Raw genomic sequence first — 57,671 nt, forward strand, 5'->3', positions numbered from 1 at the left:
CCCTGGATTATGGATGATAGAATCCAGGTTATCGTACTACTGTGGACACAACCTGTCCACTACTTCTGGGGCCAAATCCCGAGCACTAAAACCGGCCCTCAGAGGCCATTTTTGGACGCCCTAGAGTTGACATCCCGGATTTGCTGATTGCGAGCCATATCATTCCTTGGGCGAAAAATGAAAAGGAAAGACTAAATCCTCAAAATGGACTGTGTTTATCTCCATTGTATGACAGGTGTTTTGACAAAGGTTACATTGGGATAACACCCGATTACAAGGTCGTTTTGTCTCGGGAATTGAAACATAACTCCGAAAAAGACTATTTCATACATCATTTTGGGCAGCTAGAGGACATGCCGATTAGCCTGCCTGACAGATTCTTGCCGCACCCAGATTTTCTCGAATACCATTACGACACAATTTTTAGAAAATAGCCGCTTAAGTATTATTATTTCCGTATGATATCCATTTGAACACTAAAGTCTCTGATGCTCCGGCAGAGTTGGACGTAACATTGCTACTTTACGGGTATGGCAAAGCAACTCTCTCGCTTATCGGCCACGCTTCTGACCCTTACGAAGAAAATTCTCCAGCGCCTGTGTAGCGTCTTCCCTCACAGTTCTTCCCATAGAGACTGCATAGTCTCAAAGTGCCTGAATGAGATCGGGAGTAGATGGGGTGAAGGCAATTTTGTAACCGGGAACCTAAAAAAGAAAAGCGCGTATTATTGACAGAATGACTCTGTCAACGATACTAACCATATCAATCATCGCAGCTTATGAAAAAGGACATCAAGATGCAAAAAACAATCTCTGCCATGAAGGCCCGGCAAAACCTTGGCCAAGTGATGAATGAAGTGGCGCTGCGGGGCGATGATTACATCATCGAACGAGCCGGCAAACCTTTGGTCGCGATCATTCCTATAGAAAAATATCAAAAATTACAGAGACCGGGACGAGTTTTACGGCTTGGTGCAGCAGTTCCAGGAAAGTGCCAGGAATGTGGACTCCAAAGAGTTGGATGAGGCCATCGATGAGGCCATGGAGTCGGCCAGGAAGGAAACCGCCGCTAGTGTCAAGGCCCGGCAAAAGCAATGAGGGTGGTACTCGACACCAACCAGTATGCCAGCGCCCTGTTAAAACCGGAATCGAATTCAGCCAGGCTCATCGCCCTCGCCGCAGAGGGGCATATCACCCTGATCATTTCTCAGGATATTCTGGCTGAAATCCGGAGAGTTTTAGCCTACCCGAAACTCCAGAAACTCCATGGCGGCCCGGAAGAAGAGATCGAGCAATTTATCCGCAAAACCGAGAAAATCGCGATCGTCACTCCTGGAGAGCTCGCGATAGACGTCATCACAGCCGACTGTTCCGATAACATAATTCTCGCGTGCGCCGTCGAGGGGAACGCCGACTGTATCGTCTCAGGCGATCACCACCTGAAAGATTTGGGCGCCTTCCAGGGAATCGACATTCTCGATGCGGCGGCATTTCTTGAAATCTTAGAGACGTGAGGGACGGTATCTATCGTACTCACAAGACTGGAATCAACTCCTCAGAATCGTCGGCATCTCTAAGCCGATAAGACCTGTGACAACGCAAAAGCTCTTCGTGCAGTGGAGATGGGAGGTTTTATTCTTCATCAACTACCAGCCTGAGAAACGAGGATAGAACGTCGTGGAATGCATATTGCTCGGAACGGGCGGCATGATGCCCATGCCCGATCGACTGCTGGCTTCCCTGGCCGTGAGGCTGAACGGCGCCCTGTATCTTTTCGATGCCGGTGAGGGCACTCAGCTGGGGTGGAAAAGAGCCCGCCTGGGGTATCGCTCTCTTAAGGTCATCGCCGTCACCCACCTCCATGCGGACCATTGCCTGGGAATTCCGGGACTCATGATGCTTCGGTCCCAAATGGATGAGCCACCCCCTCTCACTATTATCGGCCCCCCGGGTATAGAAGATTTTGTCCGCATGAATCAAAAGATTCTTGAATTCTATATCAATTATCCCGTCCGCTTCATCCAGTGGGCTGAGGATGCACCCGAAATCGCCTACGAAGATGAAAATGTCAGGCTCCTCTGGCACCCCCTCAAGCATACACGCTTCTGCCTCGGATACAGGATGGAAGAATGGGACCGCCCCGGCAAATTCAACGCTCAGAGGGCTGAGGCTCTGGGGATCGCTCAGGGGCCTTTGTGGGGAAAACTGCAGAAGGGAGAATCCGTTCGCACGGCGGAGGGCAAAACCGTCACTCCCGAACAGGTACTGGGACCTGCCCGCCCCGGCAGGCGCCTGGCCTATGTGGTGGACACACTGCCCACCAAGGGCATTTACAGGCTCTGCCAGGACGCGGATATCGCATTCATGGAAGGCATGTTCCTGCCCGAAGACGCCCTTCACGCCGAGGCCAAGGGGCACATGACCGCCACGGATGCGGCACGTATAGCAGGCCGGGCCGGAGCTCGCCGCGCGGTGCTGACGCACATCAGCCCGCGCTACCGGGACGAGGACATCCCTCGCCTGGAAGCCGCCGCCCGGGAGCGCCTCGCCGAGGTGACCGTCGGCAGGGATCAGGAGATTTATTCGGTTCCGCTGCCTCCATGATCCGGAGATTTCACAGGAAAGGCAAAGTCAACAAATGGTGCGTAAAACGCACGCTACTATTTGTTACCGAGGGGATTTTCATAGTGAGTCAAACCATTCACAGATGAAGGATGCGCGGAATACAATCACCGCATGTCCGAGAGAATTTTTTCCAGGCGAAGGGATTCCGCCAGAATGACCTGGGCGTACTTTCCGGCCTGTGAACCCGAGTCCAGGGCTGAGGCGAGCCTCCTGGCGAAGCCTCCCACCGCGGTGAGGGGGTTGCGTATTTCGTGCGCCACCGCCTGCAACGTGAACTGGACGGAGCACTCTTCCCCGTCCAGCGCTTCGAAGGAAGGCAGATCTTTTTGCTCCGAAGTCTTGGACAAGCGGGACATCTTTTCGGAAATGCGACCGAGGGCCCGGTTGGCCTTTTCCATGATCTCCATGAGGTCGCGCTCCTTGTCGACTTCCAACCGCAGATAGGCGGCCGTTTCCTGGACCTCCTGGAAGGTCTTGAGGACAATTTCCTGAATAGTCTCCTGGCGCAGTTTGAGCAGGGATTGGGCTTCGGAAAAGAAGGCCAGGAGCTCACCCGATGCGTCATGGTAGAGGAGGCGCGAAAAGACGCGCGACAGTTCGCAGATGCGCGCCGGCATGGGAGCGTCCCTTCTCTCGGCTGCATCCCCGTAACAGCTTTGACAGGCTATGATTTTTTCAGGAAATTTCCAGAACTTGAGAGCCGCTTTCCCGATCTGGCGATGATCGACGCCAAAATGGGCTCTTTCACGAGCGAGGAGTGTCTCCAGGGGCTGGAGCTCCAGGGAGATTTCTTCGTTCTTTCCCTTGACATAAAGGTCGAAAAGGATGAGCAGGCCGATTTCGAGAGTCAGGCCTGCCAGAAAGGCTTCATCCGGATCGCAGACCCTGGAGCGGTCGGCGAGGGAACGGGCCATGAGGGCTCGGTAGAGTGACACCCGCCAGAAGGCTTCATAATCCAGTGGCCCTACTCTTCCCATGGGGAAAGCATCTCGGATGGAAATGGAAAGGGCCATGAGCTTCAAGTGGTGCGCACCCAGTCGTACCGCGGCCTGCTGGAGGGTTTTGATGCGCTCGCGGCCGCGAAAAGCCACGCTGTTGGCCAGGTTCAGCACCCGCACCGCCAGGGACGGGTCCTTTTCCACCAGGTTCACCATGTCCCGGATGGATGCATCTTCATCGGAGGCCAACTCGATGAGCTTCAGAGCGATGATGGAAAGAGGCCTGACCGCGTACCCCGATTCGAGACGATGCAATATGGTGGAAGCCGCTTCTTTTTCCATGATCTTTGAAACCCGATGTGAGAAATAGTGGCGCTCATGAGCAAATCATCTCCCGTACAACGACCTGACGCTACATCGGGATAATTTCCCATTCACTTTAGACAATTGTGTTCAGGGTGCAGATTCCCGGAAAGGCCAACTGGCGATAGACGGTTCAGGGAATTCCATTGTAAATGGGGGGGCGGAAGGTTATTTTTTATTGAATGGATCCATGCAGGATTTTTGTATCAGTCCGGTTCCGTCAGGAAACAGCTCCTTTGGGAGAAGACAGTCCGGCTGTGCGCAATGTTGTTGAGTTAACGTCACCCCGGTGAAAACCGGGGTCCAGAACGTCGTTATTTTCTTGGATTCCGGCTTTCGCCGGAATGACGAACGTTGGTCAGGTCAACGACATTGCCGGCTGTGCCGGAGGGGGGCAAAGGATGTCGCAAAAGAGTCGATTCGGTAAGTATGGAGATTTAAAACGCAAGGAAAAGATTCGTCAGAACAGGATCGTCCAGGCTGGACACAGGAGCAATGCGCACATGCCGGAACGTTCCGCTCCGACGGACGCATCGAAACCGGGAGGCCACAAGAAGTAGAACTTTTATGGAACCGCAAGAAGAAATTGAACAAAAGAAGAGACGAGCCAACGTCACGATCCGAGAAATGGAGATCGACGACCTGGCAACGGTGTTTCACCTGGGCGAAAAGCTTTTTACCGCCAAAGAAGTCCCGAATCTTTACCGCACCTGGGACGAGTACGAAGTCATATCCCTATTCCAGACGGATTCCGAATTCTGCCTCGTGGCAGAGTCCGAAGAGGGCCAACTGGTGGGGTTCGCTCTGGGCACCACCGTCACGAAGAGTCATTCCGCCTGGAAATACGGCTACCTGGTTTGGATGGGAATCGACCCCGAATTCCACGGGCTCGGTGTAGCCTCCAAACTGTTCAACCGCTTTCGGGATATCATGCTGGAAAACGGCGTTCGCATGCTCCTGGTGGATTCGGAAGCAGACAACCTGCCCGCGCTGCATTTTTTCCGGAAGATGGGGTTCGGCCATCCCCAGGAGCACATTTACCTGGCGCTCAATATCGACCCGCAACTGAAGCAGCTCAGGGAAAGGAAAACCTTCTCCCGCGCTCCCAACCGCTACAGAATGGAAGAAGACGATTGACATGACACCAGCCTCCTCCCCCATCCAGTCTCCACGCCTGCGGCGCCTGCTCCGCGACCTGATCGATATCTACAGTCCCTCGGGAAAAGAGGAGGAAGTCCTGGAATTCCTCGGCAATTACCTGAAGGATCAAGGCCTTCCGGTAGTTCTGCAGGAAGTGGACGACAATCGCTACAACATTCTGGTGCTGCCTCGCTCGGATGCCGAAGTGCGCCTGGCCATGATCGGGCATGTGGACACGGTGGCGGCTTATGACCTGGAGCACTACGAATCCGAAGAACAGGGCGACAGGATCATCGGCCTGGGAGCGGCCGACATGAAAAGCGGCTGCGCCGCCATGATCGAGGCGTTCGTAACCCTGTGGGAAAACGGGGGAGCAGACACTCCGGCAGCGCTGGCCCTGGTGGTGGGGGAAGAGGAGGAGGGGGACGGCACCCTGAAGCTGGTGAAGGATTTTTATTTTCCACGGGCGCTCATCGGCGAACCGACGGACCTGCAGCCCTGCCTCAGCCATTACGGCTACGTGGAGGTCCAGGTCAATACCGAAGGAAAGCGAATGCATGCCTCCCTGGCCAACCAGGGCATGAATCCCATCGAAAACATGCTCAAGCTCCTTCTAAAGCTCTCGCAATATATGGTCACGGACCGGCCGGAGATCGTGTACAACATCCGTGAGCTTTCCAATTCTCAGGCGGGGTTTGCCGTGCCGGAAGCCTGTGAAGCCTGGCTCGACCTGCATCTTCCTCCCACGGCGCCCCTGGGAGAGATCACCCTGGAGATCGAGGAGATCCTCATGCGGGAGCACGAGGAAAACCCCGGGTTCAACGGGGCCCTCCGCTTCACGACCATCCACGCCGGCTATGAGCTCCCCGAAAAGGGTCCCATGGTGAGCTCCCTCAAAGCCATTTTCGCCAACCATGCCCTGCCTTGGGAGCCCAGAGCCTTCCGCAGCCATTCCGACGCCAATCTCCTGTGGGCCGCCGGCACCAAACCGATCCTTCTCGGTCCCGGTCAGCTGGAAAAAGCCCACACGCGGGACGAAGACGTTTCCTACCGGCAGGTCCTGGCAGCTTCCCGGATCTACTACGATATCCTCAAAGGGCTGTCGGCCTGACGGCAAAACATCGGAGGGAATAGGATCAAGAACACTGTGGTGTTTCACCCATACCAATAAGGTATGAAACTTTCGATTTCATGGTTCCTTGTTCTTTGTAGGAGCGGCATCCTGCCGCGACTGGGTCACCGTCGCGGCAGGATGCCGCTCCTACAAAACCGAAGTTTTCGATCCTTAATCCTTATAAATCAATACATTCTCAGTTGCTGGCTGGGTCGGAAGGCGACGCCGAGGTGCTCGTAGGCAAGGCGGGTGGCCAGGCGGCCGCGTGGTGTTTTGTTGAGAAATCCCTCCTGGATCAGGTATGGCTCATAGACGTCCTCGAGGGTATCCCGCTCTTCGGAGACGGCGGCGGCGAGGGTTTCAATGCCCACAGGCCCGCCGTCGTACTTTTCGATGATGGTGCTGAGGATTTTTCTGTCCATGCGGTCGAAGCCCTTTTCATCCACGTCGAGCATTTTCAGGGCCAGATCAGCAACCGCGCGCGTGACAATGCCGTCAGCACGCACCTCGGCGTAGTCCCGCACGCGACGCAGGAGGCGGTTGGCAATGCGGGGAGTCCCCCGCGAACGGCGCGCAATTTCCAGAGCGCCCTCCGCCACGATATTCACCCCCAGGATGCGTGCGGATCGGAGGAGAATGGTCTGCAGCTCCTCCACCTTGTAGAATTCCAGGCGCAGCATCACTCCGAAGCGATCCCGGAGGGGGGGTGAAAGCAGCCCTGCGCGCGTGGTGGCGCCAACGAGGGTAAAGGGGGGAAGATCGAGCTTGATGGTTCGCGCCGAAGGCCCCTGACCGATGATGATATCCAGCTGATAGTCCTCCATGGCCGGGTAGAGGATTTCTTCCACCACATGGTTCAGACGATGAATTTCGTCGATGAAAAGGACATCGCCGGCTTCGAGGTTCGTCAGGATGGCGGCCAGGTCACCCGCCCGCTCGATGACGGGGCCGGACGTGCTCCGCATGTTCACTCCCAGCTCATTGCTGATGACTGCCGCCAGAGAAGTCTTTCCCAAGCCCGGGTGGCCGTGGAACAGGACATGGTCCAGGGGTTGGGAGCGCTGCTTGGCCGCTTCGATGAAAACCTTGAGGTTTTCCTTCACCGGCTTCTGGCCGATGTATTCGTCCAGGCTGCGTGGACGCAGGCTGTTGTCCAGGGGCAGATCTTCTTCTTTTTTCTCGGGCTCAATCACTCGATCGGACATGTTATGACACTCTTCCGGGCAGGGGCTTCCCACCAGCTCATGCAAGTATTCTGAGAGACTCCTTCAACAGCTTTTCCAGTGAAGCATTTTCGGGGAGCTTCTGTTGGGCGTTTTTCAGAGCTTTTTCAGCTTCTGCCGGCCGGTAACCGAGATTGAGCAGGGCGGAAAAGGCGTCGGAGTAGGCGCTGCCTTCGCTGGGCTGAAGCACGGGCTTCACTTCCGTATCGGTTTTGATCTTCAGCTTGTCACGCAGCTCCAGCATGAGGCGTTCGGCAATCTTTTTCCCGACTCCGGGAATATTGCGCAACCGGGCATGGTCCTGCTGAAATACCACCTGCCGCAGCTCGTCGGCGCTGATCCCCGACAGGATATTGACGGCCAGGCGCGGCCCCACCCCGTTGACGGTGATGAGATGGAGAAACATCTCCTTTTCGCCCGCCGTGCGGAAGCCAAAGAGCTGCAGTGTGTCCTCCCTGACATGGGTGTGAATGTTCAGGGATGCCGTCTTCCCCACGTCCGGGAGATCGTAAAAGGTGGTCAGGGGGACCTGGACCACGTACCCGACCCCTCCGACATCGATGATGATGGAATCGGGGGACTTGTGGCGGAGCTTTCCTTCAAGATAACCGATCATAGCGCCCCCGGCAATTTCCAGCGTGCTCTGGACGCCTGCGTGTTGAGGTGGCAGACGGCCACCGCCAGGGCATCGGCGGCATTGGGCTCCAGCGTCTCACGCAGTCCGAAAAGACACCCGATCATTTCCCCCACCTGGTCCTTACCCGCTCTGCCGTACCCCACCACTGCCTGCTTGATCTCCAGGGCGCTGTACTCGTAAACGGTCAGCCCCGCATTGACCCCCGCCAGGATGGCAGCCCCGCGCGCCTGTCCGAGCTTCAGAGCGCTCTTCACGTTTTTGGCGAAAAAAACGTCTTCTACGGCCATGCAGTCGGGCCGCATGTCGCAAATCACGCAGCTCAACCGCTCATAAATCAGCTTCAGACGATCGGGAAAGGGGAGTTGGGGAGGGATGCGCACCGTCCCGTTCGTCAGGAGACGGAGGCGGTTGCCGTCCCCTTCCACAATTCCATATCCCGTGAAGCGAGATCCGGGGTCGATTCCGATAGTGCGAAAGACCGGCACTTTATGAACCATTCCGTGGATGGGGTTGTGTGTCAGGAGATCGCATTGAGGATCTCATCCGGGATATCGAAATTGGCATAGGCATGCTGTACATCGTCGGAATCTTCCAGAGCGTCCATCAGCTTGAGGAGCTGCAGAGCGACCTTTTCATCGGAGACGGGCACCGTGGTTTGAGGAACCATCGTGATTTCAGCAAGTTCATACGTCATTCCCCTGCTGTCGAAAGCATCTTTCACCGCGGAGAAATCTTCCAGGGACGTGATGACTTCAAACTGGGTCTCCACGTCCTTCACATCCTCGGCTCCCGCTTCCAGGGCCACTTCCATCAGTTCCTCCTCGGACACGCCTTCCTTGTTGAAAACGATGCTGCCCTTCTTGTCGAACATCCAGGCCACGCAGCCGGCTTCACCCATATTGCCGCCGTTGCGGCTGAAAATATGCCGGATTTCGCTCGCGGCGCGATTCCGATTATCCGTCATGATCTCCAGGAGAATGGCCACACCCGACGGTCCATACCCTTCGTAATTGAATTCCTCATAGTTGACGCCATCCATCTCGCCGGCACCCTTCTTGATGGCGCGATCGATATTGTCCTTGGGCATGTTTTCGGCCTTGGCCGCCAGGACTGCTGCCCGGAGCCTCGGATTGGCATTGGGATCCCCTCCCCCCATGCGGGCGGCAACCATGATTTCCTTGATGATCTTGGTGAAGATTTTTCCGCGCTTGGCGTCCGCGGCGCCCTTCTTATGACGGATGGTGCTCCACTTGGAATGTCCCGACATAAAATCAATCCTCCTCGTTACGGCTTTTTGAAGCGCATGGCAAGGATGTAGATCTCCTTGCTCTCCTTTTTTGACGCATCGGGTTTGACCACTTTGACCCTTCCAAAATGCTTCTTGACTTCCTGCAAAATGGTGTGGAAATCAGAACCTTGAAAAATTTTCGCCAGAAAATGCCCGTCCCCCTTGAGAACCGCCATGGCCAGATGGAGGGCCTGCTCGAAGAGGAGCTCGGAACGGGCGCTGTCCGCAGCCTTGATGCCGCATGTCGAAGGGGCCATATCGCTCAGTACCACATCGAAGGGGCCGTAATCCCGCTGCAGGCTTTCGAGAAACTCGGGTTCGTAGATGTCTTTTTGAAATATCACGACATGGGGTGGAAAAGAATGCTTAATTTCCTTCAAATCCACTCCCACCACCAGTCCTCCGGGGCCTACGATCCTGCTGGTGAGCTGCATCCAGGATCCCGGAGCTGCTCCAAGATCGAGCACCCGTTGTCCGGGCTTCAGAATGGCATGCTTTTTCTGGATCTCCTCGAGCTTGTAGATCGCCCGCGCCAGGTAGTTCTCTTTTTTGGCCCTGTGAAAATAATGGTCTTGGACTCTGTAGGACATCAAGTAACCGCCTTAAAATACTTTTGTTTTCGAGAATTCACCCTATAGCATAAAAAACAGACTCTTGTAAACAAGGGCTTCGCCCTTTATTTACGCGAGCCTTTGGCACCTCCAAACCGCCTGTCTCAGCCCGCCCACAACCCATCACCCTTCTTTTGCCATGAAGGCACAGACTATCCTTTGTAATTTGGCAATGGATCTCATATAATTTATTTCACTCACAAAACAAGCCCAATAGAAGAAAAAGACAGGAATCCCGAAGACTAAAGCTGGTTCCACAAGACTCGAAACAGGGGGGATGTGCAATGGAACGACAAGTCAATAGCAAGGTCATCCGGCTGATCCAGGGAGATCTCACGGAGCTCTCGGTGGATGCGATCGTCAATGCCGCGAATGCTCAGCTCATTTTGGGGGGAGGCGTCGCGGGAGCCATCCGCACGAAGGGAGGGCCGAGCATCCAGGAGGAATGTGATCGGGTGGGCGGCACCACGGTCGGCCAGGCCGTGCTCACCAACGCGGGAAAGTTGAAGGCGCGTCATGTCATCCACGCCGTCGGGCCCCGCATGGGAGAGGGCAACGAAGATGAAAAGCTTCGCCGGGCAACACTGAACAGCCTCCGGCGGGCCACTGAACATGGACTCCGTTCTATTGCTTTTCCGGCCATCAGCACGGGGATTTTCGGTTTTCCCAAGGACCGTTGCGCCAGAATCATGCTCCAGACGGTCAAAGACTTCCTGAAGGATCAAGACAGCTCCCTCACGGAGGTCATCTTCTGCTTGTGGTCCAAGGACGATCTGGAGCTCTTCACGCAAACTTTGGAATCGTTGCTGCCCCTGGAATGATGTGTTCTCCCGGGAAAGCGCGCTCACGAGCCGCGCCGTTCCCTGCTGTATTCCTCTCGTGAGGTCCCTAGATGTACTTCCTGAATCACTCGAACTGGCAGCCGAAGCACAATGTCACAGCGGTGAAAATCGCTCTCGTCTATGCTCTCATGGGAGGATCCTGGATTGTTCTTTCCGACTGGCTTCTGACCGTTCTGGTCCCCGATCCTGTGCTGTTCAACCGCCTGCAGACTTTGAAGGGCTGGCTTTATGTCGCCACCTCCGCAGTGATTCTTTACGTCCTCGTTCGCATCAGTGTCAGGTCCTACCGTCAGTCGGAAGACGCGCTGCAGGAAAGCAGGCGTGTGCTCACGACCCTCTTGAGCAATCTTCCCGGTATGGCCTACCGGTGCCGCTGCGACGATGAAATGACCCTTGAGTACGTCAGCGAGGGATGCCTCGCTCTTACGGGGTATACGGCATCGCAGCTTGTGGGAGAATCCGAAATCTCGTGTGCTCAGCTCATCCATCCCGAAGACCGGGCGTACGTGCAGGAGGAAAGACGCAAAGCACTCCAGAGGCAGATCCCCTATCGTCTCGTCTACCGCATCAACCACGCCCTGGGCGAGAAACGGTGGGTAATGGATCATGGGCGAGGCACGACGCACAGTGAGGGGCAGGCCATTATTGCGGAAGGCTTCATCAGCGACATCACGGAGCGCAAACTGGCGGAGGATGCGTTGCAGGCCAGTGAAAGGAAGTTTCGTTCGCTGTTTGAAAACTCCGCCGATGCCAACCTGCTCATGTCGGGCAATATTTTCATCGACTGCAACCCGGCCGCCGTGAAGATGATGCATTGCACCGACAAGGACCAGCTCCTCTCTCTCCATCCTGCACAACTTTCACCCGAACGTCAGCCCGATGGCCGCCTCTCCACGGACAAAGCCAACGAAATGATCGCCAGGGCCCTCAAGAAAGGAAGCCTCAGGTTTCGGTGGGTGCACCGGCGGGCGGACGGCCAGAATTTCCCCGTGGAGGTGCTGCTGACGGTCATTCCCATCAACGACAAGCCCATGATTTATACGGTTTGGAGAGATATCACCGAACGGGTCAAGGCCGAGGAAGCTCTCAAGGAATCCGAAGAACGCTATCGCACCCTCGTGGAAAGCGCGTCAGATGCCATCCTGCTGGTGGATCCTCAGAGGTACATTTTATCCTCGAACCGGGCCTTTCTGGATCTTTTCGGTTACACACGCGAGGAGTTGACGGGGAAAACTGCAAGGATCATCCATCAGTCGGACGAAAATTATGAGGCCTTCGTCAGGAAAGCCTACCCGATCCTCCACACACAGGGCCCCCTGCGCTTCGAGTGGGAGCTCGTGCGCAAGGACGGGACCCGCATCCCGGTTGAAGGCACTTACTCCGCCATCAGGGCCTCCGACGGCTCCATCCGTGCTTATGTCGCCATTTTGCGGGATATTTCCGCCCGAAAGCGATCCGAAGAGGAGCTCAAGGCCTACCGCGATCGGCTGGAAGACATGGTGAAGGAACGGACACGCGACCTGGAAGCTGCACAAAAGGCCCTGGTGCAAAAGGAAAAGCTCAAGACTCTCGGCGCCATCACTGCGGAGGTGGCCCATGAATTCCGCAATCCCCTCATGGCCATTGGCGGTTTCGCCAAGCGGCTTCAGAAGAAATTACCCGAATCCCGAGAAGCCGAAATCATCTTGAAAGAAGCTCATCGTCTTGAAATACTTTTGGAAAGGATCGACCACTACCTGAAGCCCATCCAGACTCAGCCCCGGGAATGCATGGTCAACACCGTCATCACCGAGTGCGTGGAGCTTTTCTCTCCGGAGCTTGCCAGTGAAAAGGCCCACCTGCAGCTGGAGCTTGATCCCGGGCTGTCCCCGGCCTACGTCGATCCCGACATTCTCTCTCAGGTGTTCAGCACGGTCATCACCCATTCTTTGAAGATTATGGATAAGACAAGGCCTTTGAAAATGAAGACCTACGAGACGGAAGAGAACATTTACATTGATTTCTGGAACCCGGTTCACGGCCAGAAGATCAAGGATGCCGAGGCACTGTTCATGCCCTTTGAAGAAGCGGGCGCCGACATTGAAATTTCCAGGAGCTATCGGCTCCTGAAGGACATGGGAGGAGTCCTCTCCTTTTACCAGGAACCCGATCACGTGGTCTTCAGCATCTCTTTGCGCAAAGCCGGTGCGGTAGATGAGGAGGGAGAAGTAAAAGAAGGGAAAGAAGCAGAATCGAACGGTTGATGCACGGAGTCGACGACGCCTGCCCATGCTGTTGCCTTTACCAACTTTTGTCATTCCGGCGAAAGCCGGAATCCAGGAAAATAAAGACATTCTGGACCCCGGTTTTCACCGGGGTGACGTTCAGTCAACACCATTGACGCCGCCTGCCGCCCCACCCCTCACAGCAGCCGTTCGCTTCCAGCCGAAACGGCCCACTCCCCCCGGGGTTTCCTGAAGGGTTCCAGGGCATCGCGTACGGCCTGAACGAAACGGTGGAAAAGCTCCGTAGGGACTTGCCTCCCCTGAGGAGTCAAATCTCCGAACATGCGATCACGCAGTCCACGACTGATCTCCAGTTGCACCCCCATGCCCCGCCGGCACAAGTTGCAGATGTTCGCCTGCTCGATGCCGTCCAGCTGGGAGCGGCTGCATTCCCTGGCGTCGAATCCCGCCCCGCGGAGCCCCTTTAGAACCCGCCGCCTCAGCTCCAGATCCAGTCCGCCGATATGGACCATGGGCTCCTTTTCCCTGCACCCGTGAATGGAAAGGGTGATTTCCGCCCGGCCCAGAATTTCCAGAACGTTCGGCTCGTCGAAGAGGGTGCTTTTGATGTGAAGCGCCAGGTTGCCGGAGCCTTTGATCCCCTCCAGGGCATAGAAGGTATGCTCATGCCCCGCGATGGCATCCGCGATTTGGGAGGTGCCCGGCTCGATATCCCCGCCGTGGATGCTCAATACGGCAATGCCGGAATACCCCAGGCGGGCGCGAATGCGATAGTCGACTCCCTCCTTTTCATGCCTTTTCAGCTCTTCAAAGCCCGAATATCTGTCCATTTGTGCTTCCCACTTCGTCTCGACCCGTGACTGTATTAGCGCGCGGAAAAGCTTGCAATTCCAATTGGAATGGGTCAAGCTTTTCTCTCCCTGCGAGGCTACAGCGCTGCTCGCCCTTGCGAAGCGGCAGTATTCTACACCAAAGCCCCGGCTTTTGGGCAGCTCAATATGCCGGGATGCGGTATTGGAAGATGCATCATCATTCATTACACTCACTACACAAACCATCTACGATATGAAAAACGGACGGTTCCCCATGAATCCTGAGGAGGTCAGTGAGTACAATCGCGAGCAGCGGAGCAGCTTCCAAACCATCCGGCATGCGTGCCACATGCTCTCCCCATCGGTGAAGGAAGAGCTCCTCGCATCCCTCGATCCCTATCTGAAGTTCCGCAGGGAGGTGGACGCCTTTCAGGAAGAATACTTCACTTCCATCTGCCGGCCCGCCTGCTTCGAAACACGGCTGAGCGCCTGCTGCGGCTTCGAAAGCATTTTCATGTTCTTCGCCGACGAGGTCATCACGTTTCTCGTTTCGACTCCCTGGGAGATTTCCCGGCTTTTCGACGTTCTTCAGCGGCCCAATAAAACGACCCACTGCGTGTATCTCGGGGCAGAGGGCTGTCTGTGGAAGGTGCGGCCCATTTCGTGCGCTATGTTCTTTTGCGATGAAGCCAAGAAAACCCTGTTCGAACGCGTTCCCGAGGCGGAGCAGCTCTGGCTTGATTTTCAGGGCAGAGAAAAAACTTTCACCCGGCCGACCCAAAAGATTCTCTTCGACGACCTGGAAGCATTTTTCATCGGATTGAAAGCCGATTCACCTCATATGTATTATCACAAGAGCCCCGGACTCCTTCGGCTGAAAGCTCAATCGGGTTTGAATGGAACACCGCGCGTGAGACCCTCCAAATAGACGCAATGCAACGAGAGAGGATGCCTATGCCACCGGAAGCCTTTATGGACCAGATTTACCAGGGAAGACTCGACAAAGAGATCTTCGACTCGTTCAACTCCCTTGGAAATACTTCAAAAATCGATGGAATCATTCAGGAATACCTGGAAATGCTCCAGGAATACGATCCTCGCAGCATAGAGGCCGCGGGCAGGATTCCTGAGGATATGCTGGAGCGTATGAAAAAGAGCGGCTTTTTCGGCCTTTCCATCCCCAAGGAATACGGGGGGCTGGGATTCAATGGATGGGAGTATCTCAAGACGATAGAGGAAATGGTCCGCCAGGACATCTCGGTCGTGCTGGCATCCATCGGCCATCTCTCCATCGGCGTGAAGGGGATCCTGCTGTTCGGCAGTGATTTTCAAAAGCAAAAATACCTCGTTCCCGCCGCCTCCGGAGAGATGATCTTTTCCTATGCCCTCACGGAGCCGCGCATCGGCTCGGACGCTCAGCACATCGAAACCCGCGCGGAACTTTCCAGCGACGGATCTTACTACCTTTTAAACGGTCAAAAGACTTATATCACCAATGCCAACTACGCCGGCGGACTGACGGTCTTCGCCCAGATGGACCCTCGACAACCGGGGTTCATGGGTGCCTTCATCGTGGAAACGTCCTGGGACGGCGTAAAAATCGGCAGGGACATGCCCAAAATGGGACTGAAAGCCAGCTCCACCGCAGCCATCCAGTTCAAGGACGTGCGGGTTCCCGTCGAAAATCTTCTGGGAAAGCCGGGAGAGGGCTTCAAGATCGCCATGACCATCCTCAACTATGGACGGCTGGGCCTGGGAGCCGCTTCCCTGGGAATGATGAAGCAATCCCTGGACGACATGTTGAAGAGGTCTACCACACGCATCCAGTTCGGTGCTCCCATCCGCACTTTTCCCCTCGTGCAGGAAAAAATGGTGCGGGCAAAAGTCTACAGCCTGGTGGTTTCTGCCATCAATGACTTCATTACGGGAATCCTGGAGAAGGACCCCTTCGCCAATGTTGCCATCGAGACTTCCCACTGCAAGCTCTTTGGAACCACCCGCGCGTGGGATGTCCTGTACGACGCCCTGCAGGTGGCGGGAGGGTCCGGATACCTGGCCTCTCATCCCTATGAAAAGCGCATGAGGGATTTCCGCGTCGCCACCGTCTTCGAAGGGACGACGGAAATCCACTCCATCTATCCGCCGCTCTTTGCGATCCGCAAGCTGAGCCAGGAAGTCAGCGATCTGCGCACGAACAGGGCCATGGAGCTTTTGCTGCTGACGGACCGACTCCTCAGGCAGATGGAATGGCCCTTGAACTTCGACCACCCCATCCTGAGCAAGGCTGCCCGCTTTGCCCGAAAGAATGCGTCCACCCTGCGCAGGATGCTCTGGGCCAGCCTTGTGCTGCACGGAAGGAAAATTCCCGGAAAGGAATTCATCCTGCGGAGAATCACGACGCTCAGTCTCTACACTCTGGGAATACTGGCCATCCTCGCCAAGTTCTCAGCCGACGGGAAGCATGGGACCCTGGACGAGGGGGAGATCGTTTTGCTGGAATACTTTCTGGAGGAAGCCAAAGCGGTACGGAAGCTCAACAGGAGCATTTTCAACACCCCCCAGGAGAACATCCATCAGCGCGTGTTCGACAATATGGTCAAAAAATGGGATGCATCCAGATGAGCATCTGAGTGCCGAAGAGCGCAGTGACGCGTTCTTTCTTTGTAGGAACGGCTTCCAGCCGTGACAGGAACAGATACCCGCAGCCTTTGTCGCGGCAGGATGCCGCTCCTACAAAAGGATGAAGGTAAACGCTGCATACCTGCAATCCTCGGCACTAAGGTACTTGGACTTCTCCCTGAGACGCAGGCCGGTCAGGGGACGCGTCCCGCCAGGAGGGCGAAATAGTCCTGGACGAACTTGCCCGAAACCACCTGGGTGAGGGGGAAAAGGAAGCTCCTCCCTTCGAGCGTAGTCTCATTGAGAGCACGGAAGAGCTCTCGGGAGATTTCATAGAGTCTTCCATTGGCCTGATCCAAATCGTACCATGCAGGCCGCCTGTCTTCGGGAAAATCCTTCCACGCTCCGGGCTCTTCTTTGCCCTGGTAAATCAGGGGAAGGCCGAAGGCCCGGCACGCAATGGGGCGGTAGAAATAGGCGACGCATTTTCCTCCCACACTGAGAGGGCACCGGTACACCCCTGCCTCATGCGGCTCCCCCTGGAGAACTGTCGAATCGAGGCTCCCTTCGGCGGACTCGTAGGAAGGGATGATGGAGTCCGCTTCGAGAGGGGCCTTCTTCAAAAGGACTCGATTCGCCGTCACCGCCCGTTCAATGGCCGCCATCCGGTCACCCTGGTTCAGGGACTTGTTCAGGTAATGTTTGAGGTATGCGGCTTCGATGAATTGAAGGTGCAGATATCTGCCGCAACAGCCGTCGTTCTCCTGCCCGCAGCGTCCTGCAAGGGGAGGCGAAAGCGAAGAAACCGCGTCAAAGGCAATTTCCAGCTGCTCGACCACCTCCTCGTAGGCCTCGAAATAGGGGCTGAGGTCCACCAGGTGGTTTCCTGCCAGAGACGGTTCCCGAATGGTCAACTTTCCGGCCCGCTTCCCGTATTTCCTCAGAAGCCACCATTGGGAGAAGCTGCTCGGCGTGGATCGGAAATTCTTGAGGCGTTTTCCGGCCAGTTTGAGCCCGAATCCCCGGCGGAGAAGGTAGGAAGTCACGAAGGTTCCCGTCCTCCCGATGCCGAACCGGCAGTGAACCAGCACCTTCTTGCCGAGATAGATGGCCTCGTCGAGCCATGCCAGGGCTTTTTCCATCTCCTCCAGGGGAGGGGCGTTCTCGTCGGCTATGGGAAGATAATAGACTTCGAAGCCGTAGCTTTGTTCGATCTCGTGCAGATCACAAAATTCCGCACACAAATTGACAATGGCATTGATCCCCTGCTCCTTGATGGATTCCAGTTCGTCATAGGACATGGGAGCATGGGAAACCGCCAACTGATCCGTAACCCAGGTGAGTGTATGGGCAGGCATGGGATTATCCAATTCCGAGAAGCCCCCGGGGGTTCTCAATGGAATCCGGGGTTGCAGCGGCTTCCCTCTGAAGAACGTGCGGGGTTTTCTCGTCAATGGTCTGCATGATTTTCTCCATCCTGATTTTTCAACTGGAGAAATTCCTCCATGAGCTCGTCCACATCCTTTTTGCTTTTCAAGCGCATATCCACCAGGCGTGTAAAGCCCAACAGCTGTCCCGCCAATTCCAGCAGCCCTTCGGACGCCTCGGAAGAAGGCTTTTTCATGCGCGCCGCGATCATATCCCCTTCAGGATGGACTTCAAAACCATAATGTTGCAGGACCCGAGCCAGAAAGAGGACCCTCAACGTCCGTCCCAGGTAGTCTCCCCCACCCCCTTCAAAATGGAGCGTGATGTAATTTTCCCTCTCATTGGGACCGCAGTAAGCGTCCAAAACCACGAAGTGATACCCGAAGTGGATGTTCACATTGAGATAGTAACGGCCGATGAGGGCAAAGCTTGAAAGAAAGGGGGATTTCAGGCTGAAGATTCCACTGCTGACGCGGTCGAATTCCTCCCAGTCCAGGTGACGCAGGTTGGAGCTCCATTGAATGCCGGGATGGCTGAGCCCTTTCCACAGGGCCTTGAAGGGACGATTCAGGATATCCTCCAGCGCCACGTTTTTTCTCGACCAACGCGTATCCTCGGGCCGGACCCCCTCACCCAGGTCCAGCACATAGACGGCGATGGGAATGTCTGTGGCAAGCTTCCTGGCCCCCCTCGCCCTCCCGTGCCTGTCTGCTCCCGTGGAAAACATTTCCCCCACCGCCTTTTCATGGATGAAGCGGAGGAAATCGTGCAGGGTTTGACATCTTTCCGGACTGAAGCTCCTGGCTTTGGGGTCTGTCAGGTTCAAAGGAGAGATGTGCTTCAGGATCTCACGCAATCGCTTTTTGAAGGGCGTTTCCCGGTGGGCTCCACCGATGAGGCAGACAGGCTGCAGGCCTTCCGCAACGCTCCCCGCATACACCCGGGCCGCTCCCGCATCCACGGTGACCACTTCCCCATTCCGCAGGACCTGTGTCGCCGTTTGAGTGTTCACCAAAAGGGGGATGCCCCATTCGCGTGCGACGGAAGCAAAATGGCCTGCCACCGATCCCACGTCGGTCACGACAGCCCTCAGCCGGCCGATGATCTGGGTAAAACGGGGAGAAGTCGTCGGGGCCACCAGGACCGCGCCTTCGGGGACAGAGCCCAAATCCGGCAGGGAAGTCACCTGGACGACGGTCCCCGTTCCAATCCCCGAGGAAGCCTTTTCCCCTGCTGCCAGCAGCACCGGGAGGGAGATGCCCGGCCCGCCCTCCCGGCAATCTGCTGCCGGTACGGCATCCGCCACTCGCAGGGGCCTGGACTGAAGGAGGTAAAGCTCACCGTTGCGCCCCTTGCACCATTCCACATCCTGGGGCATGCCGAAATGCGCCTCCAGTTGCAGGCCCCACCGGGCCAGTTGCTGTGCACTCGCTTCGTCCAGCGAAAGCTCCATCCGTTCCGGCTCTTCCAGGGGAACGGTTTCCAGCTCCCCGCCCGAACCCAGCACCGCTTTATATTCCCTGGTACCCCACCGCGACTGGAGAACCTTGAAATCTTCCTCCCTTGAAATCTCAAGCAAATCGGGTGCGATTTCCCCTTTCACCAGCAGTTCCCCCTGGCCCCAGATGGAATAGATTTTCAGCGTTTGAGAAGCCGGATCCAACGGATCCCGGGTATACATGACCCCGGCCGATTCCGTATCCACCATCTCCAACACCAGAACAGCCATGGGCGTTTCCTGGTCCAGGAGTCCATTTTCGACCCGGTAGTAGAGGGCCTTGGGAGCGTATTTGCTCGTGATGACAGCCTTATATGCGTCCCCCAGTCGACGGCGATCCACTTGAAGCTCCGTTCGATACTGCCCCGCAAAAGAAAGGGCCGAATCCTCCCCCACGGCGCTGCTGCGCAGGCATACGGGGAAGTCGGACTTGCCTGCGCCGGAGAGGGCATCGTATCCTTTCAGGAGAGCCTCTTCCACGGCAGGGGGCATAGCGGCATTCAAAAACTTCGAGACCAGTTCGCGGGACGTTTCTTCCAGGGAGGAAGGAGAATGGATGTTCAGATCGGCGAGGGCAGCTTCGAGGTGGGGTCTCAATCCATTGAAGTGGCAGAAATGATGGAAGGCGGCTGCAGAGAGGGCAAAGCCCCTGGGAACGGGAAGGCGAAGCTCATTGTAGAGTGCGGCAAGATGGGCCGCTTTCCCTCCCGCCATCCCTTCGCTTCCAGGGCCGATGTCCTGGAAATTCAAAAGGAATGGAGCGGTGGGGGGCGGATGGGGTGTCAGCAGGAGAGGCTCCACCCGCGCCGAGACGGAACGGAAGCGCTCAGGCAATGCGCCGTAGCTGCGGGGGGCCATGAGGGAGAGACTCTTCACCATTCCGGACACGGCATGCATCAGTTTCCCGCAGGTTTTTTGCACAGCATGGAAATCGACGGACGCCCCATCGTGGTAATAGCTTTCCAGGAGAGCCATTTCACCGTGGGCGGCGCGATCGAGATCCAGGAGCTCTTTAAAAGCCTCGTATTTCGTTCGCAAGCGTATTTCGGGAGAGAATACCCTGCCGGCAATGTCTCTTAGAATGTTCACCAGTGACATATCGCCTCCCCTTCCAAAGCAGATGGCGCCACGGCGAGTGCTCAAACCGTCCGGGAACAGAGAACGTCATGCACCTTTACTGGTTGGCTTGCAGGAAACTGGCCAGACTTGCAGTATCTTCCACATTCTGGACCTTTGCGTTGCGATTGATGCGGCGCATGAGCCCCCGAAGGACCTTCTTGGGCCCTACCTCCACGAAGTGAGTGTGGCCGTCCGCCACAAACTTCTCCATGGACTGACGCCAGAGGACGGATCCGCAGATCTGTTCGACCAGCTTCCCGGGCAGCTCTGCAGCGCTCTGCAGGGGCTTGGCGTCGATATTGTTGATGACGGGAATTTGAGGGTCGTAGAACTTGCATCCCCTGACGATGGGCTCAAACTTTTCGCGGGCTCTGCTCATACAACGGCTGTGCCACGGCCCACTGACATTGAGCTGCACGCATTTTTTCGCCCCGGCTTCGTCGCTCATGGCAATGGCCTTCCGGATGGGTTCCACCCGCCCCGTGAGGATCGTCTGTTCGGGTGAATTGATATTGGCAATTTCCACGTCGCAAAGCCGGCAGATCTCCTGGAGCTTGTCTCCCTCGAGATCCATGACCGCCGCCATGGCGCCGGGCTCCTGCTCGGCAGCCTCCTGCATGAGGGTCCCACGCCAGCGCACCAGAGTCAGTACATCCTTGAGGCTCAAGACTCCGGCCGAATAAAGGGCGCTGTATTCACCCAGGCTATGCCCCGCCGCAGCCACGGGGTAGATTTCATGGAGCTGGAGCACTGTGAAGCACGCCAGATTCACGACGGTAATGGCAGGCTGCACGTTCTGAGTCAAAACCAGAACGTCTTCGGGACCTTCAAAGCAGAGCTTGGCCACATCCATTTCGAGAATATCACTGGCATGGGAGAAGAGCTCACGCACCTCACTGTAAGTCTCGTAGAACTCGATGCCCATCCCGACATATTGCGATCCCTGGCCGGGAAAGAGGAAGACCCAATCATTCATCCCTGAATTCCTTTCAGAGGTTGTCATGCCCAACGGAGAACTGCTGTTTCAGGTTTTCGCTCGCTTATCATCAATCTGCCCCGTCTTGTCAAGGTCATTATCATCATAGCAAAATGCCCGAAAGCAAGTCTAGTACATCGCAGCCAAAGGCAAAACCTGGCCCGGGAGGTGGAGTGTTGAAGTCCCCCCTTGAAGGGGGATTTAAGGGGATTTGCCGTGAGGCTCATAACCCCCCTGCCCCTTGCTCAAGGGTGTTGAATGAAAGTCACCCCGCTGAAAACCGGGGACCGGAAGGTTTTTTTATTTGCCTGGAATCCGACTTTCGCCGAAATGACGAAAGTTGGTGAAGCAACGATATTGCCCATGGAGGTCGCGGAGATTGCACTTCAAGAAAATTGATCGCGCTGTTTGGGAATTGTTGTTATAATTTTAAAGTTTGTCCGATCAAAGAGAGCGGTTTGGAGCATTATCGGTGTGAAGAGCATGAAGGAGGAGAATTAGGAATGGCGGCAGCAAGAAACAACTCGTCAATATTAACATATACTGCATTGATTTTTATGATTTTTTTGCAACCATGCCTCACTGCGGCCCCCGCAGCCGCCGATCAGGGTCCACTGCAGGTCATTCAGTCGGGTACGGACCGGGCCCTGGATATCATCCACAGCTCAAAATCAGGTAAAGCCCCCAGTATCCGGCAGCGCAGAGCCGAAATCCTCAGCATCGTGGATGAATATTTTGATTTTTCTGAAATGGCCAAGCGCGCCCTCGGACGCCCCTGGAAAGACCAGTCGCCTGATAAGCAGAAGGAATTCGTGAGCCTTTTTAAACAGCTCCTGTTCAATACCTATGTGGATCGGGTGGAAACCTATACCGGCTCCAACGAAAAGGTTGTCTACGATGTGCAGGAGGTCAAGGGGGACTACGCTTTTGTCAAAACCCGGATAATCAACTATCAGGACACCGATGTTGCCGTCGATTACCGTCTCAAGGAGGAAAAGGGTAATTGGAAGGTCTACGACGTCATCGTGGAAGGGGTGAGCCTGGTCAGCAACTACCGCAGCCAGTTCACTTCCATTCTGGCCAACGAATCCTTCGATGCCCTGCTGGTCAAGCTGCGTCAAAAAACAACGGAATGGAATTAGCGGTTAAAGGCTGCTCCTTTGCACACTGATGCGGAGTTTTTCCATGAGTATCGGCCCGGAGGGACACAGGCAGCGCCTGAGGGAAAGGTTTGACCGCAGCGGCTTCGATGGATTCCACGATCACGAAGTGCTGGAGCTGGTCCTCTCCTATGCCATTCCCCGCCGTGACGTGAAATCCATCGCCAGGGAGCTCATGGAAAAATTCGGGAGTCTGGCTGCGGTCTTTGACGCGCCCCGCGTCAGCCTGGAGCAGATCAAAGGAGTCGGAGCGCACGCCGCCATTCTCATCAACACGATCCCGCGGCTCATGGACCGTTATCAAAAAGACCGTTGGAAGCCCAATCCCACGTTCAACTCCACCCAGGAAGCCGCTTCCTACCTGTCAGCCTCTCTGAAGACGGAGCGAAGCGAAGTCTTCTGCATCCTGGCCTTGAGCAGCCGCAACGCACTCATTGCCATGGAACAAATCCAGCGAGGAAGCGTCAACCGTACCGCCGTGTTTCCGCGCCTTGTGGTGGAAGCAGCACTGAAGCACCGGGCGACCGCCGTTATCCTTGCCCACAATCACCCCGGCGGCGATCCCAATCCTTCCTCGGCGGACCGGCAGCTGACCCGAAAGCTGAACCGGATTTTGAAGGACCTGGACATCCTGGTTCACGACCACATCATCATTGCCGGCCCCAGCCACTACTCCTTCGCTGAAAATGGAGGCATGGAATGAATCCACCTCTCATGCAGGCCGTAATCGTCAGGGAACCGGTCCAAAAAGGGGAATGGAATGCTCTCGATTGCGCCACGATTCCCCGTCCCGCTCTGCAGCCGGGTGAAGTTCTCGTACAGGTGGAAGCCTGTTCCGTCAACCGCGCCGACCTCCTCCAGCGGCGAGGGCTTTATCCACCACCGCCCGGGGCATCCACCGTTCCGGGACTGGATTTTGCCGGATTTGTGGTGGAAAAGGCCCCCGATGTAGAGGGTTGGTACGCCGGCGACAGGGTGTTCGGCATCGTTGCCGGGGGAGGCTACGGCCGGTATGTGGCCGTTCCTGCCGGGCATCTTCTCTCCATTCCCGAAAACCTCAGTTTCATCGAAGCCGCCGCTTCGGCGGAGGTTTTCTTCACTGCGCTCCACAACCTGTTCCGCGAAGCCGCCATCACCGCCGGGGAACGGCTTCTCCTGCACGGCGGAGGAAGCGGCGTCGGGACTGCCGCCATTCAACTGGCGCGTGAAGCCGGGGTCCAAACGATCATCACGGCAAGCAGCTCCCAAAAAATTCAACGCTGCCTGGAACTGGGAGCCTCCCACGGCATCAACTACAAGGAGGAAGATTTTGCTTCCCGCCTCCTGGAAATCACGCAGGGCAGCGGCGTGGACGTCGTCCTGGATTGCATCGGAGCCCCCTACCTGGCCAGACATCTGGAAATCCTGAACACCCGCGGCCGCCTGGTGCTCATCGGCCTCATGGGCGGGGCCAGGGCGGAGATCCCTCTGGCGCCCCTCCTGACCAAGCGGCTGCGCATCATTGGGTCAGTCCTGCGGAGCCAGTCCCAGGAGGAGAAGACAGCCCTGGCTCGCGATTTCCAGGAGCACGTGATTCCGCTTCTGCAAAGGGGTGCGGTCCGTCCCGTCATCGATCGGGTTTACCCCATTTCGGATGTGGAGAAAGCCCACGGCTACCTGCAGGAAGGGCGGCATTTCGGCAAGATCGTTCTCATCCAGCAGACGTAAACTTGAAAATTCCCTCGACAACCGAGACCCATCAAGAAAGACACCCCATTGAATGCAGAATGGATTTCCCTGGAAGATGTGACGTTTGTGCGCAGACAGCGTGTGATCCTGGATCGTATCCACTGGACGGTTCAGCCCGGACACCACTGGGTCGTCCTGGGAGCCAACGGGTCGGGCAAGACGACCCTCCTCCAGCTCCTGGCGGGCTACCTCTGGCCCACACGCGGACAGATCATTGTTCTCGGTGAGCGGTTCGGTCAGACGGATCTGCGGGAGCTTCGAAAGAAGATCGGATGGGTGGGATCTTTCCTGCAGGCTCAGATCCCCTCGACGCAGAAACCCCTGGACCTCGTTGTGAGCGGCAAATACGCCTCCATCGGCATTTTTGAAACACCCGAAGCAGAAGACTATCGGCAGGCTCGTGAATTGGCGGTGCGGCTCAAATGCCAGGATATTCTGGACCTTCCCTACGGGGTTCTTTCTCAGGGCGAAAAACAGCGGCTCCTCATCGCGCGCTCCCTCATTCACCACCCCAGGCTCCTCATCCTGGACGAGCCCTGCTCGGGACTGGATCTGGTGGCCCGGGAGCAGCTCCTGCACACCCTGGATGAACTGGGGCGGGCACCGGACGCTCCCTCCATGATCTTCGTGACACATTATCTCGAGGAGATCATGCCCGCCTTTTCCCACGTTTTCCTGCTGCAGGGCGGGCGGTGCCTGGCTCAGGGGAAGAAAGAGGAAATCCTCCGCTCGGAGCTGCTGAGCCAAACCTTCAGCATTCCCATCCAGGTGAAGGAGGAGGCGGATCGCTACTGGACCCGGGTGGCATTGGAAGCAGTTTGAGAACTCCCTCTCCCTCGAGGGAGAGGGTTGGGGTGCATGGATGTATCGTTGTATACTGCGAACGGGTAAAATCTTGACTTTTGTAGGAGCGGCTTCCAGCCACGATTCTGATGGAGCCAGCTATTTCCATCGCGGCTGGAAGCCGCTCCTACAGGATCATCAATAAGTCACGATCTTATCCGTTTGGAGTATAGTATTAGAAGCTGCCTGAGAAATGAGTCGATCGCTTTTAGCATCGACCTTCTTCCGTCATTCCGGCGGTCTTCAAGCCGGAATCCAGTTTTTTGGATGGGCTGGATTCCGGCTTGAAGACCGCCGGAATGACGAGCAAACGAATTTTACACAGTCAGTTACAGCATTGAACGCACCAGGTTCCGTAAAATCCCAAAAGTGCTTGACCCAGTACGCCAAACCCAGCCCGTTTCTTCACGGTTCATTGTGGCCGTTCCCGTTATGGGGGTTAAAATCGGAGTAAAGCAGCTCCATGCAGTCCGGGCATATCCCGTGGCTGAAGACAGCCTCCGAATGCTCCTGGATGTACTCTTCGATCTGCTGCCAGTAGCCTTCATCATCTCGAATTTTCTTGCAATTGGCACAGATCGGCAGGAACCCCCTCAGGACCTTGATCTCGGACATTGCCCGCTGCAGATCCTGTATGAGCTTCTCTTTTTCTTTCTCCACCCGCTTCCTCTGCTCGATTTCCTGCTGAGCCAGGCTCAGCTCCACCTGAATTTCGGAAAGCTCCTTGAGAATGGTCAAGACCGGCCGATTCTCGAAAGTCATACCGACTTTTTTGTTCTGCCAGTTCAAATAGAGGTATAAAAACGGGCACGCAAACAGGGAGATGATCAGGCGGCTCAAGAACGTGCCTTTCATGATGTTTATGTATTGTGGGGTCCCCAGGAAGGCGCCCGTTGCAAACAAAAGCACATCCAGCCACATGACTCCCAAAAGGGTCAGAAAGGCCCTGAGCCAGAGCTGGATTTTCAGGGTCGGCCTGCCAAAATACTCCCAGGCAATTGCCAGGAATATCAGATCGACGACCGTCGTGAAGACGGAAGCACTGTTGATGCGAAGACTGGGCATGGGCACGTATCCCAGGGGACTGTCACCCGAAACTCTCGCCTGCAGTTGCAGAGCAATGGCGATGAGGGGCACCATGATGGACACTCCCGCCACCGTAGAAATCGCGATGCGCGTGGCACGAGGCCCGTCAAACACGTACACGACAAACACGCCCAACAGCAGGGAGGTGTAAAAAACAGCCGAGCCAACCATGAAGGTGACCCCTGCAACCTGCACGCTGACTCCGGCATCCGTCACCCACGACATGACCGCCGTGATCCCCCCCAACAGGGCATAAAACGGGGCAAGCCCTGCGCGCACTCGCAAAGAATGCGTCCACAAGACGCAAAAGTAAACCAACATGGCTTCGACAATGAGAATCGTCAGATCTCTGCTCATGAACAATGGCACTCGCCGCTAAAAACGCTGTTCTATCTCCGCCCGAACTGCCTGTGCATTCGGTCCCCCAACGTATCGCTCCAAGGCTTATCCGTGAATGGGACATGCCTTGTCAAGAACTTCCGGAGGCCAGAGCAGACCGGGTGGGATTGTGTGCTCGTAGTGCCGCCTTTTGCATGAAGACGGCCCCTTCTCACGCAAAGATCATCGCGGTCGAGCCGGCAGAATCGACGATCATCGGAGGCAGAGGGCCTGGAGCTTATGGAATGGAGTGCATGAGTGAGGGCCTCACTCGGATCATGAACAAGGGGCAGAAGGATTCAATGACAATGCTGGAATTCCAGGGAGTGTTGAACGAGGGGCCGGGTGTTCAGCCCCTCAGAAGCTGTTGTTGATGGCATCGCCCCCTTCCCAAAGAGCGAAGCCATTTGTACCCAGGTTTCCACTTTCGGCAGGGCGACTTCCCAGGCGAAGGCAACATGCTACCCGCACCGAAAAACCAGCTCTGCCAAATTCAGCAGATCTTCTTCGTCTGGAGAACGAAAAATGTAGCGATATTGCCCCATTGCCTCCTGAAAAATCATGGGGTTGGGTCCATGCTCGACCAATGCCGGCCCGAGTCTGGCCAGCACCTCTTCATGGGACAGGGCATACGGGCGCTGCCGGCGGCCGGCATACGCCGTGTAACGACGTTCGCCCCTCACCGGATCCGCACGACCCTGGACGGCCATAGCGGCATAGATGGCATAGAGGTCCATGTCCGCACTGTAGTTCATCATGTCGAGGATGGGGCCCCCGGGAGGCCTGGCATTGATCTCGATGGGCCGAAATACCCCGTCACGGTGGAAAAACTCGAAGTGGAAAAATTTGCGGCGGATGCCGAAGGCCTTCACGAGCTCCCGTCCTATGAGCGTCAATCCATCTGGAATCGCCTGATGGACATAGAAGAAGGTATCCCGCCCCTCTACGCACTCCAACACACCGGACCCGTAAACCAGGCTGCTCTCAGACAGCACCTGTCCGTCGTGATCCGCCAGGCCATCGTATGTGACAATGGGGGCATCGATCCACTGCTCCAGGAGATATTCGCCCGCCAGCTGCGGCAGCACACGCTCAAGGTCCTCCGGGCAGGTCAAACGATGGATACCGGCAGCACCCACCCCTTCGTCGGGCTTGAGAATCAATGGATAACCCAAATCCTCAGCCAGCCGCATGGCCTGGCTGCCGTCCTTTACCAGCGCGGCACGAGCCACGGACAGGCCGCACCTCTGAAAAACCTTTTTCATGACCGACTTCTTTTTCAGCCGGTCGATCTGATGAGGGTGCAGGCCTTCGATGCCCAGCCTCTCGTTGAGGAATGCCTCCAGCCTCAGCCATGTTTCGTTGTGGGATTCGACCATGTCGAAGTGTCCCGGCGTCCCCGCCGTGGCCTTTGCGCGCAGCAATTCTTCAGCAGCCGCCATGACCGCACCCGGTGAGCTCAAATCACAACGCACGTACCAGGCAATGGCCGAACGCAGGTGCTCCGGCATATCATAAAAATCCGCCTCACCCAGGGCCCAGACACGGGCTCCTGCGTCGCGCAGACGCAGAACAAACTGAGCATAATTGGGTGGAAATTCCGGGGAAATGTATAGAAAGTCCATAGGCCACCTGTCGTGAAAAGATTTCGTCCCGTCTGAGCGCCGGGTGTGAAAGCTCTTGAGAAGACCGCATGAATGATTGTTTATAGCATAAACAAGATCATGAGAGGAACAATTCGTCAACTTGTACCAGGTTCTGCAGGCAAACATGCTCATGTCATGAACGTCACCCCGGTGGGAGCCAGGGTCCAGAAAACCCCGTGAACCCTGGATTCCGGCTTTCGCCGGAACGACGGTACATCCATCTTCCGGAGGAGCGAAAGACTTTGTCTGCAGAGCTCCGTCCAAATGCTCAAGGCCATCTGTTTTCTGTTGACAAGAAGGGCTCACATGGATGTTATACTCCAGTGCATATGGCTTCGAGCTGAAAGCTACACCAGGCGACCTCACCTGGGACTCTGTCCCCTGAATGTTCCATTTCTAACGGTAAAGCAGCAGGACGACTCATGTCACTTTTCGATCAGATCCAAAATGAGCCCATCCAGAATCGGCAAATCAATATCAGCAGCCACGTTTACGATGAGCATCACATCCTCGTATGCGGAGAATTGCATGACCGCCGCCTTGTGACCACTTATTACTTCGACGGAAGGCGGCGCGAAGCCGATTCAGTGCACAGGATGCGCATCTGCATGAAGATTGATACTGCAACATTGACTATTACGGAGCTGGAAACAGAAATGCCCTGCACACCTCACTCTCAGTGCCATGAAACCCAGCAATCACTGAAAGCCATTGTAGGGTCCCGCCTTGTGCCGGGCTTCAGCGGCCAGGTGCATAAGCATGTCGGGGGGCCGAAAGGCTGTATCCATTTGACCACCCTGCTCCTGGCCATGGCGCCCGCCGCTCTGCAGGGCTATTGGACACAAACCGATCGCGATCCCAAAGGGCGTCGCATCAGCAAGGAGCATCTCGATCGCTACCTGGTGAATTCCTGCTATGTGTGGCGCGAAGATGGAGACCTCATCAAAAAGGTCACTCGCCACGGTGAAGCCGATGCAGAGACATCATCCTGAAGAGATCGGGCACCTTTTCGCCGACGGCACTTAGATCATTATCAGAATAGCGGGATTTCAGCTCCTTGCCATGGCACCCCTCCTCTGTCGGCATGCGAAGCACGAGTGAAGCCATGAAACCTCTCTTTTTTTGGAACGTATTCCTGCTGTTTTTCTGGTGGTCGCCCCTGTTGCAGGGCAGCGACTTTGATGCTGAGCGGCAAAAAATGCTGAAAGAGGTGCAGATCGATGCGACCGAGACGGCCTCTTACATCGGCAGCTCAGCCTTCAGTCCGGCCGTCATGGCTGCCATGGGAAAAGTCGAACGCCATCGTTTCGTGCCGGCCGACCTGGTCGATCAGGCGTACCTCAACCGTCCCCTTCCCATCGGCCATGGACAGACGATTTCCCAGCCCTATATCGTGGCCCTGATGACCGATCTGATGAAGGTCGGTGCCGGTGACAACGTGCTGGAGATCGGTACCGGCTCCGGGTACCAGGCGGCTATTCTCGCGGAATTGGCCGGCTCGGTTTACAGCATCGAGATCATCGAGGCATTGGGCAAGGAGGCGGAAAACCGGCTGCAATTGCTCGGCTACCGCAATGTGAAGACAAGAGTGGGCGACGGCTATTATGGCTGGCCCGAAGCAGCTCCGTTCGATGCCATCATGGTGACAGCCGCCGCCAGCCATGTGCCCCCGCCGCTGATCCAACAGCTCAAACCGGGGGGACGCATCGTGATCCCCCTGGGCACTCAATTTTTGACCCAGTTTCTCATGCTGGTGGAGAAAAAACAGGATGGCTCCGTGACGACCCGGCAGCTCCTGCCGGTGCGTTTTGTTCCGCTGACCGGCGGGCATTGACGATGCTGCGCCCTCCCCTCATTGCCATCAGTATACTTTCCGCCTGCGTGCTGGCTTATGAGGTGGTGTTGACGCGATTGTTCAGCATCATTTTGTGGCACCACTTCGCCTACATGATCATCAGCGCTGCCATGCTGGGCTACGGCGCCGGCGGCACTGCGCTGACCCTGTTGAAAGAAAAGTTCTCCCGACACTATCGCACGGCATACGTCCTCGCTGCGACAGCTCTCGCACTCCTGATGCCCGTCTCGTTCATCCTGGCCCAGAAAACTCCCTTCAGTCCTCTCGAGCTCCTCTGGGATCCTAGGCAGCCGGTTTGGCTGCTCGCCGTCTATCTTCTCATGATGCTGCCCTTTTTCTTCGGCGGGCTCAGCATCGGTCTTGCCTTCACCCTCTTCGGAAGGCAGGCGTCCCGCATTTACGCTTTCGACATTTTCGGCGCAGGTGTGGGCAGTCTGGGCATCATCGGCATCCTGTTTTTCCTCTCACCTTCCCGCGTACTGATTGTCCTGGCGGCTTTGGCTCTGCTGGCTGCCGCCATCGCTGTCATGGAACTGAGGATGCGTCCCCGATGGCTGGCTGCGGCCTTCCTTGGCCTGGCTGCGGCGGGAATGACGGCAACCCCCGACCTCCCCGTGAACCGTTCTCCCTATAAGGACCTCAGTCAGGCTCTGGAGATCCTCGGGTCGAGGGTGATGGAAGAGCGCAGCGGCCCCCTGGGGCAGATGACTGTAGTGGAAAACACGCATGTGCCTTTGCGTGACGCCCCCGGGATGAGCCTGAACGCCACGAGAGAGCCGCCGCCCCAGCTGGGAGTCTTCGTGGACGGAAACGGTCCTTCGGCGCTGACGCACTTCGACGGCATGCTCGGGCCGCTGGACTATCTCGGGCAACTCACCTCGGCACTGCCTTATCAGATCCTCCATCAGCCCCGCGTCCTGGTGCTGGGTGCGGGCGCGGGAAGCGATGTGCTGCAGGCACTCTATCACGGCAGCTCCGCTATCGATGCCGTTGAGCTGGACGGCAACTTCATCGATCTGGTCGGCGGGCGTTTTCGTGACTTTGCAGGAAACCTCTACGGCCTTCCCAACGTGAAAGTTTACCAGGCCGAGGCACGCGGGTTCGTCAGCACGAGCCGGATGCACTATGACCTGATCCAGGTGGCCCTGCTGGATTCATTTGGGACTGCCTCTGCCGGGCTGTATGGCCTGAGCGAAAGCTACCTCTACACGGTGGAGGCTCTACAAACCTATCTGAACCGCCTGGCACCGGGTGGAATACTTGCCTTCACCCGGTGGCTGACACTCCCGCCGCGTGATATTTTGAAGCTGTTCGCCACTGCGGTCTTTGCCCTGGAGCGGAGCGGAGCTGCCGACCCCTCCATGCGAGTGGCCATGATCCGTGGATGGAAGACTGTAACGCTTCTGGTGAAAAACGACGATTTCTCCCATCTGGAAATTGCCGCCATCAGGGAATTCAGCCGCACGCGATCCTTTGATTTGGCCTACTACCCGGGGATGCCCCCTGAAGAGGCGAATCGTTACAACCAGCTCCCGCAGCCCTACCTGTTCGAGGGAGCTCTCGCGCTGCTGGGGCAGCAGCGACAGGACTTCATGGATCGATACAAATTTTACATTGAGCCGGCAACCGATGACCGCCCCCATTTTTTCCGTTTCTTCAAGTGGGACACGGCCAGGGAATTATTCTCCCTGCGGGAGCAGGGGGGCATGCCGCTGTTCGACTGGAGCTACCCGCTGCTGGCGGCAACTTTGCTGCAGGCCTGTGCGGCCAGCGTTCTGTTGATCCTGCTGCCGCTGGCCTTGTCTCGTTGCCGGCGTACTTTGCCCAGCGCCTCGGTGGCCTCATATTTTCTCGCCATCGGACTTGCCTTCATGTTCATGGAAATAGCCTTCATACAGAAGTTCGTGCTGTTCCTGTCTCACCCCCTCTATGCCGTGTCCGTAGTACTGTGCTCTTTCCTCGTGTTCAGCGCTGCAGGCAGCCGGCTGGCCGGGAGCCGGCAAGCCCCGAACAAGGTCACCTGGGCAATTACGGCCATGGCAATCCTGACTCTCAGTTATCTCATCTTTTTGCCGGGCCTGTTTCAGTCCTTGATCCATCTGCCCGATGCGGTGAAAATATTTATTTCCATTTTGCTGATCGCTCCCCTGGCCTCATGCATGGGCGTGCCCTTTCCCAGCGGCATGACGTGCCTCGCGTCGGCGCACCCGGAGAGCATTCCCTGGGCATGGGCCATCAACGGCTTTGCATCGGTGGTGGGGGCAGTCCTCGCCACATTGCTGGCGATTCACCTTGGGTTTGCAGCGGTCATCGTCCTGGCCGTCGTCATTTATGCGGGGGCGTGTGCCGTGGGCAGAGGTTTTCTGACGGTCCACTGAGGGCGCTGAAGAGCGCATCAAGATAGAGTATATGAGGAACAAAACTTATAATTTGATGGCTCCCTGTTTTTGTAGGAGCGGCATCCTGCCCTGACGGTGAGCCAGTCGCGGCAGGATGCCGCTCCTACAAAGATGAAGTCTGCAGTCCTCAAAGCGTATACATCCAGACCGACGCGTCATGCTGCCGTGTCTTCCCCGGGAAGCCTGAGAATGCTTTCAGACTGACGCGTCATTGTTGTCAGAACATCCAAAAGGAGACCTCCCATGAAAAAGACCCCGACCACTTTTTTCTTTTGTATTTCTTTTCTCCTCATTTTTTCATTTTGCGTCCATGCCGCTGGTCCCATTCAGCTTCCCCCTCCCCAGACGGACAGCGGAAAACCCCTGATGCAGGCGTTGAAGGAGCGGAAGACCGTGCGGACCTTCAGTGACGAAAAACTCCCCCTGCAAACCCTGTCAAATCTGCTCTGGGCAGCCTTCGGCATCAATCGCCCCGACGGCAGGAGGACCGCGCCATCGGCAAAGAACTGGCAGGAGATCGACATTTTCGTCGCCACATCCGAGGGCCTGTTTCGCTGGGACGCCGGGAAAAACCTGCTGGATCCAATCATACCAAAGGACGTGCGAGCCATGACGGGCACTCAGGCATACGTTCAGAGTGCGGCCGTGAACCTCCTGTATGTGGCGGATTATTCCAGAGTCGATGGCGGTGGGATGGACAAGGATGTCCTCGTGGGGGCCGACACGGGCTTTATCAGCCAGAATGTCTATCTGTTCTGCGCATCGGAAGGTTTGGCGACGGTGGTGCGAGCCGGGATCAACAGGGATGCCCTCGCCAGGGAAATGCAATTGAAGCCGGAGCAGAAGATCATCCTGGCGCAGTCGGTGGGCTATCCTGGAAAGTAGGCGGGTTTGGAGAGACGCCCAAAACAACCGAGAATGTGCATGAAGTGCACGCTGCTCAGGTGCCTGGTACAATACAATCCATTAGAGTTACCACCATTCAAATCGCCGTCCTTCAGCCGGAATCCAAAGAAAAAAATGGATGCCGGCTAAAGATCTGCCTGCATGACGAGAAGCGTAATGGACATCTTATTCTGTGCAGGTGTACTAAGCACCCTTCCGTGCCTGCGAGCAATTGCCTGCAGCGTCAGGCCAGCAGAGCACGCCAAACCGTTGGTTACGCTCTTTAGCATCCATCACTCGCGGCGAGCTGCATTTCATGCACCATTCGTACTGAGGGAAATGCCGGCGTCAAAAATGGTGCGTGAAACGCACTCTACATTTTATGGCAAATGACGGATGAACGGACAGGACGGGGTTCTATTTCTTGCTGGACGCCCGAAGCACCAGGCAAGAAATAAGGATCTTTCCTGCCTGTCCCTATCTTTGGGGAGGCTTTTCCATGAATAGAGCTCAAGAATTCACCATCGGTTTTGAAAAGGCCGACAAGCGGACCCATGTGCTCAAAACGACTATGAGCCTTCCTCTGGAAATCGAAACGGTTTTCGATTTCTTTGGCGATGCCGGAAACCTCGAGAGCATAACGCCGCCCGAGCTTCACTTCCACATCGTGACGCCCCGCCCCATCCACATGAGGAGGGGGACTCGCATTGACTATCGCCTGCGCCTTTTTGGCATTCCCCTCCAGTGGCGCACGGAGATCTCCTCCTGGAACCCTCCCGAACAGTTTGTGGATGAGCAGATACGGGGACCTTACAGGCTCTGGGTCCACACCCACCGCTTCCGGGAAATGGACGGCGCGACCTTCATCGAGGACGAGGTTCACTACCGCCTCCCCCTGTGGCCGGCAGGAGAGATAGGTCATCCCCTGATACGGGCTCAACTGACGCGGATTTTTCGCTTCAGACAACGGACCATAGCGGAAAAACTTCTGAAGACCCGGCAGCCGCTACACACCTGACTACAGGTACGTCATGGAGGGCAGTCCCTTCCGCCGTTGCCGGTAGGGAATAACCGGCATGGAGTCCTTTCGGACTACAGGTACGTCATGGAGGGCAGTCCCTTCCGCCTCCTGACAGCCTCCAGCATTCCAACGTTTCCCGTCATCATGTTGTCCCCCAGGGGGGCTCCGAACGTGATGGGGAGATCGGAAGTCTCCAGCAGTCTGCGCCTGGGACCTGTGGCGATGATGGCCTCGACATTCTCGAACCCGAACCCTTTCCGCGTGTAGGCTCCGTGCCCTCCCTCACTGAGAATCTGCTGATGGTCCAGCGCACCGTCCGCCAGGCTGCGCAGAAGCAGCTCCAGTTTGCCGAGGCTGATATCGCGGGTATGGTATTCAAAGAATCCCGCCAGCTCCTCTCCCACGAGCGCCGCTCCCACCGTATGGGACGTTGCGATATCAAGCACCAGGATATTCCGGCGCACTGTGGCGTTCATATCCATGGATGCGCCCAGGATGGCTGCAAAGCCACTGTCCATGACATAAACCTCCCTCGTGGGGAGCTGCGCCGCGGATTGGGCAATGGCCCTCAGGCGATTGAACGTCGCCGGGACGTCCGCGCCCTCGAACAGCAGGCGCTCGGGGAAAGGATTTTCGTCCAGGCGCTCCTTGAAGAGATTGTGTCGGTAGTCCAGGTGAGAAATGCCTTCGGGCGGCATTCCGTGATCCTGGGCACAGACAGCCACGATGTCGAAGTCGAAAGGCACGCCGAATCCCCTTACGATCTGCTCGAGCCGTTCCATGGGAAGATCCGTCAGATGCAGCGTGCTGAAGGTTCCAGCGGAAGCCAGGTCTTCCGCCATCTCATCCGTGACAATCCTGATCCCCAGGGATGAGACCCGATCGAGGCTGTGGCCGATGGTCATGGCCGCTGACGCAGTCATGAGCACCTCCGACGATCGGCCGCGCTGGCTCAGCACCTGCGAGAGGGCCCCCCCTCCCATTTCACTTCCGGTGATGAGGAGATTTCCTGTCAGCCTTTCAGCTTCTTCACTCACGCACGGGACCGGTGACTTCACGACGGCCTTGTAGTGGGTATGGGACGAGCTCTCGAAGTAAAGGACATCCATCGTCCCGGCCCCGACATCGATAAAAAGATATCTCGTTTTTTCCTCTAACCTCGTCATCAAAAATCTCCTGATGGGTCATCGCCCCTTGAGCAATGTAATGGGAATGGGACAGGCGTCACCGGGAGAGGGGCGCCACCTCCCATGGTGTCAGAATCCAACCTTCTCCAGAAGATCGATACAATGGGGCGCATCGCCCTCCACGACGCTGACTTTCCGTGCAAAATCCTCGTGATCCTCAAAAAAAGCCTCCAGGCTATGCTTCCCGTGCGACCAGTCTTCTCTCACCGCCACGTCCGGATTTTTCTTTTGTCGAGCCTTTTCCTTCTCCTGTTCCTTCTCCCAATCCTCCTGGCGGTCGGCATCGATCTCCCGGACGGGATACGTGAGGTGCACGGTGAGCTCTCTCCCGAGGCTCGCGTCCAGCAGCATTTGCAGCGTCGCCCGTTCGGGGTTGCCGTACTCTCCATTGCCGGAGAACACGTAATGGTCTGCCGTGATACGCTGAAAAAAGTCCGGATCGACATTCCGGTCACTGCCATGATGCGGCATCTTGAGGATATCCACATGCAGGGTGCCGCCTTCTTTCATGAGGCCGGTCAGTTCCAGACCTTTCAGAATTTTGTCGCTCCGGGCGTCGCCCGTCAGCAGAATCCGCTTCTCCTCGACTCCGGCAAGGAGCACAAGGCTGGACAGGTTGGCGACCGAATTGTCGGTGAGGGCAGCCAGGCTTGCCGCCGCCGGCTTATCGTTCCTGCGGGCCTTGAGGAATGCATCGTGGTCCTTCTGCAGGGCAACGAGATCCGCCTGCACGGGTCCAGCCACCGTGAGGGTGAGTCCCCGCCCCATGTCGACAGGCTGGCTGCCGGGAGTCGCCATCACGAGCCTCCCCTGGGATTCGGGGTTGAGGCGAAAATTGAGCTTCCTGGCATCGTCGCGCAGCCGAAAGCCCTGCGCCACACTGGCGAGGACCATGGCGGCAGCGGGATCGAGCCCCTCCAAATCGGGCTCGCCGCTGAGGGCAGCCGCTCCAAAGGATGCTGTCACTGCGGAAAGGATCTCCTCAGGGCTATTGCCGACCAGGTCATCGAAACTGTTGTGCCAGAAGCTGCGGACCTTCAGTGACAACGGCCGATGAGAATCCCTGGCAAGCACGAGCTCCCGGGTCATTTCGAGGATGCCGTTGATGTGGTCATCGTCGATATGGCTGACCATCAACAGATCCACCACCAACGGGGCTTCAGGAGCGATACTGCGGGCTTGCCTGATCTGCCCCAGTCGAGGCTTCAAATGCGGCCTGTAGACCTGTCCCGGTCCGCCGTCGATGATGGCCAGACCCGGATCTTCCCGCGTTCCGTAGTGAAGCAGGAGGCAGTCCCCCTTGCGGGCACGCTGCACATCGAGACTGAAACTAAAAATGCCACACGAACGGAATGAGCAGGGAGCTCAGCAGCCAGGTAACAATCACAGCAGGGATGCCCAGCTTTATAAAATCAGCAAAACGGTACCCCCCCGGCCCGTACACCAGCAGGTTCGTCTGGTATCCAAAAGGAGAGGCAAAGCAGCAGCTCGCACCGAAGCAGACACCGATGATGAACGGCCTGGGGTCGACTCCGAGGGAAAGTGCGGTCGAAATGCCGATAGGCAAGAGCAGAACAGCGGTGGCGTTGTTGCTGACAATGTGACTGATGAGGCTGGTCAGCAGGATGAATGCGCTGAGGATCAGGGCAGGGCTTTGTCCTCTGAACGGAGCCAGAAATGCCTCGGCGTAAAGCCTGGCTGCACCGGTTTTTTCCATGGCCGTTCCCAGGGCGATGGTGCCGATGATGAGCATCAGAACCTTTACATCCACCGACCGGTAGGCATCTCTCAACTGCAGGCACCGGGTGATGATCATGAGAAAAACGGCGGTAACGGCCGCCGTCACGATGTCCATAAAGCCCGTCGACGCGGCGACGATCATGCCGGCAAAAATTCCCAGGGCAACGGGCGCTTTCTTCTTGTTGATGATTTGATGATGAACATCCTCCAGGACCATGATGTCCGGATTGTTTCGCAATTCATCCAGTTTATCCCTCGTGCAGTGAATGAGCAGCACATCACCCGTCGACAGCTTCAAATGCCTCAGCTTTTGCCGTGAATAATGTATTCCCTTCCGCTTCACCGCAATGAATTGAACGCCCAGTTCCCTCTGCAGGTCGGCCTGGACGGGCTGCTCTCCAATGAGCTCGGAGTCCGGCGGGATGATCAGTTCCAGGATAAGGGAATTTTCGTCATGGGCAGCGAAATTGAGTCCCTCGACCTTGTGGGCCAGGTCCAGGAAGCCGTCATGGAGCAATGCGACCAAATCATTGGCCGTCCCCTTGACAAAAAGAATGTCGTCGACGGTGAGCGTCGCCTTCTCCCGCTCGGGAAAACGGATGACAGGACCTCGAATCACTTCAAAAAGCTCGATGCCGGGATACTCCCGGGAAAAAAACGACAGGGGCTCCATTCCGATGAGCAGGCTTTCCGGAACAACGGAAAACTCGGCCAGGTAGCGTGGCGCGGCGTCGCCTTTCAGTTCGCAGACCGGCGCCTTGTGCTGAGGCATGAGGACAGGCGCCAGGAAAAAAAGCAGGGCGATGACGGCGACCGCGATGAGCACCCCAACAGGGGAAAGCTCGAACATCTTGATGGCGCCATAACCATATTTGACGCTCAAATCGCTGATGATGATGTTCGTCGAGGTCCCGATCAGAGTACAGGTGCCCCCGATGATGGAGCTGAAGGAGACAGGAATGAGATACCTGGACGGGCTCAGCCCATATTCGCAGCAAACCGTCATGATGATGGAAACGAACAGGATGACGATGGGAGTATTGTTCAGAAATGCCGAAGGGACGGCTGTCCCGAGCATGGCCATGATCAAAATGCGCTTGTCGCTGCCCTGCGAGTAATCGATCATTTTCTCGCTGACGAATCCCAGCGCCCCGGTGCGCATCAAGCCTCGACTGAGCATGAACATGGAGCCCACGGTGATGACCGCGGGATTGGCGAAGCCTGTCAGTGCTTCCGTCGGGCTGAGCACACCGGACGCCATCAAAATGACCAATAGTCCCACAGCCGTCACATCGATGGGGATTTTTTCCGTTATCAGGAGGAAAATCATCACGACAAGGATCAGAGAGATAAACCAGACCATACGTGGAGATCCTTTTCGTTCGGCTTCATTTTGACCGGAGAATGCGCGAGGCAATCACCCGCTCACGGCCCTGGGAATCAGGAGGACCGGACAGGTCGCCATTCGGGCGATATTGTAGGCCACGCTGCCGAGGAAAATCTCCGAGACGAGGCCTTTGCCCTGAGTGCCCATGACCACCAGGGAAAAATCGATTTCATTCATGACGTCAAGGATGATGGAAATAGGATTCCCCTTGGTAAAGCGACTGTGGACCTTGGGAACTCCTATCTTTTTGAAGCGAGCTTCCACAGCTTTCAAGAGGCTCCGGGCCGGCTTTTCGTCCGGCTTTAACACAGCGGTGGGATGGGATTCGACTCTCTCCAGGGTATGCAGCACGGTGAGCTCCGAAAGTCCTTTGGAAGCAAGAGATTCCAGGATCGATGCGGCCTCTTCGGCAATTTCGGAAAAATCGGTGGGAAAAAACACGTGGCGCAGGAGCTCCGTGGTCCGCAACTGGCAAATGGCGCCCTGCCCGTTCTCCCTGAGTCGCTTGACGTTGATGAGAAGAATGGGGAAGAGAGCATGATGCAGCAGTGCATTGGAAACGGACCCGAGGATCGCCTCCCGCCAGGCAGATTTCCCATGCGAACCGACGACGAGGAGCGAAGCCCGATGGCGTTGGGCCACTTCATTCAGGGACAGAGCGGGAAGACCGGCAGGAGTTTCCACCACCACGCGAAACCCCTGGGACTCCAACTGGTTCTTTTGTTTTTCCAGCTTCGGGCGGTCTTCTTCGGACAAAAAAGTTTCTGCCGCCAAATCTCCAACCAATTTCGCTCCCAGAACATGAGTGAGGATGACCTCTTCACATCCCAAGACCATGAATTCCCGCGCGCAGGCAACAATGTCATCCCAATCGGCCGAAAGATCCGTAGCCAAAACGATCTTTTTAAACATGGCGGAACCTCCTGGAGCGTTGATGACCTCATGCTGCACGAATGTACTCCTTCAATCAACCTGTTTTTTATCCTCTCGATCCTATTTTGGGGCCTCATTGTGGATGTGCTTCGCCAAAAAATACTTTCCCGGGGGGACCGGCGTTCCGCACTTCCCTTTCCTGTTCAGCTTGTCCAATGCGTGTTTTTGAATTAATCTGTGCAGTGTGATAATGTTCTCTATTTCGACTGGATATACAAACGCATTGTTATTCATGGAATTTTCGAGGAGGCCGCATGCGAGCGAAAACTACCTGGACCTTACAGTCCTTTCTGACCTGTATTGTGTGGAATGGCGTTTTGACCGGCTTTTTGTTCCTGCTGGCCAGACAGATCCTGCTGGGCTTCCATCAGTGGCTGGACCCCATCCTGGCTGCGGGCGACACGACTTTCCCCGAAGACATCCGATCGGGACTCCTGAGCCTTCAGCAGCTTTACAGGCAAGCGGAACAATATCTCATTCCCGTTGTCTTCGGAGCCGGCGGCCTTATCACTCTGGTGCTGTGGCTCTTCCTCCTGCTCCAGGGGCGTGGTCTCGCTCGGCGTACTCTGAAAGAGGCGCAGCCTCTCCCCGGCCAGGCAGCGGTTCCCCCGGCTAAACCCAAAAAGGCCGTGCCGGCGCAGACAGGAGTCGAAGCAACCTCTGTCGCACCAACCATGCCGAGCCCCCCTTCCCCGCAGCCGGCCATTCAAATCCTCTCCATCCTGCAGCGGGAGGGCCGGCTCATCGACTTCCTCCAGGAAGATCTCAGTTTGTACGAGGACGCCCAGATCGGAGCTGCCGTCCGCAGCATCCATCAGGGCTGCAAGGGCGCTCTTTCGGAGCACGTGACACTTCAACCCATATATGAAGAACCCGAAGGCAACGAGGTGTCCGTACCCGCCGACTTCGACGCCCGCGCTGTCCGGCTGACGGGCAATGTGACGGGCGATCCGCCCTTCAAGGGGGCACTCAGACATCGCGGGTGGCGGGTGACCCGTGTCGATCTTCCTCAGGCCCTCACCGAGGCGAAAAAGGACTGGGTCCTGGCTCCAGCAGAAGTGGAAGTGGGAGAATGAAAGGGGATGCCCTTTAAAAGATTCTCATCTCTTTGCCTGCTCTCCCCGGAAGGGAAAAAAAGTGAGCGGGACGGCCGCAGCTTTTGGAACCGGGAACGAACGACGGTGAATCATCCCATTGGAGGATAAATATTTTGAGCAGTTCCAAGTACATCATCGGTATCGATCTGGGCACGACGCACAGTGTCCTCGCCTATACGGACGCACAACCCCCTGAAGATACTCCCCCGGAAATTCATGTTTTTTCCATTCTCCAGGTGGTCAACCCGGCAGAGCTCCAGGCACAACCCTTACTGCCCTCTTTTGTCTTCCTTCCCGGGCCTCACGATGTTCCCCCCGGCAGTCTCGCTCTCCCCTGGAAGCAGGACGCGGATTTTGCCCTGGGAGAATTTGCACGCAAACGCGGAGCGGAAATTCCCAACCGTCTCATTTCGTCGGCCAAATCCTGGTTGAGTCACAGCGGTGTGGATCGGAGCGCCCCCATCCTTCCCTGGGACAGCCCTCCGGAGACCCGGCGCATGTCCCCCGTGGAAGCCTCGGCCCTGTTCCTGGAGCATCTGCGAGATGCCTGGAACCTTCACATGGCTGCGGATGACCCCGAGGCACGCTTCGAGAGCCAGGAGATCTACCTCACGGTCCCGGCTTCCTTCGATGCCGTGGCCCGGGAGCTGACCGTAAAAGCCGCTCAATCGGCGGGGCTGCAGCACATTACCCTCCTGGAAGAGCCCCAGGCCGCTTTCTACGCCTGGATCGAATTCCACAGGGAACGCTGGAGAAAGGCCGTCAAAGTGGGCGAATCCATCCTCGTTTGCGACCTGGGCGGCGGGACCACGGATTTCAGCCTCATCCAGGTCACGGAAGAAGACGGGGAGCTTGCCCTGCGTCGCGTCGCGGTGGGGGATCACATCCTTCTCGGCGGTGACAACATGGACCTCACCCTGGCCTATGCCGTCCAGGCAAAACTCGCTCAAAAGGGCACCAAACTGGATTCATGGCAGTTCCGGGGGCTCGCCCACAGCTGCCGAATCGCCAAGGAGCGCCTGTTGTCCCAGCCGAACCTCGAAGCGGAGCCCATTGTCATTCTGGGGCGCGGCAGTTCCCTCATCGGCAGCACCATCCGCACGGAGCTTTCCCGGTCCGAGGTGGACAACATCCTTTTGAACGGCTTTTTCCCCATCACCGAAAAATCTGAATATCCGGTAGAGAAATCCAAGGTCGGCCTTCGGGAAATGGGGCTTCCCTACCAATCGGACCCCGCCGTGACACGGCACCTGGCAAAATTTCTAGGGCGTCAGGCACAGGGCAACGATGAAGGACCGGAGCCCGGAGTTCCTTATCCCAGCGCGGTACTTTTCAACGGTGGGGTCATGAAATCCGACCTCATCCGCGAGCGCATCCTGTCGGTGCTGAAACGCTGGAACCCGGAGGCGGAATTGCGGGAGCTGCCTTCTGCGGACCTGGACCTGGCGGTAGCGCACGGGGCGGCCTACTACGGCCTGGCGCGCAAAGGCCGCGGTATCCGCATCCGGGGAGGCGTCGGACGCCCCTATTACATCGGGGTCGAGAGCTCCATGCCCGCCGTGCCGGGAATACCGACACCCATGAAAGCCCTCTGCGTCGTCCCCTTCGGCATGGAAGAAGGAACGGGGGCGGAAATTCACGAACGGGAATTCGGCCTGGTGGTGGGAGAGCCCGCTGTCTTTCATCTCCTCAGCTCCACGACGCGCAAGAAAGACCAGGTGGGAGAAATCGTGGAAGACTGGAGTGGGGAGATCGAAGAGGTGACCACCATGGAAGCAGTCCTTCCCGCCAGCGACGCCGAGACGGGGGGACAGATCCTTCCCGTCTGGCTCGAAAGCAAAGTGACGGAAGTCGGCACTCTCGAGGTATGGTGCGTAGCCCGCGATTCCGATCGCCGCTGGAAGCTGGAGTTCAATCTTCGCGAGCGCGAGGAAGCGTAACAGACGCAAGCTCTCTCGTGCCGATACAAAACGTTCAGGTCATGGCGGCCATCTGGAAACGAGCGCATGAACAATCCTTTTGAAACTGAGGAAATCGCCCACCGATTCATTGTCGGCATCGACCTGGGAACGACCAATTCGGCCCTCGCCTATGTCGACTTGACCCAAAAAGTCAAAACGCAGAGAGAAATTCAATTCCTGGAATTTCCTCAACTGACGGGTCCCGGCGAAGTCAGTCGGCGATCCGTTTTGCCCTCGTTTTTATATTTGCCGGGGTCCTACGAGTTGCCTGCCGGGAGCACGGCATTGCCCTGGGATCCTCATCGCGATTATGCCGTCGGTGAATTTGCCCGGGAACAGGGGGCTCTGGTCCCCGGGAGGATGGTTTCCTCCGCAAAGTCATGGCTTTGTCATGGAGGCGTCGATCGCACGGCGGCCATCCTGCCGTGGGGTGCCGCTTCCGATGTACGGAAGGTTTCCCCTGTGGAAGCCAGCGCCCGTTATTTACAGCACATGCGGGAGTCCTGGAATGCCGTCATTGCGAAGGGGCGTGAGGGATACCGTCTCGAAGAACAGGTGGTGATCCTCACCGTTCCCGCCTCTTTCGACGAAGTAGCACGGGAGCTCACCGTGGCCGCTGCTCAGCGGGCCGGGCTTCCCCGCGTCATTCTCCTGGAGGAGCCACTGGCCGCCTTTTATTCCTGGCTCTCCCTCCATGAGGACGACTGGCAAAGCCTCATGCAGGCAGGGCAGATCATCCTGGTCTGTGACGTGGGCGGCGGGACAACGGATTTTACCCTCATCGCCATCCGCCGGGGAGAAAAAGACCTGTGCTTCGACCGCCTGGCCGTGGGCGATCACCTCATGCTGGGGGGAGACAATATGGATCTTTCCCTGGCCAGACACCTGGAAATGCAGCTCCGGGGGCAGCATGGGCAGCTTGACAGCAAACGCTGGCATCAACTGTGGCACCAATGCCGGAGAGCGAAAGAAACACTCCTCGGGAGTGCCACGTCGGCATCCGAATCCCCCACCCTCGAGTCTGAAGAACGGCAACCTTCCCCCACCTTCGTTATTTCCCTCATGGGTACGGGACGCAAGCTCATCGCGGATACCCTCAAGGGGTCCCTCTCCCGGGAACAGGTGAAAGAGCTCATCCTGGAGGGCTTCTTTCCCTATGTCTCTCTGGACGAGGCGCCCCGGGGCAGCCGCCGATCGGGACTGACGGAATGGGGGCTCCCTTTTGTTCAAGACCCTGCCGTCACACGCCATCTTGCTGCTTTCTGGCAGCGGCATCTCCACCTGATGCGTCAGGAAACCGAACGAGCCCAACTTTACCCGGATTTTTTGCTCTTCAATGGCGGAGCCTTCACTCCGCCATCCATTCGCGAGCGCATCCGCTCCGTCGTGCAGCGTTGGTTCCAGGCAGAGGCGGCTCCCGACTGGTCCCCCATCGAGCTGGAGAATTCCCGGCCCGAACTGGCGGTGGCCCTGGGTGCCGCCTACTATGGCCTTGTGCGCCAGGGGGAAGGCGTGCGGGTGGGAGCGGGCAGTCCCCGGTCCTATTATGTTCAGGTGGGAGCAGGGAGCCCCGACGGAGAAGACTCCGAGGGAAGACAGACAGCCGTCTGCCTCATCCCCCGCGGCACGGAGGAGGGGTTTGAAACCCAGTTGAGCCGTCCGGCTTTTGAAGTGCTCGCCAATCAGCCTGTCGCCTTTCAACTCTATTCGTCCAGCACACGACTGGGGGACCGCCCGGGGGAAGTCGTACAACTCCCCCCCGAGGAAATCACGATTCTTCCCCCCATCCGGACCGTGCTGCGCTATGGCAAAAAGAGCGGCGCTCAGTCGCTCCCTGTACTGCTGGCCGTGCGGTTGACGGAAGTGGGAACCCTGGAGCTCTGGTGCCGATCTCAGAAGAGTCCCCACCAATGGCAGCTGCAGTTCGATGTACGGCAGGCCGGAGGTCTGGAGCCGCAGACGGCCGCCCAGGGTGAAACCCTCGACATGGAAAGCATCGGAAAGGCTCAGGAAGCCATTCTGGCCGTGTTCAAAAGGAACCTCGCTGCTGCATCGGCGCCTCCGGAGAAGCTCACCAGGAGCCTGGTGTCCATCCTGGAGCTCGGCAAGGAAAAATGGCCGACACCTCTCATACGAAAATTGAGCGACACTCTCCTGGAAACCCGAAAGGACCCCTTCCTGACGCCCCAGCATGAAGCCCGGTGGTTCAATCTGCTGGGTTACTGCATCCGCCCCGGCTTTGGAGATCCCCTGGACGAATGGCGCATGAAGGAAATCTGGAAAATCTACCCTCAGGGGCTGCAGTTTCCAAGGCAAGCCCAAAACCGCACCGAATGGTGGATTTTCTGGAGGCGAGTGGCCGGGGGGCTCACGGCGGGCCACCAGTGGTACATCTTCCAGCAGGTCTGGCCCACGCTTCAAACTGGGGACAGGAAAAAGAAGAAGACTGCAAAGAAAGCCATGAAGAGTCTCAGTCCCCAGGAAGAAATGGAAATCTGGATGGCCCTGGCGAACTTCGAGAGGCTTCCGGCAGGCAGTAAAGCAGACCTGGGGCACCTGGTCCTGGACCAGATCCACAAAGGAAAACCCAAGTCCCAGGAGCTGTGGGCCCTCGGGAGATTCGGAGCGAGGATGCCCTTCTACGGCCCCCTGGATACCGTGATCCCCGCCGGCATAGCATCCGACTGCCTCAACAGGCTGCTGGACCTGAACATGGATCCCACCGAAGCAACCGCTCAGGCCCTGGTGCAGTTGGCCCGGCTGACAGGGGACCGGGAACGGGACCTTTCCCCCAAAGACCTGGACCGCCTGATCCAATGGCTCCATCAATTGCCCGAAGGGGCGCGTTACCAGGAGGTTCTGTCCCATCCGGACGCCAATCTCCTGGCCCGTGAGCATGACTGGATCTTTGGGGAAGCGCTGCCGGCAGGACTGGTGCTCTCTGCATCTGCGCCATGACGTCGCGGTTCGCACACTCAATAAAGTTTTGCGAAAGTCATCACCAAGCAGCGAGGCCCTGAAGTCCCCCTTTGAAGGGGGACTTCAGGGGATGTGCAGTGATCTTCACACCTCCCTGCCCCCTCGCTCAAGGGGGGAATCGCACTTTCCAACAGGGTAAAAACTTTCGCCGAACAGGCATTCAAGAAGGAGAAAAGGCAGATTCTGCCATTTCCAAGGGTTCTCACATGAATGATTTACCCCTTGAAAAACTGCTGGCCGACAAGAGAAACCTGGAGCAAATCCTCGACAACCTCATGGAAGGCATCATTGCTCACGACAAGGAGAGGCGCGTTCTCTTCTTCAACCGTGCTGCGGAAAAGATCACGGGATATGGCAAAGCAGAGGTCGTTGGAAAGGACTGCCATGAGGTTTTCGGCCAACCCTTCTGCGGGCAGCGCTGCTCCTTCTGCAGCGGTCCTCCGGAGAATTTTTCCCACACCAGCTACCCCCTCAATATCCTGACCCGGAGTGGGGAACCGCGCCACATCGAAATGTCCGTCACCGGCATGCGGGACGAGGCGGGCGCCTTTGTGGGGGTTCTGGCCGCCTTTCGAGACATGACGGACCTCATCGGACTGAAAATCAGGCTGGGGCAGCTCAACAGCTTCAGCGGCATCATCGGCCAGGACCATAAAATGTTGAGTCTATTCCGACAAATCCAGGACCTGGCCACCAACGACTTCCCCGTGCACATTTTCGGAGAAACGGGAACAGGAAAGGAGCTCGTCGCCACGGCCATCCACAATGAAAGCCGACGCGGCGGCGGCCCGTTTGTGCCTGTCAACTGTGGCGCGCTACCCGAAGGTTTGCTGGAAAGCGAGCTGTTCGGACACGTCAAAGGAGCTTTTTCCGGCGCCATACGCGACAAGAAGGGACGCTTCGAGCTCGCCCACACGGGGACCCTGTTCCTGGATGAAGTGACGGAGCTGCCCAAGGCGATGCAGGTGAAGCTCCTGCGGGTCCTCCAGGAAGGAACCTTCGAGCGCGTGGGAGGCGAAGCAACCATTCGAGTCGATGTGCGCATCATCAGTGCCACCAATCGGGACCTCAAATCCGAAATGGAACGGCACCACTTCCGGGAAGACCTTTATTACCGCCTCAATGTGGTGCCTCTTCGTCTTCCGCCCCTCAGGGAGCGCAAGACCGATGTCCCCCTTCTCGCGGCACATTTCCTGGAAAAGGCCGTGGAACGAGGGCAGAGAAGCGCCAGTCTCTCCCGGGACGCGCTCTCCCTTCTCATGGATTACTCATGGCCCGGAAACGTGCGCGAGCTCCAGAACGCCATGCACTTCGCCCTCGTCAAATCCAGACGAAGCGTCATCAGCCCGGAAGACCTGCCGCCCGAAATACGCACCCGCGAGAGCTGCGTCTGCTCTGCGGGACCCATGCGAAAGCTTGACGGACAGTCTGTAGCGGCAGCCCTGCGAGAATGTGGGGGCAACAAGTCCCGGGCCGCGAAGCTCCTCGGCGTCGGCCGGGCGACCCTGTATCGCTTTCTGGCAGAGCATCCGGAAAATCCCTGAGAGGCTGTCTAAAAAATGAGTTAATCACTCTGAGCATACACCTTGTTCCGTCATTCCGGCGGTCTTTGAGCCGGAATCCAGGTTTTTCGCTGAGGTGGATTCCGGCTCAAAGACTGCCGGAATGACGAGCAAACGAATTTTTAGACAGCTTCTAAGACAATTGCGATGGTGCATGAAATGCACCCAACCCGACTGGAAGATCGCCGGTATGCCTGCTTTTTCGCCCCAGTGTCTCATGATACACTTTTGTCTCATTGTTCCTGCGAGACATTTGCATGCCCACCGTGCACATCGACCCAAACGGCGCATCACCCGAGAATGAAGACCAAACCTCCATGGTTTGCGGCATGGTACGTCCTACTGTGGCGTTTTGCCCCGCCCGCGGTGTGGCACGGTGGCGGGAAAATCCCTGAAACGCCCCTGCCGCCCCGGCGGAAGTGTCTCATCGATGTCTCGCATCCCCCGACTTGGTTCCACTCTCACCAGGGTCACATAGACTAATCAAATGAAATATTTGAATAAAAAATGAAACTTCCTGCACCCTCATTTTTGGCCTCGGACTTGCTTGAAAACTGGTACAGTATGCACCTGAGCGGAGTTTCCTTTGATTCATGGAGTAAAAACCTCAATGAAGCCCTGTGACGAAATGATTCAGATCACTCTGGCATTGGCGAGCCGCATGGCGGAAGTTGCGGATGAAGGAGACCGGGTGCGGGTAGACGCCGGCTGCGGTGTGCTCTATGGAGTTTTGCGTGATTCGGCCTACAAGATCAAACAGTTGGCCGAGGCAGAATGGGAGCGTCATCAACGAAAATCCGGCAGGACGAGGTAAAGTCCAGGTTCTGGCCAGCCTTGCTTTGGGGGTGGCCCTGCATGAAAAGTCATCTTTTGGATTGTGGTGTTATTGGATAGGGTGGGGGCGGATGGGAGACAGTTGTCGCCATCGGTGCAAACTGTGTGATAAATTTCAGTGTTATGTGAGGCTACGCCGGTTGAATAGCTTGAAAACGATCAAACTTTACCGACAGACAGGAAGGAGTACAACATGGCAAAAGCATTGGTAATTTATGCGACGCGGACCAATCAGACCAGGAGCATCGCCGATCTCATCGCTGAGGGAATGCGCTTGTCGGGCGTAGACGTCACGGTCATCAACGTGAATGAATACGAGAAGAAGGGCATCAACGCCGCAGACTTTGACGCCGTCGTCCTCGGAGGCGCCACGTACCATGGTGAAATGATCGGCAGCATGAAGACATTCCTCTTTCTCCTGGAAAAGGCCGACCTCGAGGGCAAGGTGGGCGGAGCTTTCGGGGCTTACGGCTGGAGCGGCGAGGCTCCGGGACGCATCTTCAGCACCATGCAGAATGTTTTCAGAATGAAAATGGCCAAGGGACCGCTCATGCTGAAATCCGCTTCACTTGGCGGCGGGGTTCAGATGGCTCAGGGGTATGGCAAGGAAATCGCCGGGATGCTTTCCTAGAAACGAGAACAGGGAATCTATTCATGCTGCGGCGCACCCCGTCGCAGCATGATTGTTCTTTGGTTCGAAGGACACAGCATTTCTTCGATCCACCCCATTCATTCACGATCCACCCGGCATCATTCATCTACCCAGGAGAGGAAGGAGAACATGGACGTCCTCATGCTTTCGCGGCTGCAGTTCGCGGCTGCCACAATTTTCCATTTTCTGTTTGTGCCCCTGACCCTCGGGCTTTCCATACTCATCGCCATCATGGAAACCCGGTATGTCAGGACGGGGGATGAAGAATACAAAAACATGGCCAAATTCTGGGGAAAAATCTTCCTCATCAATTTCGCCATCGGGGTGGTGACCGGAATCACCCTGGAATTTCAGTTCGGGACCAACTGGTCCAGGTATTCGACATACGTCGGAGATATATTCGGCTCCCTCCTGGCCATCGAAGCCACCCTGGCCTTTTTTCTGGAATCCACCTTCATCGCCGTGTGGGCTTTCGGATGGAACAAGCTTTCCCCCAGGGCACATGCTGTCAGCATCTGGCTGGTGGCCATCGCATCGAACCTTTCGGCCCTTTGGATCCTCATCGCCAACTCCTGGATGCAGCATCCCGTGGGGTTCACCATCCGCAACGGGCGAGCGGAGCTCACCGATTTCCTGGCAGTCGTCACCCAGCCCTTTGCATGGCATACCATCGTGCACACCCTGAGCGCAGCCTACATCCTTTCCGGCTTTTTCGTCATGAGCATCTGCGCGTATCATCTTCTGAGGAAGCAGCACATCACCTTTTTCACCAAATCCTTCCGCATGGGGCTTTCCCTGGCGCTGATCTTTTCCGTGGTGGAAATTGTTCAGGGACACATGCACGGAGCGGAAGTCGCCAAGGTGCAGCCGGTCAAACTGGCAGCCATGGAATCCCTCTGGGAAACGACGGCGGCGGCCCCGCAATACCTCTTTTTGATTCCCGACGAGGCGAATGAAAGGAATTCGGTTTCCATCGGGGGCATTCCGGGGGCCTTGAGCATGCTCGCATACCATACCCCTGACGCCACCGTGAAGGGGTTGAAGGATTTTCCCAAGGAGGAGCGTCCTCCTGTCACCCTTTCCTTTTTGTCTTTCCGGGTAATGGTCGCACTCGGTTTCCTCTTCCTCCTCCTCACCGTCGTGGGGTGGTTCAAACGGAATAAGCTCGTGGAGAGCCCCGGCTACCTCAAGATCATGCTCTACGCCGTCCCGCTGCCCTACCTGGCGGCCGAAGCAGGTTGGACGCTGGCTGAAGTCGGGAGACAGCCCTGGGTGGTCTACGGCATCATGAAGACTTCGGACGCGGTTTCCCCCATCGCTTCTTCTCAGGTGCTAATTTCCCTCATAGCGTTCATTGGAATCTATTCCCTGCTGGGAGCGGCGGCTTTCTATCTCATCATCAGCCACGCCCTCAAGGGACCCCAAGTCGAAGCCGTCGCCGCAAGCTAAAGGAGGCTCAAGAAATGCTCGAATCCATCTGGTTTGTACTCTGGGGTGTTCTCTGGGCCGTCTACTTCATGCTGGACGGCTTCGATCTGGGCATTGGAACCCTCATGCCCTTTCTCGCCAAAAACGAAACGGACAAGCGGCTCATGTACCATTCCATGGGACCCTACTGGAACGGCAACGAGGTCTGGCTCATCACGGCGGGCGGCGTGACCTTCGCAGCCTTCCCCGCCACTTACGCCGTCATGTTCAGCGGACTCTATTCGGCCCTCATGCTGATTCTTTTCGCCCTCATCCTGCGAGGGGTCGCCAACGAGTTCAGGGACAAGGTGGACAGCCCCCGCTGGAGGGGAATCTGGGACGCGTGCCTTTTCATAGGGAGCTTCGCGCCGGCCCTGCTCCTGGGGGTAGCCTTTGCCAACATCTTCCAGGGCATCCCCATCGATCAGGCGGGAGTCTTCCAGGGCAACCTGTTCTCCCTCCTGAACCCCTACGGCCTCATGGGCGGAGTCTTTTTCCTGCTTCTTTTTACCGTGCACGGGGCGGTGTGGCTGGCATTGAAGACGGAGGGAGACCTGCACCATCGGGCGGCTACCCTCGCGGCAAAGTTGTGGATGGCCCTTGTGGTGGTGGCCGTTGCCTTTCTCGTATGCACCTGGTTCTACACGCGCCTTTACGACAACTATCTCAGGAACCCATTTCTTTTCATGGTGCCCATTGTTGTCATCCCATTCCTCGTTGTGGGAGCGTTGTTCATGCTGCGCGTGTACATGGCCAGGGGGCATTGGTGGAAAACCTGGTTCGCTTCCAGCGCGCTCATCGTGGGGGTTACACTTTTCGGAGTGGCCGGACTCTACCCCAACCTGCTCCCTTCCAGCTTGAACCCGGCGTACAGTATGACGATTTTCAATTCCGCCTCCAGTCCCCTGACGTTGAAAATCATGCTGGGTGTAGCTTTGACTCTTGTCCCCATCATCATCGTGTACCAATCCTGGGTGTATCACTTCTTTAAAGACAAGGTGCGGGCGGCGGACCTCGCCCATGAGGAAGGCTATTAATAAACACGTAGTTTTTGGACTCACGCGGAATCGCGGAGAATGCGGAGAAAACCTGGATGATCTCCGCGTTCTCCGCGTGAGATGAAAAGGTCTCACGTTTCCTTCTTCTTGTTCATTCCAACGATCCCCTCAAGTACGTCCTTGTCCACCGAGCGCAGATTCAAATCGTGCTGCGGGAAGGGGATTTCGACACCCGCTTCCCGGCAGCGTCGGTCAATTTCCTGGCAAAGATGGCTCGTAACCAGGAGCGTGTCCTTGACATCCGAAAGCCAGCAGTGCAGCTCCAATTCCAGCGCACTGTTTCCAAAGCGAAGGAAGAGCGCATTGGGTGCGGGGATCTTCAAGATGCGGGAGTCGCTCCCCGCCGCATCCTTCAGCAGCCGCAAAACCTGTTCGATATCAGTCCCATAGGCGACTCCGAGGGGAATCCGTACCCGGGCGATGTGACTGGAGCGCGTCCAGTTGGTCACTTTCCCCGAGACGAACTGAGAATTGGGGATGATCAATTCAGAACGATCCGGGGTTTCGATGATGGTCGATCGCAGCCCGATCTTTTTCACCGTTCCCATTTCGTTGTCCACAACCACCACATCACCGACTTTGAACGGTCGTTCGAAAAGCAGCATCAGTCCGCTGACGAAGTTGTTGACGATGTTCTGAAGCCCAAACCCCACCCCAATCCCCAAAGCGCCCGTCAGAAAGGCGAAGCTTGTCAGATTGAGGCCCATGACGCTGACAGCGACGACGATGCCCAAGAAGAGAAGGGTATAATGAATCAGCTTCTTGATGGCATCCCGCGCACCCAGATCGATCTGCTGGCGCGGAAACACCTCCCCATCCAGAAAAGCACGCACAAACCAGGATGCTGAAACCACTACATAAAAGAACAGTATGGCCAGGACAATGCGGCCGAGACTGACGGTAAGGTCCCCAACGGCGAACCTGAACTGGAATATCTTTTCCCAGGCCTCCCCCATGGAGGAATGAATGCCCCACAACTGAAAGAGTGCAAGGCAAACGCCCACCCAGAGCACTGCCTTGAGGAGGTTTCTCAGGCGGGATTCCAGGGCGGCCCCAAAACGAGTGAAAAACCCGATTCGAGTCACCGAGGGGTGGTTCAAGAGAAGCTCGAGGAAGCCGTTCCCCAGGTGAAACAGCAGCAAGCCGACAACGACAAAAAAGATCGTCGCAACGGAGGAACGGATCAAATAATCTGAGAAGTTGCTGTATCCGACGACCAACGCCAGCAAAGCGCCGGCAGCAACCAGCGCTGCCCCGCGCAATCCTGCGGAGAACACATCCAGCCTGCCTTCATGCTCGCCCATGTGGCGCCGGGACTGGCCGAGGAAAAAGATGATTCCACCGATGCAGATCAATACCAGATAGATGCTGAAAAGAGGCGCTGGGAGCGAGATCAGCTTCAGGACGGCGGAGACGATTTGAACGCTTGCCAATACAAACAGCACCCTCCGCAGCCGGGGTTGGGGAACCATGTCCGAAACCAGAAAAGAGGCTGAAAAAATCACCACGCCGAAGGTCAGCAGCAGCCAGGAAGGGGAAGGTCTGTAGTAGAAGAGCATTGTCAAGGCCTGGGTGACGAAGACGGAAAATGCCCAGGCATGCTCTTTGACAAACCGCCACTCGCTGGTTCTCTCCGTCAGCCACCCCCGATGCTTGATGAAGTGGGTCAATGCCATGATGGCGACGAGGTGCAGCAGGATCAGCCCTGCGTAAGGGTAGAGATCCTCTCTTTCCATTTTCAAGCCGGCCATGAGGCCCTCTTTGAGTGCACCCCAAAGCCTGGCATCGAACTGGGCGAGGAACTCCTCACTGAAGAACGACGGCGCATTCTTCTGAAAAATTTCGCCGCGTATCCTCTGCAGGGCGGCATCCACCGGTACGCTCAGCTTCCGGACCTCGTCCAGCTGCCCGGTAAGCTTTTGTTGCAGACCCAGGAGCTGGGTCGACGTGTTGGAGGCGGACTGCAGGATGATCGCAATGGCTTCTCGCACCTTTTGGAAGGATTCCGACGGAATTTCCGTTTGCCCTTCTTTGAGAGACTCTTCCCATTTCTTCCAGAAGGCCTGTTCATTCTCCCAATTCCTCCGCAGCCCTTCCAGCTCGGCAAGTCTTGTGGAGACGGACTCCAGCACGATCGTCAGTTTCTGTTTTTCACCTTGAATGAGGTGCTGCACATCCAGCAGTCGATAGATGTTCCAATTCGCGGGATCACCCATTCCATCGATTTTCTTTACAATTTGAGTGACCTGATGCTCCAGGTCCGCCAGGCGCTTGTCGAAGGCTGAAAGATCCTGGATTGCCGCAAGGGCTTCTTGAGCCTTGAGCGCTTTCTGCTCCAGCTCCGTGGCTCGGGGGACGACTTCTGCCAGTCCGGGCAGGGATGGGATGTCTGCCTTGCCCTCTTTGTTTTGAGCGCCCCCGTCCTCCCTGGTAAACACTTTGGGGACCAGCTGGGGAACTGATGTTTGAGTGTCGGCACTCTCTTGGGCGGAACATGGAACGGATATCAGCCAGAACAACAGGAGCAGGCCCAACAGGCGAGGACGCTTCATGTTTAAGCCTCCGTGGTGAATCGATGTGCCGGGTACTCCCGATGCAGGTGTTTTGGGAGTCCCGTACTCGAAAAGGTTTCGCACGATGCCTCACACCATCAGGTCGGTGAAGGCAAGACGTTGACTGACGGTGCCCACCGCCAGGATCACGCCATTCTCCGGCAGGACGGTATCGGCTCCCGGGTTGCTGACGATGCGTTCCCTATCCTGGATGGCAATGACATTCAATCCGGTTTGGGCTCCAATGTCGCTCGAGGCGAGTGTCTTGTTGGCAAGAGCCGCGGGGACCTTGATCTGGAAGAGCTCGGCCCCCTCTCCCAGAATGGCGGCCTCCCCTCCTTCGATGAGCCCCATGAGAGATCGAACGGCCAGAGAGGTATAACTGAGGGCAAAATCGGCGCCGGCCCGGTGAATGGATTCCACGTTGCGCTGGTGCGTAATGCGACTGATGATACGCGTCTCGGGGTTGAGCTTGCGGCAGTACACTGTCAGGTAGATATTGACGGCATCGTTGTTGGTGGTCATGAGCACAGAGGGGGCCTCTCGCAGCCCGGCCTTCATCAGCACCTCACGATTGGCGGCATCCCCCTGGAAGACCCCGTCGGCCGTGTCTGCCAGGCGAGCGCACAGCTCGGGATCCTTTTCCACCAGGTTGACTTTCAGTCCTCTCTGCTTCAGGGAAAAAGCAGCCGCCCGGCCCACCTTTCCTCCACCGATCACCAGGACGGGATGCACAAAGGCAGTACCGACTCCCAGCATGGCTTCCAGTCGAGCCAGTTGCTCCTCGGTTCCTACGACCACCAGCACACTTTGAGGGGAAATGAGTGTATCGGGTCCCGCCACCACGAGCTTTCCCCTGAGCCACACGGCCACGACATTCAAACCCGTCTTTTGCCGGAGGTTGGTGTCGCGGACGGTACGGTTCGCCAGCGGCGTATTTTGAGCGCAGAATTCGGCAATCACCAGGCTCTTGAAATTTCCCACGGTGTGGATCCGTGAGCTTCCGGCGTCCACTCGTCCTGCCAGGTGCTCTCCCAGGCGGTGCTTCAGGGGCAGCACGTGAGTCGCCCCACTGAGCGCCAGAATATCTATGGAATCCCGGTCTTCCACAATGGAGATGACCGGGACAACGGCGGATTCTTCGCGCACGGTGAGGGTAATGTTGCTGTTGGTGGCGTCATCGGCGTTGGCGATGACCGCTCGAGCGCCCTTGACCTGCAAAGCCTTAAAAGTGGCCCGGCTCTCGATCTCGCCAATGACCACCGACACTCCCTCCCCGAAAAGATAGCCCGCTCTCTGCGGATCGGCCTCCAGGACATAATAGGCCGTGCCCTGGCCTTGAAGTCTTTCGATGTAGCCCTGGGCGACGGGATCATAGCGGCAAAGAATGAGGTGATTTGTCACCCCTTCCGGCACTTCGCGCAGAATGCGCACACGCATCTGGGCCTCAAGCCATGGTGCATAAAAAAAACGGATGAAGGCGAAAGGCAGGACGATGAGGAGGAAGACAATCCCCGACAGGAGCACAATGATGCTGAAGGCCCGCCCGAGGTCACTGTTGAAGGTGATATCTCCAAACCCCAGGGTACTCATGACCGTCAGTGTCCAATAGACCCCCGTCAGCCATGAATGGGTTTTGTCTTCGTAGATCTCCATGATGACATGAAAAAGCACGGCATAAACCGCGATCATCACGAGAAGAAACAACAGGTACTTCAGAAGCGCCGCCAGGTTCCGACGCGACTCCCTCTCATTGATCAGATATGCCAGTTGAGAAAAGACAAACTTCATGGACCATTCCTTCCTCTGACTATTGTGAGTTGATTTCATTCTATTGCACAATACATTGAATGGATGAAAGGATAAATGGGAGGATGTTTCGATTCGGGGATCAGGCGGGACATTGAAGCGCATCCTGCCTATCCGTTCGTTATTATCGCAAGATCATGACGAAAACTGAGAGGGATATGTACACTGGAAAATTAGCAGCGTGAGGAAGGGGAACAATGACAAATGAAGCTGATCGTTGGTCCAGGGCGGCGCTTGCCATGGGGTGGATGCTGTCCCCCCTCTCCCTGGCAACGTTAGGAAACGGGGTGGGGGGACTGGGAAGGGCATTCTTCCCTGCCCTCCTCGGAAGGGGCCCCAGGCAGGGTGAGCGCAGGGATGCAGGTCATTTTTGTCCTGTCGGCTCTCCTGGGACTGGGCCTCCTCATCGTCCAGGGGCTTTTGGCGTCCCCTCAGCATCCTCCCCAGCCGTCGCAAGTTACAGCCGAGGAAGCCTTTTCCCCGTGGCCCTATCTCTTTGCCGGTATCGCGGTTTTCATGGGATTTGAACTGGGAGTTTTGGGCAGAAGGCCCACAAAAGATGCCCTGCGGGCCACCTCGGTGATGCTCCCGGCGATTTTCATCGGTGCGGTTTTTCTGGGGCTATGGGGATGGGTTTCCTCCTTCTATGTCTCCCCGGATCGACTGGCTGAGAGCACCGTACCCTATTCGCCCGTAGCGCGGGGGATTTGGGGAGAAACGGGGCGCCGCATCATGGGAGGGGTCATCCTTGCGGGGAGCTGTGCTTCCGTCAATGCCCTGCTTCAGGGGGTGACGCGAATGATGGTCTCCTGCAGCCACGAAAGGTTTCTGCCGGCCTGGCTGAGGGCACACTGGGTGGGACTTCCCGTCTCCCTGCTCCTTCTTGCTGTTTCGGTGGGGGCAATGCTGCTGTCGGGCATGGCAGGAGAACCGGAGACATTCCGCTATGTCCGGGCGGGTATCATCCTCTGGTGGCTCGTCTACGGAGCGGTACTGCTCGCCCAGGGGGTTCGGCCGGAGAAGGCGCTCCGTCCGGACACCGGGCTGAACCAAGCCTGTGCGGCAGGTGGTGGGATCGTGGCCCTGGGCGGGGCGGTGTGGCTCCTCATTTGGAACCCGGAGCCATGGACAGTCCTCCTTTTCTGGGGAGTGGTGCTTGCCGTAGGGCTCTTGTGCCATGCCGTCCGGGTGCATATGTTACGTCCTACGGGCGACCCATCCCAACGGTGAGAAACCAGAGGTCACCTGTTCACCTGGGCGGGCATCCTCGTGGGATGCCTTCAAAAGGAGGCGTATCATGATAAAAGCTTCTCAATGGATAGCGGTGGTGATGCTGGTGGTTTTGGGGGCCATGCCCCTGACGGCGTTTGCCGCTGATATCCCTCATATCGATAAAGAAGCAGCCAAAGGAATGCTCGGGAAGCCCGACGTGATCTTTCTCGATGTGCGCTCGGGCAGTGACTGGTCGGCCAGTGACGTGAAAATCCAGGGGGCGGTTCGTTACGATCCGAAGGACCCCGAAAAATGGGCCGCCAAGTTGGACAAGAACAAGACTTACATTCTTTATTGTGCCTGACCCCGCGAGCATACGTCCGTCAGTGTGGCGGAAGAGCTTATGGAATTGGGCTTCAGCAAGCTGTATGTCCTCAAGGGTGGCTGGCACGAATGGCATCGTGCAAAGTATCCCGTCGAACACAAATGATGCTGAAAGGGTCTCCGCCTCCCCCCATTATGGAGGTGGAGGCCTTTTACATGAGGCGTCAGGCAGGAAGGAGGGCCGTGGGGATCTCACTCACCGTCGAAGTCGCCTGCCCTTCATTTAGAGCTATCCCAGAGCTAGGCCTGGATTCGTTGCCCATCGTTCCATGATGAAGCTGCTTCCAGTGGAAAAGGCCGTCACCCTCAAAACGTTGAGCCAAGGGAACGATCAGGCTGCGGTAGCGAAACCGCGCCTCTTCCGATCTCGAAGCCAGGCGGCACCGGCCAATGCTGAGG

Annotated in this window: 49 protein-coding genes; 31 read left to right on the forward strand and 18 right to left on the reverse strand. The window is 56.9% G+C overall.

Going from position 1 to position 57,671, the window contains the following annotated elements; translation table 11 throughout:
• The first annotated feature begins 131 nt into the window (after positions 1 to 131).
• From MWC30_RS23045 to rnz, 4 genes are all read left to right on the forward strand, one after another.
• Positions 132 to 434 (forward strand): HNH endonuclease, encoded by a 303-nt coding sequence (locus tag MWC30_RS23045; protein ID WP_264300980.1) that lies wholly within the window; start codon positions 132 to 134, stop codon positions 432 to 434.
• Between the two features lie 362 nt (positions 435 to 796).
• Positions 797 to 1,024 (forward strand): type II toxin-antitoxin system Phd/YefM family antitoxin, encoded by a 228-nt coding sequence (locus MWC30_RS15650; protein ID WP_244085134.1) that lies wholly within the window; start codon positions 797 to 799, stop codon positions 1,022 to 1,024.
• 75 nt (positions 1,025 to 1,099) lie between these two features.
• A complete protein-coding gene (locus tag MWC30_RS15655; protein WP_244085135.1) occupies positions 1,100 to 1,513 on the forward strand; it encodes a putative toxin-antitoxin system toxin component, PIN family in 414 nt (137 codons plus the stop codon).
• Positions 1,514 to 1,676: 163 nt separating this feature from the next.
• Entirely contained in the window at positions 1,677 to 2,603 is a 927-nt protein-coding gene (gene rnz / locus MWC30_RS15660; RefSeq protein ID WP_244085136.1) for a ribonuclease Z, read from the forward strand.
• A gap of 125 nt (positions 2,604 to 2,728) precedes the next feature.
• Here the strand turns inward: rnz and MWC30_RS15665 are convergent, their stop codons facing one another.
• Positions 2,729 to 3,904, reverse strand: a complete 1,176-nt coding sequence (locus MWC30_RS15665; protein WP_244085137.1) for an HDOD domain-containing protein — start codon at positions 3,902 to 3,904, stop codon at positions 2,729 to 2,731.
• A gap of 422 nt (positions 3,905 to 4,326) precedes the next feature.
• On the opposite strand from MWC30_RS15665, the gene MWC30_RS15670 reads away from it, so the two are divergent.
• From MWC30_RS15670 to MWC30_RS15680, 3 genes are read left to right on the forward strand one after another with little or no spacing between them, the layout of a single operon-like run.
• The gene (locus MWC30_RS15670; protein WP_244085138.1) at positions 4,327 to 4,485 is read left to right on the forward strand and encodes a hypothetical protein; all 159 of its coding nucleotides are present in this window, start codon (positions 4,327 to 4,329) and stop codon (positions 4,483 to 4,485) included.
• A gap of 7 nt (positions 4,486 to 4,492) precedes the next feature.
• Positions 4,493 to 5,062, forward strand: coding sequence for a GNAT family N-acetyltransferase (locus tag MWC30_RS15675; RefSeq protein WP_244085139.1), 570 nt, complete (start codon positions 4,493 to 4,495; stop codon positions 5,060 to 5,062).
• A gap of 1 nt (position 5,063) precedes the next feature.
• Positions 5,064 to 6,176: a M20 family metallopeptidase gene (locus MWC30_RS15680; protein WP_244085140.1), complete on the forward strand. Its 1,113-nt coding sequence runs from the start codon at positions 5,064 to 5,066 to the stop codon at positions 6,174 to 6,176.
• A 188-nt stretch (positions 6,177 to 6,364) separates the two neighbouring features.
• Here the strand turns inward: MWC30_RS15680 and ruvB are convergent, their stop codons facing one another.
• Genes ruvB through MWC30_RS15705 form a run of 5 tightly spaced genes read right to left on the reverse strand, consistent with a single transcriptional unit; the run spans position 6,365 to position 9,917 of the window.
• The gene (gene ruvB / locus MWC30_RS15685; protein WP_244085141.1) at positions 6,365 to 7,384 is read right to left on the reverse strand and encodes a Holliday junction branch migration DNA helicase RuvB; all 1,020 of its coding nucleotides are present in this window, start codon (positions 7,382 to 7,384) and stop codon (positions 6,365 to 6,367) included.
• 37 nt (positions 7,385 to 7,421) lie between these two features.
• The gene (gene ruvA, locus MWC30_RS15690; RefSeq protein WP_244085142.1) at positions 7,422 to 8,018 is read right to left on the reverse strand and encodes a Holliday junction branch migration protein RuvA; all 597 of its coding nucleotides are present in this window, start codon (positions 8,016 to 8,018) and stop codon (positions 7,422 to 7,424) included.
• Positions 8,015 to 8,524 carry a crossover junction endodeoxyribonuclease RuvC gene (gene ruvC / locus MWC30_RS15695; protein WP_244085143.1) on the reverse strand — a complete coding sequence of 170 codons (510 nt, stop codon included), beginning with the start codon at positions 8,522 to 8,524 and terminating at the stop codon, positions 8,015 to 8,017. Before ruvC ends, ruvA begins: the two co-directional genes overlap by 4 nt.
• Positions 8,525 to 8,556: 32 nt before the next feature.
• A complete protein-coding gene (locus MWC30_RS15700; RefSeq protein WP_244085144.1) occupies positions 8,557 to 9,306 on the reverse strand; it encodes a YebC/PmpR family DNA-binding transcriptional regulator in 750 nt (249 codons plus the stop codon).
• Positions 9,307 to 9,323: 17 nt separating this feature from the next.
• Entirely contained in the window at positions 9,324 to 9,917 is a 594-nt protein-coding gene (locus MWC30_RS15705) for an RlmE family RNA methyltransferase (RefSeq protein ID WP_244085145.1), read from the reverse strand.
• Positions 9,918 to 10,222: 305 nt separating this feature from the next.
• Between MWC30_RS15705 and MWC30_RS15710 the strand changes: the two genes are divergently transcribed.
• Both MWC30_RS15710 and MWC30_RS15715 read left to right on the forward strand, forming a co-directional pair.
• Positions 10,223 to 10,759, forward strand: coding sequence for a macro domain-containing protein (locus MWC30_RS15710; protein ID WP_244085146.1), 537 nt, complete (start codon positions 10,223 to 10,225; stop codon positions 10,757 to 10,759).
• A gap of 71 nt (positions 10,760 to 10,830) precedes the next feature.
• Entirely contained in the window at positions 10,831 to 13,023 is a 2,193-nt protein-coding gene (locus MWC30_RS15715; protein ID WP_244085147.1) for a PAS domain S-box protein, read from the forward strand.
• Positions 13,024 to 13,181: 158 nt separating this feature from the next.
• Here MWC30_RS15715 and MWC30_RS15720 read toward each other — a convergent pair whose 3' ends face one another.
• Positions 13,182 to 13,835 carry a poly-gamma-glutamate hydrolase family protein gene (locus MWC30_RS15720; protein WP_244085148.1) on the reverse strand — a complete coding sequence of 218 codons (654 nt, stop codon included), beginning with the start codon at positions 13,833 to 13,835 and terminating at the stop codon, positions 13,182 to 13,184.
• Positions 13,836 to 14,091: 256 nt separating this feature from the next.
• Here MWC30_RS15720 and MWC30_RS15725 point away from each other — a divergent pair, with 256 nt between their 5' ends.
• Both MWC30_RS15725 and MWC30_RS15730 read left to right on the forward strand, forming a co-directional pair.
• Complete coding sequence (locus MWC30_RS15725; protein WP_244085149.1) at positions 14,092 to 14,745, forward strand: hypothetical protein; 654 nt, start codon at positions 14,092 to 14,094, stop codon at positions 14,743 to 14,745.
• Positions 14,746 to 14,765: 20 nt separating this feature from the next.
• The gene (locus MWC30_RS15730; RefSeq protein WP_244085150.1) at positions 14,766 to 16,439 is read left to right on the forward strand and encodes an acyl-CoA dehydrogenase family protein; all 1,674 of its coding nucleotides are present in this window, start codon (positions 14,766 to 14,768) and stop codon (positions 16,437 to 16,439) included.
• 191 nt (positions 16,440 to 16,630) lie between these two features.
• Here the strand turns inward: MWC30_RS15730 and MWC30_RS15735 are convergent, their stop codons facing one another.
• From MWC30_RS15735 to fabD, 3 genes are all read right to left on the reverse strand, one after another.
• Positions 16,631 to 17,794, reverse strand: a complete 1,164-nt coding sequence (locus MWC30_RS15735) for a dual specificity protein phosphatase family protein (protein WP_244085151.1) — start codon at positions 17,792 to 17,794, stop codon at positions 16,631 to 16,633.
• 92 nt (positions 17,795 to 17,886) lie between these two features.
• Positions 17,887 to 20,460, reverse strand: coding sequence for a PEP/pyruvate-binding domain-containing protein (locus tag MWC30_RS15740; RefSeq protein WP_244085152.1), 2,574 nt, complete (start codon positions 20,458 to 20,460; stop codon positions 17,887 to 17,889).
• Positions 20,461 to 20,536: 76 nt separating this feature from the next.
• Entirely contained in the window at positions 20,537 to 21,457 is a 921-nt protein-coding gene (gene fabD, locus MWC30_RS15745; RefSeq protein ID WP_244085153.1) for an ACP S-malonyltransferase, read from the reverse strand.
• A gap of 258 nt (positions 21,458 to 21,715) precedes the next feature.
• Here fabD and MWC30_RS15750 point away from each other — a divergent pair, with 258 nt between their 5' ends.
• The 5 genes from MWC30_RS15750 (at position 21,716) to MWC30_RS15770 (ending at position 25,167) form a co-directional block, all read left to right on the forward strand.
• The gene (locus MWC30_RS15750; protein ID WP_244085154.1) at positions 21,716 to 21,856 is read left to right on the forward strand and encodes a hypothetical protein; all 141 of its coding nucleotides are present in this window, start codon (positions 21,716 to 21,718) and stop codon (positions 21,854 to 21,856) included.
• Between the two features lie 158 nt (positions 21,857 to 22,014).
• Entirely contained in the window at positions 22,015 to 22,599 is a 585-nt protein-coding gene (locus MWC30_RS15755) for a phospholipid-binding protein MlaC (RefSeq protein ID WP_244085155.1), read from the forward strand.
• A gap of 43 nt (positions 22,600 to 22,642) precedes the next feature.
• Positions 22,643 to 23,320 (forward strand): DNA repair protein RadC, encoded by a 678-nt coding sequence (gene radC, locus MWC30_RS15760; RefSeq protein WP_244085156.1) that lies wholly within the window; start codon positions 22,643 to 22,645, stop codon positions 23,318 to 23,320.
• Complete coding sequence (locus MWC30_RS15765) at positions 23,317 to 24,324, forward strand: NAD(P)H-quinone oxidoreductase (protein WP_244085157.1); 1,008 nt, start codon at positions 23,317 to 23,319, stop codon at positions 24,322 to 24,324. Before radC ends, MWC30_RS15765 begins: the two co-directional genes overlap by 4 nt.
• A gap of 48 nt (positions 24,325 to 24,372) precedes the next feature.
• The gene (locus MWC30_RS15770) at positions 24,373 to 25,167 is read left to right on the forward strand and encodes an ABC transporter ATP-binding protein (protein ID WP_244085158.1); all 795 of its coding nucleotides are present in this window, start codon (positions 24,373 to 24,375) and stop codon (positions 25,165 to 25,167) included.
• A 426-nt stretch (positions 25,168 to 25,593) separates the two neighbouring features.
• On the opposite strand, the gene MWC30_RS15775 is transcribed toward MWC30_RS15770, so the two are convergent.
• Positions 25,594 to 26,631, reverse strand: a complete 1,038-nt coding sequence (locus MWC30_RS15775; protein WP_244085159.1) for a VUT family protein — start codon at positions 26,629 to 26,631, stop codon at positions 25,594 to 25,596.
• A gap of 482 nt (positions 26,632 to 27,113) precedes the next feature.
• Complete coding sequence (locus MWC30_RS15780; protein ID WP_244085160.1) at positions 27,114 to 28,277, reverse strand: acetyl-CoA carboxylase biotin carboxylase subunit family protein; 1,164 nt, start codon at positions 28,275 to 28,277, stop codon at positions 27,114 to 27,116.
• 443 nt (positions 28,278 to 28,720) lie between these two features.
• Here MWC30_RS15780 and MWC30_RS15785 point away from each other — a divergent pair, with 443 nt between their 5' ends.
• The 5 genes from MWC30_RS15785 (at position 28,721) to MWC30_RS15805 (ending at position 34,455) form a co-directional block, all read left to right on the forward strand.
• Positions 28,721 to 29,290 carry a DUF2889 domain-containing protein gene (locus tag MWC30_RS15785; RefSeq protein ID WP_244085161.1) on the forward strand — a complete coding sequence of 190 codons (570 nt, stop codon included), beginning with the start codon at positions 28,721 to 28,723 and terminating at the stop codon, positions 29,288 to 29,290.
• A 113-nt stretch (positions 29,291 to 29,403) separates the two neighbouring features.
• Positions 29,404 to 30,132, forward strand: a complete 729-nt coding sequence (locus tag MWC30_RS15790) for a protein-L-isoaspartate(D-aspartate) O-methyltransferase (protein WP_244085162.1) — start codon at positions 29,404 to 29,406, stop codon at positions 30,130 to 30,132.
• A gap of 2 nt (positions 30,133 to 30,134) precedes the next feature.
• On the forward strand, positions 30,135 to 32,531 hold the full coding sequence (locus MWC30_RS15795) for an SAM-dependent methyltransferase (protein ID WP_244085163.1): 2,397 nt from the start codon (positions 30,135 to 30,137) through the stop codon (positions 32,529 to 32,531).
• Between the two features lie 264 nt (positions 32,532 to 32,795).
• Complete coding sequence (locus MWC30_RS15800; RefSeq protein ID WP_244085164.1) at positions 32,796 to 33,437, forward strand: nitroreductase family protein; 642 nt, start codon at positions 32,796 to 32,798, stop codon at positions 33,435 to 33,437.
• 499 nt (positions 33,438 to 33,936) lie between these two features.
• Positions 33,937 to 34,455: an SRPBCC family protein gene (locus MWC30_RS15805; RefSeq protein WP_244085165.1), complete on the forward strand. Its 519-nt coding sequence runs from the start codon at positions 33,937 to 33,939 to the stop codon at positions 34,453 to 34,455.
• Positions 34,456 to 34,529: 74 nt separating this feature from the next.
• Here MWC30_RS15805 and MWC30_RS15810 read toward each other — a convergent pair whose 3' ends face one another.
• From MWC30_RS15810 to MWC30_RS15825, 4 genes are all read right to left on the reverse strand, one after another.
• Complete coding sequence (locus tag MWC30_RS15810) at positions 34,530 to 35,624, reverse strand: DUF1786 family protein (protein ID WP_244085166.1); 1,095 nt, start codon at positions 35,622 to 35,624, stop codon at positions 34,530 to 34,532.
• 90 nt (positions 35,625 to 35,714) lie between these two features.
• A complete protein-coding gene (locus MWC30_RS15815) occupies positions 35,715 to 36,962 on the reverse strand; it encodes a hypothetical protein (RefSeq protein WP_244085167.1) in 1,248 nt (415 codons plus the stop codon).
• A gap of 13 nt (positions 36,963 to 36,975) precedes the next feature.
• Positions 36,976 to 38,748, reverse strand: a complete 1,773-nt coding sequence (locus tag MWC30_RS15820) for an SLC13 family permease (protein WP_244085168.1) — start codon at positions 38,746 to 38,748, stop codon at positions 36,976 to 36,978.
• 54 nt (positions 38,749 to 38,802) lie between these two features.
• Positions 38,803 to 39,684 carry a universal stress protein gene (locus MWC30_RS15825; RefSeq protein WP_244085169.1) on the reverse strand — a complete coding sequence of 294 codons (882 nt, stop codon included), beginning with the start codon at positions 39,682 to 39,684 and terminating at the stop codon, positions 38,803 to 38,805.
• A gap of 275 nt (positions 39,685 to 39,959) precedes the next feature.
• Between MWC30_RS15825 and MWC30_RS15830 the strand changes: the two genes are divergently transcribed.
• The 8 genes from MWC30_RS15830 to cydB all read left to right on the forward strand — a co-directional run bounded on the left by MWC30_RS15830 (position 39,960) and on the right by cydB (position 51,294).
• On the forward strand, positions 39,960 to 40,781 hold the full coding sequence (locus MWC30_RS15830; protein ID WP_244085170.1) for a DUF2760 domain-containing protein: 822 nt from the start codon (positions 39,960 to 39,962) through the stop codon (positions 40,779 to 40,781).
• Between the two features lie 134 nt (positions 40,782 to 40,915).
• Positions 40,916 to 42,742, forward strand: a complete 1,827-nt coding sequence (locus MWC30_RS15835) for an Hsp70 family protein (RefSeq protein ID WP_244085171.1) — start codon at positions 40,916 to 40,918, stop codon at positions 42,740 to 42,742.
• A gap of 66 nt (positions 42,743 to 42,808) precedes the next feature.
• Positions 42,809 to 45,721 carry an Hsp70 family protein gene (locus tag MWC30_RS15840; protein WP_244085172.1) on the forward strand — a complete coding sequence of 971 codons (2,913 nt, stop codon included), beginning with the start codon at positions 42,809 to 42,811 and terminating at the stop codon, positions 45,719 to 45,721.
• 227 nt (positions 45,722 to 45,948) lie between these two features.
• Positions 45,949 to 47,286 carry a sigma-54-dependent Fis family transcriptional regulator gene (locus MWC30_RS15845; protein ID WP_244085173.1) on the forward strand — a complete coding sequence of 446 codons (1,338 nt, stop codon included), beginning with the start codon at positions 45,949 to 45,951 and terminating at the stop codon, positions 47,284 to 47,286.
• Between the two features lie 628 nt (positions 47,287 to 47,914).
• Positions 47,915 to 48,118: a hypothetical protein gene (locus MWC30_RS15850; RefSeq protein WP_244085174.1), complete on the forward strand. Its 204-nt coding sequence runs from the start codon at positions 47,915 to 47,917 to the stop codon at positions 48,116 to 48,118.
• Positions 48,119 to 48,331: 213 nt separating this feature from the next.
• Positions 48,332 to 48,769, forward strand: a complete 438-nt coding sequence (locus MWC30_RS15855) for a flavodoxin domain-containing protein (RefSeq protein WP_244085175.1) — start codon at positions 48,332 to 48,334, stop codon at positions 48,767 to 48,769.
• A gap of 150 nt (positions 48,770 to 48,919) precedes the next feature.
• Complete coding sequence (locus MWC30_RS15860) at positions 48,920 to 50,239, forward strand: cytochrome ubiquinol oxidase subunit I (RefSeq protein ID WP_244085176.1); 1,320 nt, start codon at positions 48,920 to 48,922, stop codon at positions 50,237 to 50,239.
• A 14-nt stretch (positions 50,240 to 50,253) separates the two neighbouring features.
• Positions 50,254 to 51,294, forward strand: a complete 1,041-nt coding sequence (cydB, locus tag MWC30_RS15865; RefSeq protein WP_244085177.1) for a cytochrome d ubiquinol oxidase subunit II — start codon at positions 50,254 to 50,256, stop codon at positions 51,292 to 51,294.
• Positions 51,295 to 51,386: 92 nt separating this feature from the next.
• Here cydB and MWC30_RS15870 read toward each other — a convergent pair whose 3' ends face one another.
• Together MWC30_RS15870 and MWC30_RS15875 are read right to left on the reverse strand one after the other, a co-directional pair.
• The gene (locus MWC30_RS15870; RefSeq protein ID WP_244085178.1) at positions 51,387 to 53,867 is read right to left on the reverse strand and encodes a mechanosensitive ion channel domain-containing protein; all 2,481 of its coding nucleotides are present in this window, start codon (positions 53,865 to 53,867) and stop codon (positions 51,387 to 51,389) included.
• A 90-nt stretch (positions 53,868 to 53,957) separates the two neighbouring features.
• Positions 53,958 to 55,658: a TrkA family potassium uptake protein gene (locus MWC30_RS15875; protein WP_244085179.1), complete on the reverse strand. Its 1,701-nt coding sequence runs from the start codon at positions 55,656 to 55,658 to the stop codon at positions 53,958 to 53,960.
• Between the two features lie 375 nt (positions 55,659 to 56,033).
• Here MWC30_RS15875 and MWC30_RS15880 point away from each other — a divergent pair, with 375 nt between their 5' ends.
• Together MWC30_RS15880 and MWC30_RS15885 are read left to right on the forward strand one after the other, a co-directional pair.
• Positions 56,034 to 56,906 carry an amino acid permease gene (locus MWC30_RS15880; RefSeq protein WP_244085180.1) on the forward strand — a complete coding sequence of 291 codons (873 nt, stop codon included), beginning with the start codon at positions 56,034 to 56,036 and terminating at the stop codon, positions 56,904 to 56,906.
• Positions 56,907 to 56,973: 67 nt separating this feature from the next.
• Entirely contained in the window at positions 56,974 to 57,378 is a 405-nt protein-coding gene (locus tag MWC30_RS15885) for a rhodanese-related (seleno)protein (RefSeq protein ID WP_263577219.1), read from the forward strand.
• The last annotated feature ends 293 nt before the right edge of the window (positions 57,379 to 57,671 follow it).

It is taken from the genome of Desulforhabdus sp. TSK, from assembly GCF_022836495.1.
Classification (GTDB): Bacteria; Desulfobacterota; Syntrophobacteria; order Syntrophobacterales; family Syntrophobacteraceae; genus Desulforhabdus.

Coding starts and splice junctions, on each gene's coding strand:
- MWC30_RS15650 (WP_244085134.1), top strand. CDS start 797: ATGCAAAAAACAATCTCTGCCATGAAGGCCCGGCAAAACCTTGGCCAA.
- MWC30_RS15665 (WP_244085137.1), bottom strand. CDS start 3,904: ATGGAAAAAGAAGCGGCTTCCACCATATTGCATCGTCTCGAATCGGGG.
- MWC30_RS15670 (WP_244085138.1), top strand. CDS start 4,327: ATGTCGCAAAAGAGTCGATTCGGTAAGTATGGAGATTTAAAACGCAAG.
- MWC30_RS15675 (WP_244085139.1), top strand. CDS start 4,493: ATGGAACCGCAAGAAGAAATTGAACAAAAGAAGAGACGAGCCAACGTC.
- MWC30_RS15680 (WP_244085140.1), top strand. CDS start 5,064: ATGACACCAGCCTCCTCCCCCATCCAGTCTCCACGCCTGCGGCGCCTG.
- ruvB (WP_244085141.1), bottom strand. CDS start 7,384: ATGTCCGATCGAGTGATTGAGCCCGAGAAAAAAGAAGAAGATCTGCCC.
- ruvA (WP_244085142.1), bottom strand. CDS start 8,018: ATGATCGGTTATCTTGAAGGAAAGCTCCGCCACAAGTCCCCCGATTCC.
- MWC30_RS15700 (WP_244085144.1), bottom strand. CDS start 9,306: ATGTCGGGACATTCCAAGTGGAGCACCATCCGTCATAAGAAGGGCGCC.
- MWC30_RS15705 (WP_244085145.1), bottom strand. CDS start 9,917: ATGTCCTACAGAGTCCAAGACCATTATTTTCACAGGGCCAAAAAAGAG.
- MWC30_RS15710 (WP_244085146.1), top strand. CDS start 10,223: ATGGAACGACAAGTCAATAGCAAGGTCATCCGGCTGATCCAGGGAGAT.
- MWC30_RS15715 (WP_244085147.1), top strand. CDS start 10,831: ATGTACTTCCTGAATCACTCGAACTGGCAGCCGAAGCACAATGTCACA.
- MWC30_RS15720 (WP_244085148.1), bottom strand. CDS start 13,835: ATGGACAGATATTCGGGCTTTGAAGAGCTGAAAAGGCATGAAAAGGAG.
- MWC30_RS15725 (WP_244085149.1), top strand. CDS start 14,092: ATGAATCCTGAGGAGGTCAGTGAGTACAATCGCGAGCAGCGGAGCAGC.
- MWC30_RS15730 (WP_244085150.1), top strand. CDS start 14,766: ATGCCTATGCCACCGGAAGCCTTTATGGACCAGATTTACCAGGGAAGA.
- MWC30_RS15735 (WP_244085151.1), bottom strand. CDS start 17,794: ATGCCTGCCCATACACTCACCTGGGTTACGGATCAGTTGGCGGTTTCC.
- MWC30_RS15740 (WP_244085152.1), bottom strand. CDS start 20,460: ATGTCACTGGTGAACATTCTAAGAGACATTGCCGGCAGGGTATTCTCT.
- fabD (WP_244085153.1), bottom strand. CDS start 21,457: ATGAATGATTGGGTCTTCCTCTTTCCCGGCCAGGGATCGCAATATGTC.
- MWC30_RS15750 (WP_244085154.1), top strand. CDS start 21,716: ATGAAAGTCACCCCGCTGAAAACCGGGGACCGGAAGGTTTTTTTATTT.
- MWC30_RS15755 (WP_244085155.1), top strand. CDS start 22,015: ATGATTTTTTTGCAACCATGCCTCACTGCGGCCCCCGCAGCCGCCGAT.
- radC (WP_244085156.1), top strand. CDS start 22,643: ATGAGTATCGGCCCGGAGGGACACAGGCAGCGCCTGAGGGAAAGGTTT.
- MWC30_RS15765 (WP_244085157.1), top strand. CDS start 23,317: ATGAATCCACCTCTCATGCAGGCCGTAATCGTCAGGGAACCGGTCCAA.
- MWC30_RS15775 (WP_244085159.1), bottom strand. CDS start 26,631: ATGAGCAGAGATCTGACGATTCTCATTGTCGAAGCCATGTTGGTTTAC.
- MWC30_RS15780 (WP_244085160.1), bottom strand. CDS start 28,277: ATGGACTTTCTATACATTTCCCCGGAATTTCCACCCAATTATGCTCAG.
- MWC30_RS15785 (WP_244085161.1), top strand. CDS start 28,721: ATGTCACTTTTCGATCAGATCCAAAATGAGCCCATCCAGAATCGGCAA.
- MWC30_RS15790 (WP_244085162.1), top strand. CDS start 29,404: ATGAAACCTCTCTTTTTTTGGAACGTATTCCTGCTGTTTTTCTGGTGG.
- MWC30_RS15795 (WP_244085163.1), top strand. CDS start 30,135: ATGCTGCGCCCTCCCCTCATTGCCATCAGTATACTTTCCGCCTGCGTG.
- MWC30_RS15800 (WP_244085164.1), top strand. CDS start 32,796: ATGAAAAAGACCCCGACCACTTTTTTCTTTTGTATTTCTTTTCTCCTC.
- MWC30_RS15805 (WP_244085165.1), top strand. CDS start 33,937: ATGAATAGAGCTCAAGAATTCACCATCGGTTTTGAAAAGGCCGACAAG.
- MWC30_RS15810 (WP_244085166.1), bottom strand. CDS start 35,624: ATGACGAGGTTAGAGGAAAAAACGAGATATCTTTTTATCGATGTCGGG.
- MWC30_RS15820 (WP_244085168.1), bottom strand. CDS start 38,748: ATGGTCTGGTTTATCTCTCTGATCCTTGTCGTGATGATTTTCCTCCTG.
- MWC30_RS15825 (WP_244085169.1), bottom strand. CDS start 39,684: ATGTTTAAAAAGATCGTTTTGGCTACGGATCTTTCGGCCGATTGGGAT.
- MWC30_RS15830 (WP_244085170.1), top strand. CDS start 39,960: ATGCGAGCGAAAACTACCTGGACCTTACAGTCCTTTCTGACCTGTATT.
- MWC30_RS15840 (WP_244085172.1), top strand. CDS start 42,809: ATGAACAATCCTTTTGAAACTGAGGAAATCGCCCACCGATTCATTGTC.
- MWC30_RS15845 (WP_244085173.1), top strand. CDS start 45,949: ATGAATGATTTACCCCTTGAAAAACTGCTGGCCGACAAGAGAAACCTG.
- MWC30_RS15850 (WP_244085174.1), top strand. CDS start 47,915: ATGAAGCCCTGTGACGAAATGATTCAGATCACTCTGGCATTGGCGAGC.
- MWC30_RS15855 (WP_244085175.1), top strand. CDS start 48,332: ATGGCAAAAGCATTGGTAATTTATGCGACGCGGACCAATCAGACCAGG.
- MWC30_RS15860 (WP_244085176.1), top strand. CDS start 48,920: ATGGACGTCCTCATGCTTTCGCGGCTGCAGTTCGCGGCTGCCACAATT.
- cydB (WP_244085177.1), top strand. CDS start 50,254: ATGCTCGAATCCATCTGGTTTGTACTCTGGGGTGTTCTCTGGGCCGTC.
- MWC30_RS15870 (WP_244085178.1), bottom strand. CDS start 53,867: ATGAAGCGTCCTCGCCTGTTGGGCCTGCTCCTGTTGTTCTGGCTGATA.
- MWC30_RS15875 (WP_244085179.1), bottom strand. CDS start 55,658: ATGAAGTTTGTCTTTTCTCAACTGGCATATCTGATCAATGAGAGGGAG.
- MWC30_RS15880 (WP_244085180.1), top strand. CDS start 56,034: ATGCAGGTCATTTTTGTCCTGTCGGCTCTCCTGGGACTGGGCCTCCTC.